The organism is Amycolatopsis sp. NPDC028719, from assembly GCF_055565395.1.
This window is the reverse complement of sequence record NZ_JBVHUL010000004.1, coordinates 1-55,571: the sequence shown is the minus strand read 5'-3', so window position 1 is coordinate 55,571 and position 55,571 is coordinate 1. Positions and strand designations below refer to the sequence as shown.

Genomic DNA, 55,571 nt, shown 5'->3' with positions numbered 1-55,571 from the left:
GCCCGTTCGAGTTCCTCATCTCGATCTCGTTCAGCTTCGAGTACCTGCTCACCAATCTGCTCTTCGTCCCGTTCATGAGCGGTGCCAGCTTCAACGGCGACATGCCGACGATGTCGTTCGGGTTCTCGGCCCAGTCCGACGAAAGCCGGCACATGACGCTCGGCCTGGAGGCCATCAAGTTCCTGCTGGAGCAGGACGAAGGCAACGTGCCGATCATCCAGGAATGGATCGACAAGTGGTTCTGGCGCGCATACCGGATGTCCGCACTGGTCGCCGGGATGATGGACTACATGCTGCCCAAGCCGGTGATGAGCTGGAAGGAAGCGTTCGAGCTCTACTTCGAGGACCAGATGCTGGGCGGGCTCTTCCCGGACCTGGAGTTCTACGGCATCCGTCCCCCCAAGCACGTTCAGGACGCCATCGCCGAGAAGGACAAGCTCTCGCACGAGGTCTACAAGGTCCTCCACAACTTCTCCTTCGCGGCGTCCTTCACCACGCAGGCGCCGAGCGAGTCCCACATGCGCTGGCTCTCCGAGCAGTACCCGGAAACCTTCGACCAGCACTACCGGCCGGTCTGGGAAAAGCACCACCGGATCGAGGCCGGCGGCGGCCGGACGTTCTTCCAGGGCCTGCCGCAGCTGTGCCAGATCTGCCAGGTCCCGATGGCGTTCACCGAGAAGGACGACCCGGGAAAGATCTCCTTCCGCGTCAGCGAGTTCCGCGGTGAGAAGTTCCACACCTGCAGCGACGGGTGCCAGTGGATCTTCGAGCGGGAGCCCGAGAAGTACGTGCAGGCATGGCTGCCCGTGCACCAGATCTACCAGGGCAACTGCGGTGGCCCGTCGGTCCCGGAGGTTCTGGAGTGGTACGGGATCCAGGATGGCGACAACGGCGAGTACAAGGGCTCACCTGACCAGAAGTCGTGGGCAGACTGGCACAACGGCGGCGTGGAACAGGGAGTCTGACATGGCTGTGAAGGCACTCTACGACTACGAATTCCCCTCATCCGACCGCGCCGAGCTCTTCGGCGAAGACCAACTCGTCTACGTGCATTGGGAAGGCAACCCGCTGTTTTGTTCGGCCGCCTGCTTCCGCGTTCCGAAGGCGACGTCCTTCCCGGAGTTCGTGCAGAACATCGTCGGGCCGTGGGCTTCGTCGGACCCGGACTTCGAGCCGGAGGCCGTGCGCGACTGGCAGGTCGACGGGCAGCCCCTGGGCGAACCCGGCGACAAGTCGCTGTCCGAACTCGGCATCGGCCACAAGACGCTGCTGAAGTTCACCGCCTGAACGGAGACGCTTCGTGACGACCCACACCATCCGCGTCGAACCGCTCGGCGTCGACGTCCCGTGCCGTGAGGACCAGACGGTGCTCGACGCCTGCCTGCGGGAAGGCATCTGGCTGCCGCACGCGTGCACCCACGGCACGTGCGGCACCTGCAAGGCCCAGATCCTCGACGGCGAAGTCGACCTCGGCGACGCCTCGCCCTATGCGCTGCTGGAGAGCGAGCGGGACGAGGGCGCGGCCCTGATCTGCGTGGCCCAACCGCGCAGCGACGTGGTGGTCGAGGGCGAGGTCGACATGGACGAGGGTGTCGGTGTCCACCCGGTGCGCGACTTCCGCGGCCGGGTGGACACCCTCGAGGACGTTGCACCCGATGTCCGGCGCCTGGTCCTCGCGCTCGACGAGCCGCTGTCGTTCAACCCCGGACAGTACGTCCTGCTCGACGTGCCGGGTGGACACCAGCGGCCGTACTCGATCGCGAGCACCCCGGCCGACGGCAGCCGGATCGAGCTGCACCTGAAGCGGTCGGAGAATGGTGTCGCCACCGACCGGTGGGTGTTCTCGACGTTGAGCCCCGGCGACGAGGTCACGCTGTCCGGGCCGTACGGGCGGTTCTCGTTCCGGCCGATGCGCACGCAGCCGGTCCTCCTCTTGGGCTCGGGCACGGGTCTCGCTCCGCTCAAATCGATGATCAAGCACATCGCCGAGAACGGCGGCGAGCACCAGGTCACCCTCTACCACGGCGTGGGCACGAAAGCCGACCTCTACGACCGTGAGTTCTTCGAGGGTCTGGCCGCGAGCAACGACTGGTTCACCTACCGGCCGGCCCTGTCGAAGGAGCAGTGGGAAGGCCGGTCGGGGCGCGTCCCCGCGCTGCTCGCCGAGGACTATCCCCGGGCCGGCGGCCACGTCGCCTACATCTGCGGCAGCCCGGCCATGGTCCAGGACACGATGAAGGCTCTGATGAAGTCCCGGCTGTTCCCCCGTGACATCTACCGGGAGGACTTCTTCGACTCCGCCGACCGCGCCGCGGGCGCCAACGTGGTGCGCAGCCCCCTGATCCGGCGCTGATCCGGCAGCAAGAGAGGTCATCAGTGAAAGTCACCAGAGTCGAAGCCATCCCCTTCGCCATTCCCTATCGCAAACCGATGCGGTTCGCGAGCGGCGAGGTCGACGTGGCCGAGCACATTCTCGTGCGAGTCCACACCGACACGGGACTGGTCGGCACCGCCGAGGCGCCGCCACGGCCGTTCACCTATGGGGAGACCCAGAGCTCGATCAAAGCGGTGATCGAGACGATCTTCGCTCCGCAGCTGACCGGGATGTCGCCGCTCGCCAGGGAGGCAGTACACGCCAAGCTCGACCGGACGGTCGGCAACCCGGTCGCGAAGAGCGCGGTCGACATGGCCCTGTGGGACCTCATCGGGCAGGGCCTCGGCGTGTCGGTGACGGAGCTGCTCGGCGGTTACACCGACCGGATGCGCGTGAGCCACATGGTGGGGTTCGCGCAGCCGGGGGAGATGGTCGACGAGGCGGAGCGGATTCGGGAAACGTACGGCATCACGACGTTCAAGGTGAAGGTCGGGCGCCGGCCCTTCCAGCTCGACGTCGACGTGTGCCGGGCGCTGCGTGCCGCGCTCGGTGACGGCGTCGAGCTCTACATCGACGGCAACCGCGGGTGGACGGCGTCCGAGTCCGCTGCCGCGCTGCGGGCACTCGAAGACGTCGGTCTGCTGTTCGCCGAGGAGCTGTGTCCCGCCGACGATGTGCTGGGCCGGCGCTGGCTCGCGCGCCAGAGCCGGATCCCCCTCTACGCCGACGAAAGCGCCACCCGCCCCGGTGAGGTCACCCGTGAGCTCCTCGCGGGGGCCGCCCACGGCATCAGCATCAAGACGGCCCGTACCGGGTTCACCTACTCGCAGCGAGTGCTCAGCCAGTGTGCCGGGCTCGGCGTCGAGGTCGTCATGGGTAACCAGATTGACGGCCAGGTCGGCTCCCTGTGCGCCGCAACGTTCGGTGCGGCGTTCGAGCTGTCCTCCCGGCGGGCGGGCGAGCTGTCGAACTTCCTGGACATGGCCGATGACCTGCTCGCCGAACCCCTGCGGATCGAGCACGGCGAGCTCCGGGTCCTCGAAGGTCATGGCCTCGGCATCCAGCTCGACGAGGACAAGCTCGCCCACTACCGCCAGGACTGATGCCTGCCACCACGAAGAGAGGAAATGTCATGACCGAGGTTGCATCCCCCACTGCCGCGGACTCGGGCGCGTCGGCGACCAAGACCTTCCAGGAGCGCACGAAGTCAGGAGCCGCGACCGACCCGGCCCGCGTCGATGCCATCGCGTCCGACGCGCTCGCCGCGCTGCGGGAGGTCATCCGGAAGCACGGGGTCACCTACGACGAGTACAACGCGTTCAAGGCCTGGATGATCCGGGTCGGCGCGGACGGCGAGTGGCCGTTGTTCCTCGACGTGTTCCTCGAGCACGAGGTGGAGGACCTGGCCAACGCGAGCCGGGAGGGGACGGCGGGCAGCATCGAAGGTCCCTACTACGTCGAAGGCGCTCCCGAGCTCGGGTCGGCGGGCCGGCTGCCGATGCGGGAGAACGAGCCCGGCGTGCGGCTGAAGTTCTTCGGCCAGGTCCGCGGAGTCGGCGGTCAGCCGATCGCCGGCGCCGAGGTGGACTTCTGGCAGGCTGACGACTCCGGCCTGTACTCGCAGTTCGCCCCCGGCATCCCGGAGTGGAACCTCCGGGGGCGGTTCAGCACCGACGCCGAGGGCAACTACGCCGTCGACACCCTCCACCCCGCGCCGTACCAGATCCCGACGGACGGCGCGACCGGCGCGCTGATCTCCGCCGCCGGGTGGCACGCGTGGCGACCGGCCCACCTGCACGTCAAGGTCTCGGCGCCGGGCTACCAGCTGATCACCACGCAGCTGTACTTCGACGGTGGCGAGCACGTCAAGGACGACATCGCGTCCGCGGTCAAGGACGCACTGATCCTGGAACCGACTCCGGTCGACGGTGATGGCGAGCAGGTCCGCTACGACTTCGTGCTCGACCCCGTCTAAGGCCGGGATGCTGTTCGCCGTGCGGATGGCCGTGGAGCTGCCGCGGAACCTCGACCCTCAAGTCAGGGAGGAGCTCCTCGCCACTGAAAAGGCCTACAGTCAGGAACTCCAGCGTGCCGGGAAGTGGGTGCACCTGTGGCGGGTGGTCGGCGAGTATTCGAACCTCAGCGTGTTCGACGTCGCGGGCAACGCCGAGCTGCACGAACTGCTGTGGAACCTGCCGTTGTTCGAGTACATGCGTGTCGAAGTCACGCCACTGGCTCCCCATCCGTCCGTCGTCGCGGGCGAGCCGTGAGCGTGACTTCCGGCCTCACCAGGGCTGCTGCCGGTATCCCGGCTGCCGCCTTGGTGAGGGACGCAATGTTGACACTCAATGTCCAGGATAATTAATATCCAGGTTCATGAGGATGAACCAGGGCGTCGAGTGGGCCGTACACGTGCTGCTCTCGCTCGCCTGGGCCGACGGCGGAGACCCCGTCCCGTCGGCGCGACTGTCGGCCAGTTACGAACTGCCTCAGGCCTACCTGAACAAGCAGCTTCAGGCCTTGGTCAAAGCGGGGCTCCTCGAGTCGCTCCCCGGCGCGCGCGGCGGATTCCGGCTCGCGCGCCCCGCCGAGAAGATCACGCTGATGGACGTCGTCGCGGCGATCGAAGGGCCGGAGCCGCTCTTTCAGTGCACGGACATCCGCCGGCGGGGCATGGGGGCCGGGCTGGGTGAAATGTCGTTCCGTCACCCCTGCGCGGTGAACGGGGCAATGCAGCGCGCCGAGCTGGCGTGGCGCAAGTCGCTGGCCGCGCAGACCATCGCGGACGTGAGAGCCGAGGCGGAGCTCCACGCACCGACCATCGCAGACGTGGCGCGCCGCGCGTACGCCCGTGGCTGACGCTGCTCGAAAGGGACAACTGATGATCGAACACGGGTCCGGGGTGGTACCCCGGGTGAACGGCAAGGCCGTTGTGAAGGACCCGCCACTGGTCGCGAGGATCGACCGCCTGATGCTCACCGTGGTCATCGCCCATTTGGTGCTCGCGGGCCTGCACGGGATTGCGCACGTCGGCGGGGGCATCGCCTCGAGCGTCGGGCAAGTGACGTACGCGGCCGCGGTCATCCTGGTGTCGGTCTACGGGATCTACCGCCACTACCGGCACCCCGGACGTGCGGGAGCCGTGCTCGTGGTCGTCTCGATGGCCGGCGCGTTCGTCTTCGGTACCTACTTCCACTTCCTGTCCGGCACCGAAGACAACATCCGGCACGTCCACTTCGCGACCGCGGGCCGCTGGGCGATGCCGTTCGACCTTTCGGCCGTACTGCTGGCGATCCTGGAGCTCTTCGGCACCGCGCTGGCCTACGCCGTCCTCCGCAGGAGGGTGCGGATCTCATGAGCTCGCTGACCACACCGACGAAGGGCGACTCCCGCGCGCTGGAGGCCGCCGGTGCCGCCGCGGACTGGGTCGACCAGCGCTACCGCGTCTCGAGGGGGCTGCGGCACCAGTTCAACAAGGCGTTCCCGACGCACTGGTCTTTCCTGCTCGGCGAAATCGGGCTGTACGCGTTCATCGTGCTGCTGGTGACGGGGATCTACCTGACGTTGTTCTTCGACCCCTCGATGGAGGAAGTCGTCTACCACGGCAGCTTCACGAACATGCAGGGCTTGGAGATGTCGCGCGCGTTCCAGAGCACGCTGGACATCTCGTTCGAGGTTCGCGGCGGCTTGTTCATGCGTCAGCTGCACCACTGGTCGGCGTTGATCTTCGTCGCCGCCATGTCGGTCCACATGTGCCGCGTCTTCTTCACGGGCGCGTTCCGCCGTCCTCGCGAGGGGACCTGGCTGATCGGTGCCACCCTGCTGATCCTCGGCATGTTCGAGGGCTTCTTCGGCTACTCGCTCCCGGACGACCTGCTGTCCGGCACCGGCATCCGCGCCACCCTTTCCGGGATCATCCTCTCGATCCCGCTGATCGGCACGTGGATCCACTGGGGACTGTTCGGCGGCGAGTTTCCCGGCAACCAGATCATCCCGCGGCTCTACACGATCCACATCCTGATCCTGCCCGGCATCATGCTCGCGTTGATCGCGGCGCACCTGGGCATCGTCTGGTACCAGAAGCACACGCAGTTCCCCGGTGCGAAGCGCAAGGAAACGAACGTCGTCGGCATCCGCATCTTCCCCGCGTTCGCGCTGAAGGCGACCGCCTTCTTCGTGATCGTCACCGGGGTGCTCGCCCTGCTCGCCGGGCTGTTCCAGATCAACCCCATCTGGAACCTCGGGCCGTACAACCCTTCGCAGGTTTCCGCCGGTTCGCAACCGGACTGGTACCTGGCTTGGGCGGACGGTCTGCTGCGGATCTGGCCGGCCTGGGAGGTCTACCTCGGGAACTACACGATCCCGGCCGTGTTCTTCCCCGGCGCCATCGGCATGCCGCTGCTGTTCACCTTGCTGTTGACCTACCCGTGGCTCGAACGGCGGCTTTCGAAGGACACCGCCCACCACAACATCCTGCAGCGTCCTCGTGACGCACCGGTGCGGACCTCCTTGGGCATGATGGCGTTCGGGTTCTTCATGGTCATCGAGCTGTCCGGGTTCAACGACATCATCGCCGACCAGTTCGACATCTCACTGAACGCGACGACCTGGGCGGGCCGGATCGGTGTGCTGGTCGTGCCTCCGCTGATGTACTTCGTCACGTACCGGATCTGCCTCGGTCTGCAGCGCGCGGACCGCGAGGTCCTGGACCACGGCGTCGAGACAGGCATCATCACGCGGACACCGTCCGGCGGGTACTTGGAGATCCACCAGCCGCTGAGTGAGGTCGACGACCGTGGTCACCCCGTTCCCCTGGAGTACCAGGGCGCGACCGTGCCGAAGCGGATGAACCAGCTGGGCGCTGCCGGGCACGCGGTTCCCGGGTCGTTGCTGACTCCGGACCCGGCGGGGGAGACGGCTGCTCTCAAGCGTGCCCGGAGCGACGGCAAGCACTGAACGGCGTCAGTCGAAGGGTAGTTTTCGACGTGGCCCGGATCGTGGCGAAACGGGCTGTGGTCAAGACCAGGTCGCCGGGCAGCCGCGGCAGGACAGTCGGCAGATCCTAAACTGCGGCGCGGCCCGCTCGGTGAGCGCGGGCCGCGCCGAAGACGTGGAGTCGATCGCGGTGTTCGATACTCGAGGACCCGGCGGACAACTTCTCCAGGTACTACTCCGGTCGGGATGCGACGTGGATGATGGCCAAGGGGAGTGGGAAGAAGCCGAGAACCCTACCGCCGTGTCCGAAGCTCTCGCCGTCGTCATGCTGGAGGACCTCGCCGCGCCAAGGCCGTTGCGCACGGTCCCGGCTGACGCCTCGACGGGAATTGGCGCCGGACGGCTCCAGTGTTTTGGCCTGGTCGGTCGACATGCCTGAGCTCCAGAACCTCGAATGTCTGGTACGTCTTCTTCCCATACCCGAGAGCGCTTCATCGGGAGTCTCGGTCAGGCGTGGAACCAGGCTTCGGTCGACATCGCCCCGCGCGCCCTGCGCGGCGTTCAACGCCGCGAGGACGCCGGCTGAGCTGGGACGGCGTGGCCGAGTCGGCGAGTGAGCGTGCTGTTGTGCCCTGCCTCGGCCTCCGCCTCCGTACAAGCTGGGGAGAATGGTGATCGCTACCGACACCGCCAGGCGCAGCCCAGCAGGGACGTCGGCGCTTCCAGAGTCCAGGTAAGGAACAACCGACCGCGGAGGTCGTTTTCGTCTCGCCGGCGGAGACTGTCCGGCCATGGGCGAGCCGTCGGCGGTGGCCCGCCACGCGGCGTCAAGGTGCCGGTCGTCGCCCGTCACTTCGTACTGGCGCACGTGGAAAAACGTCTTGCCCGCACTGCCCGTGAACAGGCCCGGGTCGATGCTGTGCGTCGACCCTCTCGGCGACCTCGTCGAGCACTTGGCGGAACAGCGGCGCAACCCGGGCTGTCGTAGAAGGTCCGACCGCGCGGCAGGACTCCAGGCAGCTTCCGACCGTCAGACGGCCTCGGCCGGTCGGACTTTTCGCTTCGCGGTGCGGAGGCGGTCGAGGCTGAGTGCGAACGTGCGTACCGGGGCCAGCGCGAGCAGGGCGGCCGCGGCACAGGCCGGGAAGACCGAAGCGCTGAGCGGCGCCTCCCAGTTGACGAAGATGCCCATCGACATGGCGAACACGAGCAGAAGCCCGGTCGCGGCCCACGCCGACCACCGCACGGCTATCCCCGCCAGCAGGCTCAGGCCCAGGACCAGCTCCATGGCAGTCGCGACCCACGCGGTGACGTGGACCATCCCGCTGGGCAGGTACGGCGCGAGTTTCTGCGTGTACTCGACAAAGGAAGCGAAGTCGCCCCAGGTGACCGAGCCGCTGTGGGCGGGTCCCCATAGACCCATCCTGTCGGCCACAGCCGACAGGAATCCCGGTGAGAGCGTCATGCGGGCGAAGACGGTCGCGACGGTCCAAGCCGGCTCCCGATGTGGAGCGTGCTCGAGCCGGCGGTGCGCTCGGCGCAACCCGGACATCAGGACTCCTTGTTCGGCGAGAGAGCCTGCGCGGCAGGCGGTCGCGCGGCGTGACGGCCGCGGTGCAGCCACGGATGAGCCACGCGGTGCAGCAGAGGATTGACGAGATAGGTCATTGTCGGGACCACGGCGGCGACCACCAGTAGCGTCCGCTCCGGCAGCGTGAGCCAGGGAACCCAGGCCGAGATGGCCAAGGAGGACAACATCACCAGCGGGTAGAGCCCGATGAACGACAAGACCGCCAGCTGCCACCTGGCGGGCTTGCTGCCGGGCTGGTCGGGGCTCGGGGTGGAAGTACGCATGAAACTCCTCGTGCTTTGGGCTCGACCCTAAGAGTGGAATGTGCACAAGGGAAAGACCAAGCCCGGCGGATTCAGTAGCGTGGGGTTATGGATCTTGAGATACGGCACCTTCGGTATGTGGTCGCGGTTGCCGACACACTCAACTTCTCTCGTGCAGCGGAACAGTTGCACATGTCGCAACCTGCCCTTTCGGCGCGCGTCAAGGCGATCGAACGGCACCTCGACGTCGCACTGTTCCAACGGACTACCCGGTCTGTGTCCTGCACTGAAGCGGGTGCTCGCTTCACGGAGCGCGCAAGGGAAATCCTTCGTCTCATGACGGACGCAGAACAGGAATGCCGACAGGCCGGTCACGGCGGGCAGCTGTGGGTCGGGTTCTACGGAGTCGCCGCGGGAGAGCTGACCGCGGCGATCGTGGATCGTTTTCGCAGTGAGAACTCGCGAGTCGAAGTCGGGTTGCGCCGGTACGGCTGGGAAGATCCGTCGGCAGGCTTGCAAAACCGGGACGTCCAGCTCGCGTTCGTCCGTCCGCCGTTCCGCTCGCGTGGGTTGCGGCTCCTGCCCCTGCTCTCCGAACGACGGGTAGCCGGGCTACGCGCCGACCATCCGTACGCCGGCCGCGAAAGCATCGACGTCGCCGAATTGCTCGACGAAGCGGTGATCGTGCGGCGCACTCCCGATCCGGTGTGGGCCGAGTTCTGGTACGCGGGCGCCGTGCGGGGTGACCGCCCCGCGCCACGCCTCATCGAGGTTGGCGATATCGACGAAGAGCTGCTGGCCGTGGCGGGAGGCCGGGCGATCACCCTGACCACCGCCGCGGCTGCCGACTACTTTCCCCGGCCGGGAGTCGCCTACGTTCCCTTGACCGGCCTGCCGGTCAGCCGGGTGGCGCTGGCCTGGCACTCGGATGAGACCGATCCGGTGTGCCTGGCCTTCATCGATGCGGCGCGCCACGTGGTGGCTCAGCGTCGCGTCGATGGACGTTGACCAAGTGAGCGAGAGTCACGCCACCGGCTCAGCCTCTCGGCAAGATCTGAAGGACGAGCAGTACCAGCAGCAGAACTCCGAAGAGGGCGGCCGGCACGACACTCCGCAGCTCGTCCTTGGCACGCAGGTGCGCCACGGCAGCTCCCACGAGCAGCGCGACGAGGCCTGCTGCGGCTGCGATGCCCAGAGGCGGCCAGAAGATCCCGATGACGAGGCCGGCCGCCCCTGCGGCCTCGAGCACTCCGATCGCCCTGAACGTGCCGAGCTGGTAGCCCAGATGTGCCGCGTTGTCGGCCATCTGCGGCACTCCGCGCATCTTCGCCCCGCCCAGACTGAGGAAGCCGAGAGCTAGAACCGCCGACAGCGCGATGACAACGATGTCCACGTGGATCTCCTTGAAGGTTTCGAAGAGCCGTGCGGGACGAGCGCTCGGCGCGCACGTCCCGCACGGGCAGTCAGGCTGTGAGCGCGAGGATCCGGGAGAATGCGCTCGTCAGCTCCGCAGCGGGGTCGGCGGCCTCGGCGGCCGAGCGCCAGGCGACGAACCGGTCCGGGCGGACGAGCAGCGCGCCTCGCTCAGTGATCTCGCGATGACGGTTCCAGGTCGAGTTGGGGTCGAAGAAGTCCCCGTCGGAGTGCCCGACCGTGATGGCGTCGAGGGGCACGTCGAGGGCGGTGGCGACCTTACGAGCCGCCTCCACCCAGTCCGTCCCCTGTTCACCGGCGATCAACAGGAAGTGCCCCGGTCGCACGAGGTCCATCGTGGGCAGGCGGTGGCCCTCGAAGTCTTCGAGCCACGAGTGCGGGAGGGGCTCGCCGGGCCGCGTGCCCGGCTGGTAGATCCGGATCGGGTCGGGGTTGTGCCGTTCGGGGCTACCGTCGGGGACGATGGCCGCCGAATCGTAGGTGTAGCCGTACTCGACGTTGTGCTCGTCGAATTCCATCGACTGGTCGGCGATTCCGCGTCGCATGGCGGCACGCAGCTCGGCGTCCTCGTCGCGGTCACTCCAGATCCGGCGCATCGCCGCCCAGTTGTGCTCGACGCCGACTTCCGGGCTCATGCCGAGCTGAGCCGTGGTGGTCAGGTGGTTGAGGGCGTTGTCCAGCGAACGCTGCACGTTGCGGGCCGTGGTGGGCTTCCTCTCGGCTTCGTAGGTGTCGAGCAGTCCTTCTTCGGCGTGCCCACCCAGGACGGCAGCCAGCTTCCAGGCGATGTTGTGCGCGTCCTGGATTGCCGAGTTGAGGCCGAGCCCGCCGGTCGGCGGGTGCCGGTGGGCGGCATCGCCGAGCAGGAAGATCCGGCCGTCCTGGAACCGGTCGGCCAGCACCCCCTCCACAGACCAGCGGGAGATGACGTGGACCTCGATCTCGTGGTCGGCCAGGCCGAGCGCGGTACGCATGTCCGCCACGACCCCCTCATCGTCCATGGCCCGGCTGTCGTCCGAGAGGTAGTTCAAGTGGCAGACCCACTCCTCGGATTTCGGACCCCAGTGGTCGGGGCCCATCGGCGCCAAAACCACGCCAAGACCGACGTTCGGCGCCTGCATCCAGCGGAGCAGGACGTCGTCGTCCCGGGCCCACTCGGAAAGGTCAGCAGTGATGTGGACGGACACCATCCGGACGACGTCCCTGATGCCGTCGAGCTTGACACCGATCGACGGTCCGACGGTCCGGCCGCCGTCGCACCCGAGCAGGAACCGGCTGCGGACGCGGTACTCGTTCCCGGATTCCTTGTCGCGGACGGTCGTCGTGACGCCGTCTTCGTCCTGCTCGATCGCAATGGCCTCGTGGTTGAACCGCAGGCGGTCCGGTCCGAGTTCCTCGGCGCGTTGCTTGAGCAGTGGCTCCAGCCGGATCTGGGGCAGGTTGGTCTGGTGGCACGCACTGGCGGCCGCCCATGCGGGGTTCGTCCCGCCGCATCCCCAAGCTTCCATCCGGCCGTACTGCCGGCCGACGTCGGGGTCGTCGCCACGCAACCCTGCGTACCAGGCCGTGTATGCCATCTGCTCAGGCGGGCAGCCCCGCTCGTAGACGGCGTCGTCGGCACCCAGTCCGCGGAAGATCTCCATCGTGCGCTGGTTGAGCACGTGCGCCTTCGGGAGGATGGAGGTGTGCGGCCAGGCGTTGATCAGCAGAGTCTCGACCCCGAGCTGCGAAAGCAGCATCGACGCCGTCAGGCCGGCGCCGCCGCCGCCGACGATCAGGACCGGGACCTCGAGGTCTGCGGTTCGGGTGGTCATTGAATGCTCCTTTGGTCCTCGGCGAGTCGCCAGGTGAAGGTGTAGCTGTCGAGTACTTCGATGAAGCTGTCCGGAAGTGGTCCGCCGACGCTGCCGAACACCGCGACGACCTGGTCCGCTTCGAGTGCGACGGTCACCCGCACGCTCTCGCTGAGGCCCGCCGCGGCGAGCTCGGCTTCGATGACGCGGCGCACGATGTCCTGACGCAGTGCGGGCTTGAACGGCTTGCCGACGCGAGTCAGCGGAATCTCGTCGATCACGTGAACGTCTTGAGGCACGGCCGCTCGATCGGCCACCTGGTCCGCGGACCAGGTGGCGATCTCCGCGCCGGTCACGTCGGTGCCGGGCCGGAGGGTCACGTAAGCGGCCGGTAGTTCGCCGACCCGTCGGTCAGGCATCCCGACGGCTGCGGCCGCGGTCACGGCGGGGTGCGCGAGCAGGGCTTCTTCGATCACGGCGGGGTCGATGTTGTGGCCGCCGCGGATGATGAGGTCCTTGGCGCGGCCGGTCAGGCGGACGAAGCCGTCGGTGTCGACGCTGCCGAGGTCTCCGGTGTCGAGCCAGCCGTCGACGACCTTGCGCGTGGGGTCGGGCACGCGCCCTTCGGCGGTGACCCGCACGTACCCCGGGAACACGGTCGGCCCGCTGATCATCAGCACGCCGGTCGCCCCGGGCGGGAGGTCGGTCCAGGCGCCCGTTTCGCCGTCGATGTGCACGGCCTTGATCTGCTGGTACGGCAGCCGCTGCCCGACCGTACCCGGGCGGAACGCGCCGGCGTACGACCTCGCGGAGGCCGCCGTCGCTTCGGTCAGGCCATAGCCCTCGCACAGCTCGACGCCGGTGTGCTCCAGGAACCGGGTGCGCACTGCCGCGGGCAGGGGAGCGGCGCCGACCATGGGAAAGGTGAGGCTGGAGATGTCGGCGTCGACCGGCACCTGACCGAGGGCGGCGTACACGGTCGGGACCGCGGACATCGCGCTGATCCGGTAGCGCTCGACGAGCCGCCAGAACACCCCGTACAGGTCGGGATCGCGGTATCCCAGCGGTCCCGCCCAGACGACGTGCTGTCCCTTGAACAACGGCGCGAGCCCGGTCACGAGCAAGGCGTTGACGTGGAACAGCGGGAGCCCGGCGAACAGCGCGGGGGCGTCTTCGCCGGTGCACGCAGCCAGGGTCCACGCCATGGTGACCTCGTTGGCGTGGGTGTGGGCGGCGACCTTCGGCGTGCCGGTGCTTCCTCCGGTGTGGAAGTAGCTGGCGATGTCGTGAGCCGCCGGCAGGCTCGACGCCGGCAGTTCCGCGGAGGATGCAGCCGCGGCGAGCTCGTCCAGGTAGCCGATGACCAGGCCCGGCATGTCGGGGAGGTCGAGTCCGGAACCCTCTGCGCCGTCCGGCCGGATGGCCAGGACCGCGGTCACGTCACCCCGCCTGGCCAGTTGCAGAGCCTCCTCCCACAGGTCCGCGTCCAGCTCGGGCCCGGCCACGACCAGCACGCGTGCTCCCGCGATCTCCAGCAGTTCCCGGACCTGCGCGGGAGCGAGTCCGGGGTTGATCGGCGCGGCGATGCCCACCGCTTCTGCAGCCAGGGTGGCGGCGAGCACCGCGCTCGTGTTGGGAGCGAGCACCGTGACCGCGTCGCCGCGCCCGATGCCCAGCCCGAGCAGGACGTGCGCGATCCGCCGCACGCGTTCGGCCAGCTCGGCGTAGGTGAAGCGGACTGGTTCCTGCCAGCGAGCCACTGAGGGCAGCGCGCTGACAGCCGGCGCGTCCGGCCAGGTCTCAGCCGCGTGGCGAAGCAATTCGTAGGTGCTCGGCGGGAGATCGCGGTCAGCGAGGGGTACCGCTTCGATCGCGGTGAGGTCCTCAGGCCGGTCGAAACGAGGCCACGACAGAGCAGAGGTGGGTGCAGTCATGGGACAAACCTCCGGGACGGGGGATCACGGCCGCCGGGTCGGCAGGCCGGAGGTTCACTTGACGGCGGTGCGCTGCGTGCCGAGGTCGATGGCGCCGCCGGGAGTGGCGATGCGAGCCGTGACGACGTCACCGGCGTTCAGGTAGCCAGGATTGGCGGCCTGGCCCTTGAAGAAGAGCTTCCACTTGATGTCCTCCGGCAGCAGGCCAGCCACCTTCGTCACCAGCGCCGACGGTGCCTTGAGCGCCGTGCCACCGGGCGTCCCGGTGAGGACGAGGTCACCGGGGTCGAGGGTTTGGAACCGGGCCAGCCGGGTGAGTGCCTCGGCCGGACGGGTGATCATGTCGGCCGTCGTGGAGTCCTGCCGGAGCACGTCGTTGACCCACAGCTGGAGCCGCAGATCGCCGAAGGATCGCAGATCGGCGGAATCGACCAGAGTCAGGCGCGGTCCGACGGGCGTGAATGTCGGGTATGACTTGCTTTCGTAGAACTGGCCCTTGCTCAGTTGGACGTCGCGTGCCGAGACGTCGTTGGTGACCACGAACCCGGCGACGTACCGCGACAGGTCTTCCTCGCGGACCCGAGTGTCGATCGCGAGCGGGCTGCCGATCACGAGACCGAGCTCGACCTCGTAGTCGAGCAGCCGGACGTGCTTCGGTGTGACGATCGTGTCGTTCGGGCCGCTGACCGAGCCGGACGCCTTCCGGAAGAAGGTCGTGGTGACCTTGGCCGGGTCGAACCCCGAATCCTTGGCGTGCGACCGGTAGTTCACCATCTGCGCCACGATGCGGGCGGGCGTCGTGACCGGCGACAGCAGGTCCAGTCCGGATACATCGACGAGCCCGGTCTGCTCCGCGGCGGCCGCATCGACGGCCTGACGGTCGGCAAGCAGTTCGGCTGTCGTCCGGGCTGCGGTGTCGACCGCGGCGGCCTTGCCGTCGTGCTCGACCCACCATCCGTCGCCGGTGCGCAGGACGTTGACGCTCATTTGTTCATCGCTTTCATCAGGCCCACGAGGCGGGAGGGATCGATCTCGTTGTCACCGCGCAACGCGTCGAAGAGGGAACGCAGCAGTTTCGGGGACGGGGTGGTGCCGAGGAACTCCTTCGTCACGGGCGGTCCCCACTGCGCCAGTCCGCTCGCGGACATCTTCTGCCAGCCGGGTTCGACCGAGCAGTCGAAGAGGTCGCCGTCGGCGAAGTGTTCGACCATGAACCGGTCCGGGTCCTGCCAGTAGTCGAACAGCTGGCTGCCCAGGATGTGCCTGCCTATTCCCCAGGTTCGCCGGTAGCCGCGCTCGGTCAGGAACTCGCCGCCGGCCGCGAGCGCGTCGAGGTCGGCCACCTGGTAGGCGGAGTGCACGTACCCCGTGTTCAAACCCAGGTGCATCGCCAGGGTGTGGTGGTCGGCGGGCTCGTTGCCGCGGTCGCACCGCATGAACGCCATGGTCGGTCCTCGGTCACGCTGGCCGTCCACGAACAGGAAGTCGCTGACGATCAAGCCCAGCGTGTCCACGTACCAGTCGAGGGCACGCTGGAACACGGTCGTCTCCAGGACGACGTGCCCGAGCCGCTGGACGCGGGCCGGCTCGCGGGCCGGGCGCTGCACGTCGTTGAATCGCGTCGGTTTCGTGCCGAAGTTGAGGGTGAGCGGCCGCTGCTCCAGAAGCGCCGGCAGCTCTTCCATCCCGTGCACCACGCGCACCGGGAAGCCGCTGGGGTCGGTCAGGTCGACGACCTGGCCACCGCCGGGGCTCTTCAGGTCCCGCACCTCGGTGCCGGTGGCGATCGCCAGCTTGCGGAGGTCAACGGCGTCGGTCGCCCGGAAGGTGGGGCCGACGAACCGAGAGGCCGCTGCGCGGCGGATGACGAGGCAGTGCGTACCCGGCAGCGTGCCGCGCAGGTACAGGGTGTCCTCGTCGCGGGCGGCGACAGCGAATCCGAAGTCGCGGGCGAACTCCTCCGCGCGCCTGAGATCGGGCTTTTCGAAGGTCAGCCAGGCCAGGTCGGCAACCTTGACCACCGGGTTGAGCGACCGGCCGGCGTGCTCACCGCGGAGCTTGCCGTGCTCACTGTGCAACCCGGCATGAACGTCGCTATGGGTGGCCACGTGACCACACCCCTTCAGTCAGTGTTGATGAATTCATCAGTAACGATGACAGGTGACAGGAGTGGTGGCAATGGTCCGCCGTCACAAAGGGCTTCATCAGAACTGATATCGGATACAGTCGTGGGATGACGTCGTCATCAGTTGGAGGCACTGCGCCTGCCACGCGCACGGATCGGCGCAAGGAGCGCACCCATCGGGCGCTCGTCGACGCCGCCCGGGAGTTCTTGGCCGAGCACGGCTCCTTGGAGATCAGCATCAAGGAGATCACCGACGCGGCGGACGTCGGCTTCGGCTCGTTCTACAACCACTTCGACAGCAAGGCGGACCTGTTCCAGGCCGCCATCATCGACACGCTCGAGGAGCACGGCCGGATGCTCGACGAGCTGACGTCGGGGATCTCCGACCCGGCCGAGCTGTTTTCGGCCTGCCTGCGGTTGACGGTGCAGATGGTCGACAGCCACCCCCAGCTGGCGCGCATCCTGGCTCGGGCGGGGTTCCCGTACCTGGACTCCGACCGCGGCCTCGCTCCACAGGCCCTGCGGCACATCAAGATGGGAGTCGAGGCCGGCAGGTTCGAGGTCCGGAACCCGCGCGTCGCTCTCGCCACCGCGGGTGGTGCCCTGCTCTCGATGATCCACCTGCGCCTGGAGCACCCTGACTTGCTGGACGCCGAATCGGACAGCGAACTGGCCGAGCAGATCCTGCGGGGTTTCGGGATGAACCGGCGGAGCGCGCACGCCATCGCGTACCGGCCACTGCCCGCAGCGAACCCGAACGGGTGATCATCGCGGTCGGCGTGGTGCTCGGCTAGTTACATGTCGCGCTGAAGAGGCGCAGTCGCAGCGGGTCGGGCTTGTGCGGATCGAACAGCTCGGGGACAGGGCGCCCGGCGAGGTTCAGCTCGTCCACGAGGTCCGGACCGTCGCCGGTCCAGCCGTGGGCCGTGAGCCACTCGGACGGCGGCCAGAGTTCCGGTCCTCCCTGGTCGGACGTGACGAAGACCGTCGCGACCGCCCGGTCGCTGTCGTCGGAGATCGGGATATCGGTCAGGCGAGTACGGCGGGAGAGGTACTCGCCAGCCAGTGAGCTGCCGGGGGCGGACAGTTCGCCGATCTCGTCTAGGAAACGGTCGGTCTCGGCCGGCCGGAAATACATCAGCAGGCCTTCGGCCAGCCAGGTTGTCGGGGCTTTCGGGTCGAAACCGGCCGTCAGCAGTTCGCCGCGCCAGTCGTCGCGCAGGTCCGTCTCGACCGAGACTCGCTGGATCGCGGCGCCCGCGCCGACGTCGGCCAGTACCTTGGCCTTGAAGGCCAGAACGCCGGGTGTGTCGACCTCGTAGACGACCGAGTCGTCGGGGAGCGGAAGGCGAAACGCCCTCGTGTCGAGACCGGCGCCGGGCAGGACCACCTGCCGGCAGCCCGCCGCCACTCGCTCGAGGATGTAGCTGTCGTAAAAGCCCGTGCGGCCGGAGAACAGGCTGTAGAGCCCGTTCCAGAGGTGCGATGAGTCGTCTTCCCGAGCCGGACCGAGCCGGGGGAGGATGCTGCCGTCCGCGTTGACGCCCAGCGCCCGCACGACGAACTCCTCGGCCAGCGGATCGGCGAACAGCCGATCGGCGCGGCGGGTCTCCTGCGCACGGGCGTAAGCGGCGAACAGCGCGGTGAGTCCGACGCCTTCGGGAAGCTGCAGTGCATTCATGAGGCCATCGTCAGCTTCGTCGACAGCCAGTGCCAATGCACAGTGACAATGACTACAAGCAAGGGAGGAAATTCGCCCTGGCCATTCTCTGCAGCTGCGACAGGAACGCAAATCCCGGCCTCGGATGTGGGCCGGGAGCCCAACCGCACTCATTCCCCAGTGGGCTGCGGGGCTTCCGTCGATCGGGCCAGCCAGTGGTCCGCGGGATCGATCGTCCGGGCGATGCGCTGGCCGATGGTGGCGAGCTGCTGCACCTGGGTCTTGGTGAGGGGATCGAACACGAGCCGCCGGACCTCGCGGACGTGGCCAGGCGCGGCGCTGATGACGACCGATTGGCCTGCGTCGGTGAGCACGGCCAGCGTGTACCGGCCGTTGGTGGGGTCGGGCGTCCGGCGCAGCCAGCCGCGCTTTTCCAGGCGGGCCGCCACCTGCGACAGGCGGGGAAGGCTCCCGGAAGAGAGGGAAGCGAGGTCGCTCATGCGCATCGTTCGATCGGGGGCGTCCGACAGCGTGGCGAGCACCACGTAGTCGAAGTGGTTGATCCCGGAGTCGCGCCGCAGCTGGGTGTCCAAGGCCGAGTCGAGCCGGGAAACGAGGCTGGCGAGGGCGAACCACGCTCGCCGCTCCTCCGTCGTGAGCCAGCAGACGTCTTCGTCGTCGTCGCGACTTTCCGGTGTCGTCGAAGCCTTCGCCATGGCGGAATCTTAGCGCATATGAGTTAAAGCGTGAACTGAGACACGGTGCTGATGACTTGCAAGTTTAAGTCAGCGCTCGTACTTTGACTTAAAGTTGCAAGTCAAGGAGGCTGTCATGAAGATATTGGTGCTCGGTGCCACCGGCGCGACCGGTGCCCTGCTCGTCGACAAGGCACTCGCTGCTGGTCACCGTGTCCGGGTGTTGGTGCGTTCGCCGGAGAAGCTCGCGCTCACACATCCGGGCCTGGAGGTCGTGACCGGCCAGGCGACGGATCCCCACGACGTCGGGAACGCGATGACGGGGATGGACGTGGTGATCAGCACGCTGGGCGCGACGAAAGGCAGCGTCATGACGGACGCGACCCGCGCCATCATCGCCGGCGCCGATCGGAGTGGCGTGCGCCGCGTCGTGGTGCTGTCTTCGTTTGCGGTACTCCGCGCGCGGCTCAGCGGTGCGGCGAAGCTCGTCTCGGCGCTCAGCATGAGCGAGATGCTGAGGGACAAGGCGTCCGCCGAGGAGCTCCTGCGAGCTTCCGATCTCGATTGGACGGTCGTGCACGCGGTCCGGCTGACGAACGGGCACGCCGCCGGCCGGACCAGGGTGCTTCCCGCGTCGGCCGCACTCCGCCTGCGGACCTCGGTCACCCGGTCCGACGTCGCCGAGCGGCTGCTCGCGTCGGTTTCGGACGCGGCCTGGTTCCGTCAGGCACTGGTTGTCGCCGGCTAAGCCCTTCATCTCACGAGAATGGGAACATCCATGGTCCACGACCCGCGTTATCCGGAAAGCCCCGCGGGCGCCTACCGCGCGCTCGTCTCGCGCGTCCTGCCCGAGGCGTACGCGCAGCGCCTCTGGACGAGCGACTACGGGCCCCTCCCGGCCCTGTTCGTCAGTCACGGGGCTCCGCCCACGCTTGATGACCCGGTCTGGCTGGACGACCTGTTCACCTGGTCGCAGTCCATGCCCAAGCCACGAGGCGTCGTCATCGTTTCCGCGCATTGGGAGGATGCACCGCTCGCCGTCACCAACCCGGCCATCGGCACCCCGCTCCACTACGACTTCACCGGGTTCCACCCGCTGTACTACAAGCTGCTCTACCCCACGCCGGACGCCACCGCTCTCGCCCGGCGTGTCGTCGGCACGCTGGCCGAGACGGCGGAGGTGCACCAGCACACCCGTCGCGGGCTCGACCACGGCGCGTTCATCCCGCTCATGGCCATGTATCCCGCCGCGGACGTGCCGGTGGTCCAGCTCAGCATGCCCAGCCTCGACCCGGTCGCGCTGTTCTCACTCGGACAGCGCCTCCGGTCCCTGCGGGAAGAAGGAGTGCTCGTAATCGGCTCCGGCTTCATGACCCACAGCTTCGAGGCCCTGCGCAGGCCCGAACTCGCCGGGCCAATGCGTGACTTCGACACGTGGGCGGCGGAGGCGCTCGGCAGGGGTGACGTCGACACCCTCGCCGATTACCGAGTCAAGGCGCCTTGTGCCGATGTCGCCCATCCCACGGCCGAACACTTCGTTCCGCTCCTGCTGGCGCTCGGGGCAGCGGACCGTCCTGAATCGACGGTCACCGCCATCGACCGAATGGTGGGGAACAACTCGATTCGTTCGATCCAGGTCGCCTGATCACGCGACGAGAAGACCTTCACTGTCACGACACGAGCGGCGGCCCGGCATGGTCGGGCCGCCGAAGTGAGTGTCCTCCACTTGCGGGCCGGGAGACGGACGCACATGGACCGTGCACCACGGAGGCTGAGGACACCTTCGCGGGTGTGGCCGCCCTCACGGGAAAGGGTGTCACGCCGGCCCGGTGTTGTCCCGTCTTCACAGCGACAAAGGAGGAACACCATGCGAAAGACCAAGGTCCGGCGTGGAGCTGTCGCGGCGGTTGCCATCGCCGCCGTGGCCGCTCCCATCGTCGTCCACTATGGAACCGAGCCGGCGATCGCCACCGCGGCGGTCAGCCAGGTGCCGACTGGCCCCGACGGCGCCGGAAAGCTGCTGTCGGACAAGCCGATCGCCAACCTCGACCCGGTGCTGGCATCGGCGTCCGCACGGGCCGACCGGATCACCTACCGCTCACGTTCGCTGGCCGGCCGCGACATCGTGGTCAGCGGGGCGTTCTTCACCCCGAAGGGCAGGGCTCCGAGGGGTGGCTGGCCGGTCGTGTCGTGGGCACACGGGTCGAGCGGCATCAGTGACAGCTGCGCGCCCTCGAGTGCGCCGAACCAGAACGGAAAGGTCGACCTCTACGGCTACGGCAGTTTCATCGCGCAGCTGCTGAAGGCCGGTTACGCCGTTGCGGCGACGGACTACGAAGGCCTGGGAACGCCGGGGGAACACCCCTACATCGTGGCGAACAGCGAAGGCCGTGGTGTGATCGACGCCGTGCGTGCGTCGATCGAAGCGGAGCCGACGCTGTCGCGGACGTACTTCGACGTGGGGCATTCGCAAGGTGGCCAGGCGGCCATCGCCGCCGGCGAGATGGCGCAGACCTACGGCCGGGGCCTCGACTTCCGCGGCACGGTGGGCCTGGCTCCGGTGACGAACGTCGCGGCGGCTTACATGTGGGGAAACCCCGGGCCGGTGGACCGAGGTTTCTACCTGCTGGCCCTGGACGGCTTGAAGACCGTCCACCCGGAACTGCAGTTCGACCAGCTGCTCGGCAAGCAGGCTCTGGCCATGCTGCCGAAGGTGGCCGAGGAGTGCACGACCGACATCTGGAACGAGTTCTCCCAGAACTTCGGGGACAAGCTGACCGACTGGCAGTTCGTGCCGCAGAACGACATCGCCGCGCTGAAGCTGCAGGACTGGCTGGACGAGCAGTCGGTGCCGCGGGGCAAGACGCCGGGTCCGATGCTGCTGCTGCAGGGGACGACCGACCCGTCGATCAAGAAGGCCGTCACCGATCAGGCGGTTCGCAACGCCAGGTCGGCCGGCACCCCGGCCGAGTTCAAGCTGTACCCGGGCAAGGACCACTACGGGGTGCTCGAGTCGCGTGGTCAGGGAGGTGCGGCTGACGACGTCATCGCCTGGCTCGGCACCCACTTGCGCAAGTAGCCGAGATCGATGAAGGGCACCCCGCGGCGGTCGCGGGGTGCCCTTCAAACATTAGAGGTTCACTCGATCGGGTCGATCCGGCTGAGCTTGTCCGGATTGGACATCCACTGGATGCCGGTGATGAGCCCGTCTCGGACTTCGAAGGAGCAGACCTGCCAGTGCGACGCGAGCCTGACCAGCAGGGCGGTCTGTCCGTTGACCTCGGCCGTCCGGAACTCGACGTCGGAGTACTTGTCGATCGTCCCGACGACGAACCGCCCGACCCGATCCGCTCCGGACACCGGTCGCAGAGCCGCACGGACCTTGCCGCCACCGTCGCCCCACAACGTCACGTCTTGGGCAAGAAGCCCCTGCAGGCCACTGCGGTCGCCGGTGCGGGCGGCGGCGACGAACCGGTCGACGAGTTCGCGGCGCACGTCAGGGTCGTCGCCGAACCGGTCGCGACCCGAGGTCAGGTGCGCGGAGCCACGCCGGTGGAGCTGTCGTGCATGGGCTTCGTCGAGACCGAGGATCCGGCCGATCTCTTCGTACGGCAGCTCAAAAGCCTCGCGGAGCACGAAGACGGCCCGTTCAGGCGCGGAGAGCCGGTGCATGAGCCGGAGGGTGGCCAGGGAAAGGGTGTCGCGTTGCGCGGCGCTCTCGGCCGGGCCGAGTGGTTGCCCCGCCTCGGTGTTCACGGGTTCGGGCAACCAGGTGCCGACGTAGGTCTCTCGCCACCGGTGCGCGAGACGCAGGCGATCGATCGCCAGCCGCGACACGACCTTGATCAGGAACTGGCGTGGGGCTTCGACGACCGACCGGTCGGTGCCTGACCACCGCAGCCAGGTCTCTTGGACGACGTCCTCGGCGTCGGCGAGGCTGCCGAGAATCCGGTAGGCGACACCGAGGAGTACCGGCCGGTGCTCCTCGAAGACCGAACTGGCGCTCTCCGTGTCGGTTTTCACGGTGCCAGTGTAGGAAACAACACTCCGGGCGGCCCGCTCGCCGCGGGCCGCCCGGAGTTGTGCGGTGGTGGTGTTCACGCGTCCAGGGTCGGGAACTGGTGGGTGCTGATGGCGATCCGGTTGAAGGCGTTGATCATGATGATGGCCATCACGATGTCGGCGACCTCCTTGTCCGACCAGAACTCACGAGCCGCGTCCCACACGTCATCCGGAACTCCTGCCTCACCGATTTTGGTGACAGCGTCGGTAAGAGCCAGGGCAGCGCGTTCCTCGGGGGTGAAGAACGGCGACTCCGGCCAGACCGATACCGCGAACAGGCGCTGTGAGGACTCCCCGGCTTTCAGCGCGTCCTTGCTGTGCAAGTCGACGCAGAAGGAACAGCCGTTGAGCATGGAAGCCCGGAGCTTGATCAGTTCGAGCAGGGTGGAATCCACGGTGTTCTGGGCGTAGGCGTGCAGTTCGAACACCTTCTTGTACGCCTCCGGCGCGACCTTCGCCATCAGCAAGCGTTCCGGCACTGTGGTTCTCCTTTCGTGGTGCCAGGGCGGCAGATGGACGACGGGGCAGCCGGGTTCCGGCGTGACAAGTCCTGGCCGGAAGTGGCCTGGATCACTCAGGTGTCGCGTCCGTAGAGCCAGTCGATGTATCGGTAGTCGTCGCCGGCGCGGTCGCGCAGCAGGGCGTTGCGGGTGGAGCGGAACAAGCCGTCGCAGTGCCAGAGGTCGCCCCACTGCCGGGCCGTGCCCTGGACGCGTGCGGTGCGGGCGGCCCTAACCCCGGCATAGTCGCGCAGTGCCGAGTCCCAGTCCGTGCTTCCCTGGTCGTCTTTGCTGTGCTTCTCCGCTTGCTCGGCGAGCCCGGCGGCATCCTCGAGGGCCTGACAGGCGCCTTGCGCGAGGTACTGCAGCATCGGGTGAGCGGCATCGCCGGTGAGGACCATGCGGCCGTCGACCCACGACGTGATCGGTTCGCGGTCGTACATGCGCCACCACCGGTCCCGCCAGAGGTGCGGCAGGCCGGCGCGCACGGGGGCGCAGGTGGCGGCGAAGGCGGCGTCCAGCTCGTCAGGCGTACCCCAGTCTTCGTCGCCAGCGAGGGCCTTCGGCGACTGGAAGACCGCGACCTGGTTGAGCATCTTGCCGCGGCGCAACGGGTACTGCACCAGGTGACAGCCCGGTCCGATGTAGACGGTGACGTCTTCGAGAGCGATACCGCTGGTGTCGGGCACGTCCTCGAGCGGGACAGCGCCGCGGTAAGCGACGTAGGCCGAACTGATCGGTTCGTCCGCGCTGAGCCGGCCGCGCAGCCGCGATTTGAGTCCGTCGGCCGCGACCACCACCCGGCCGGCGTCACGACGGTGCTCGCCGATCGCGGTTGCGCCGTCTGCATCGTTCTGGACGTCCAAGACGCAGGCATCGGTGACGAGGTCGACGCCCGCGGCACGGCACGCCCGCACCAGAGTGGCGTGCAGGTCGCTTCGGTGGATGACGACGTACGGAGCGCCGTAGCGCCGGCCGGCTTCGGCGAGGTCGAGGTGGGTGAGCTCCTCGCCGTCGAGCGCGTCGCGCATGACGAGCCGCCGCGGGACGACACCGAGGTCGGTCACTTCGTCGAGCAGGTCCCAGTCGCGCAGGATGCGAGTGGCGTTCGGAGCCATCTGAAGACCTGCACCGACTTCTCCGAACTTCGACGCCTGCTCCAGCACGCGCACGGAATAGCCGGATCGGGTCAGGGCCAGGGCCGTGCCGAGTCCGCCGATTCCGCCGCCGACCACGACGGCGTCAACGTCCGGTTCGGTGTCCGCTTGCACGATCGAGTGGGTCATTGTCGTCTCCTCACAGCCAGCTCGGAAGGGTGGGAAGGCCGGTCTCGCGGTGACGTCCGGAGAGCCAGGCGGCGGCCGTCGCGAGCGGGAGGTCGACCTTCACCGGCGTGCCGTCGCCGGTGATTTCGTGGTGGGTGTCCGGGGTGGTGAGCAGGACCGAGGGCCCTGGTCGCGACGAACGCCAAGCGGCGATGTCGTCGATCAGGGCGGCGAGGAACCCGCCGGGCAGGTCGGCGAACGTCGTGCCGGCGTCGAGGTCGACGGCGTGGACGCACACCTCGCGCGCCCGCATCCACCAGGTTTCCTCGGCCGGGACGACGCGGCCTTGTGCGGTTACGACTTCGGCGGACCACGCCTCCGCGGACATCGCGGCCGCCGAGTCTGCCAGCTCGACGGCCGAAGTGGCGACCCAGTGCCGCAGGTCGGCACGGGTCGCACCGGACTGGATGGCCGCGTTTCGCTCGGCCGGCGAGGCGTACATCGGAGTCTCGACTCCGGTGCTTGCCCAGGTGAGCAGCCGGCCGAGCGCCTCGGCGTTCGATGCTACGTGGGCAAGCAGCTGGCGGCGGGTCCAGCCGGGCAGCGCGGACGGCAGGTGGAGATCGGCTTCCCTCAGCCGCACCAGACCGGCGAGCAGGAGATCGGTACCCGTGCGAACCCACGCGCGGGCGTCCGGTGCGACGGTCATGTCGGCACCACGGCAGTGAGCCTGGCCGTGTTGCGCTGACGGCCCAGCCCTTCGATTTCGGTCACGAGCTCGGCGCCGTCGGTGAGGTACCGCCGCGGGTCGCGGGCGTGCCCGACACCGCCGGGCGTCCCGGTGGCGATCACGTCTCCCGGCTGCAGAGTGAGGATCGTCGAGATGTAGGCGATGAGGGCCACCGGGTCGAACACGAGATCGGCGGTGTTCGCCGACTGCACGGTCTCGCCATCGACGGAGCACGCCAGCTCGAGTTCCGGGCGGGTGCCGCCGGGCAGCTCGTCCGGGGTGACCAGGAACGGCCCGAAGGGCGTCGAGCCTTCGAAGGTCTTGCCCTGGAGCCACTCCACGGACCGGTACTGCCAGTCCCGCATCGTGACGTCGTTGAGCACGGCGAACCCGGCGATCGCGGCCTCGGCGTCCTCGGTGGTGGCACGCCGCACAGGCGCACCGACGACGACGGCGAGTTCGGCTTCCCAGTCGACCGCCGTCGAAGCGTCGTCGAGGCAGATGGGGTCGGCCGGGCCGACGAGAGCTTCGGGGAACTTTGCGAACAGGGTCGGGTATTCCGGCAGCTCACGCCCCATCTCGAGGATGTGGGTCCGGTAGTTCAGCCCGACGCAGAAGATCTTGCCGGGCCGCGGGAGCACCGGGGCGAGATCGGCCGAGGCGAAATCATGCTTCGGGCCGTCGGCTGCCGCCGCCACTTCGCGCCAGCCAGGTTCGGCCAGCAGAGCGCCGACGTCGGAGAAACCGATCTCGGTCGCGGTGCCAGCCTCGATCCGGACAGCTCGGGTGCCCGCCGGAGTACGTACGGTCGCGAGCTTCACGACGGAGCCCCTTCCACCTGGACACGGTCTGCGTTGAGGCGTTCGAAGATCGGTGTATCGGCGAACCGGAACAGGTCCAGGCCGGTCTCGGCGCCGATCGTCAGCTGCTGCCACGATGGCACCGCGACCAGGTCGCCGCGTCCGATCTGCCAGCTGCGGTCGCCGACCTGGACGGTGCCGGCGCCGTCGAACACCTGCCAGACGGCGGAGCCGACCTCGCGCCGGCGTGCGGTGGTCGTGCCGGCCCGCAGCCGGTGCATCTCGGCGCGGATGGTCGGCATGACGTCGCCGCCTGTCGTCGGGTTGGTGAACCGGACGGCCGCGTGCCCGGGCTCGACGATGCCGGGGTGTCCTTCGGTCTCCAGCTCGAGCTGTTCGGTCAGCGCGGCGTCGGTGTGTTCCCAGCGGTAGGCCGCGATGGGGGAGCTGGTCTGCGGCCCTGGCTGTGACACCGGCCGCAATCCGGGGTGGGCCCACAGGCGCTCGGCGCGGGACCGGTCCGGCGTCGAATGGTCGCTGACCTGCTCCGGCCCGTCTTCGAAGAAAGTCGATCCGGTCTGGTACGCGAACGGGATGTCCAGCCCGTCGAGCCACGCCATGGGGAAGTCGGCCTGGTTGTGGTGGCCGTGGAAGTGCCAGCCGGGCGTGAGCAGGAAGTCTCCGCGCCGCATCGCGACCGGGTCGCCGTCGACGACGGTCCACACGCCTTCGCCCTCCAGCACGAACCGGAAGGCGTTCTGCGTGTGGCGGTGGACGGGGGCGTCTTCCTTCGGCTTGAGGTACTGGATCGCCGCCCACAAGGTGGGGGTCGCGAACGGCGCGCCGCCGAGTCCCGGGTTGGCCAGCGCGATCGCGCGGCGTTCACCACCGCGGCCCACCGGCACCAGGTCGCCGGAGCGCTCGGCGAGGCGGAGCAGGTTCGCCCATCGCCACAAGTGTCCGCGTGCCTGCGGGGTCGGGCTGGTGGGCATCAGGTCGCCGATCTCCGACCAGAGCGGGACCAGCAGCTCCTGCTCGAAGCCGCGGTAGAGGTCCTCCAGTTCGGGGGTGGGTTCCGGCTGACCGGGGCCGGCGGTCGCGCGCAGCCTCACCGGGGAGACCGGGTGGTGTTCTGCCGTTGCTGTCATGGTTGCGACGCTAGACAAGTTCTGTTGTGCGGGAGCTATAGTTCTGTTGTGAAGAACAAGCCGGCCTATGGGATCGAGTCCGTCGACCATGCGCTCCACTTGGCGACGATCCTGCAGCAGGAAGGCCCCCTGCGTCTGAGCGAAGCCGCCGAGCGGCTCGGAGTCGCGCGCTCGACCGCGCACCGGCTCCTGGCGATGCTGGTCTACCGGGACTTCGCCGAGCAGGACGAGGACCGGCGTTACGTCGCCGGGCCTGTCCTGCGCAAGCCGACGGTCGCCGAGCCCGTTGCGGACCTTCGCCGGATCGCGTTGCCGCACCTGGAAAACCTCACCGAGCGAACCCGGGAGAGCAGCAACCTGATCGTCGTCCTGGGTGACCAGGCCCGGTTCGTGGCCACCGCCGAGTGCGATCAGGTTCTGCGCGTCGGTGATCGTGAGGGACGCATGCTGCCCGCACACCTGGCTTCCGGAGGGCGAGCCGTGCTCGCGATGCTCGACGCGGAGGCGATCAGGAACCTCTACGGGCACGCCGAGTCGGAAGTCGACGACGTCGAGTCGCTGGTGCGGGACCTTCGCCGGGTGCGCCGCCAGGGCTTCGCGTTGAACGACCAGCGGACCGAGGTCGGGCTGACGGCGATCGGCTGCGGCATCACGGGGTCGGTGGGTGCGGTGCCGGCAGGCATCTCCCTCGCCATGCCCACCGCCCGCTTCCGGCGGGATCGCCTGCCCGAGTGGGTCGGCCACCTCACCGCGACGGCCGAGAACATCGCCCGGGACCTCGAAGACGCGAACAACGCGTAGTGCGCGTTCGGGCCGCCGACCGTCCCGGTTGAACCGGGCGGTCGACGGCCCGAGCCGGCGAATCACGCTTTACTCTTCCGCGGTACCCAGGTCGACGTCCTTGGTCTCCGGGCCGAGCATCGCGCCGGCCACCGTGCACACGGCGCCCACGGCGAGCAGGACCACGACGCCGTACTCGTAGCGCATGAACTTCCCGAGTCCGATGAGGATGAAGGAGTACAGGCCCGGGATGATCACCGCGAGCGTGAAGCCGATGCCGTACCCCGACGCGCGCACGCCGACGTGGAACCGCTCGCAGATGTAGGGGATCAGCACGGCGTTCGGTGAGACGCTGATGCACAGGGCGACGGTGAAGAAGACCATCGCCAGCCAGAACGGCCCGCCGTCGCTGATCGTCCGGAGCATCCCGATCACCGAGCCGACGGACACCGTTCCCGTGAGAACGCCGAAGACGATCAGGGTCTTCCGACGTCCGAACCGCTGTCCCAGCGCTCCTAGCAGCAGGTAGGTGGGGAACAGGAAAACGTTCGCCACGAGGATCCCCCAGATGACCGTCTGGCTCGGGATGCGCAGGTAGGAGATCAGGAGACCGGACGGGGCGACGGTGAGCATCTGGATGGCGAACCAGATGCCGGTCATGAGCAGGTAGACCTGCCCGAGACTGCGCAGATTGTCACCGCGGAAGAGTTCCCTCAGGGGTGACCGCGAACGTGCCGGCTGCTGCTCCTCCTTGGCCTTATTGGCGACCCAGGCCGCCGACTCGGCGGTCTTCCTGGCGTAGGCGAACAGGACGAACGCCATCACCGCGCCGACCACGAACGGAATCCGCCAGCCCCAGGTGGCGTAAGGCGATGTAGAGGACCCGCTCGGGAAGATGGCGACGAGCAGCGCTGTCAAGAGTGACACCGCGACGTAGGCGACCGGCCAGGCGGATGCGATGAACCCGCCGACGATGCCGCGGCGGGACTTCGCCGCCGATTCCATGGCCAGTGGGTTCGCACCCGTGTACTGGCCGCCCATGAAGACCCCGCCCAGGAGTCGCAGGACCAGGACACCGGCGAGGCCCCAGAGGCCGACGGCGTCGTAGCCCGGGAGGACGGCTACGAGCAGGACCGCGAACCCCATGCCGACCGAGCACACGACCGTCGTCCGTCGCCGGCCCAGCGTGTCGGCGAGGTGGCCGAAGATCACGCTGCCGAGCGGGCGGCCCAGGAACGCGGCGGCGAACGTCAGGAAAGTGAGCGTCGACTTCGTCTGGGGTGAGAGCGTGGCCGGGATGAAGTACCCCATCGCCGGTCCCAGGGCGATTACCGGGAGCATGATCTCCCAGTAGTCGACGAGGAGGCCGTAGAAAGCCGCGCGCGATGTTCGCCGCTCTTTCGATGTGCTGATCGTCTCGGGGCTGGTCGTGCGTCCTGCGGCGGAGATAGACATGGCGATTCCTTCGTTGGAGTCAGAGTCCGGCTCGCGCGCGGCTACTTCGAGAGGACCGGCTTGGACTGGCCGGGGACCATGCCGGTCGTGATGGCCAGGCGGGTGAACGCGTTGATGGTGATGATGGCGAGGATCAGGTCGGCGACCTGCTTCTCGTCGAAGAACTTGTTGGCGAGCTCCCACGTCTCGATGGGGACACCCTGGCCCGCGATGAGCGTCATGGTCTCGGCGAGTTCGAGCGCGGCGCGTTCCTGCTCGGTGAAGGCCGGCGACTCGCGCCACACCGAGAGCGCGTAGATCCGGCTCTCCTCCTCCCCGTGTTTCCGGGCGTCGCGCGTGTGTACGTCGACGCAGTAGGCGCAGCCGTTGATCTGCGCCACGCGGATCTTGATGAGCTCGTGGAGGTTGTAGTCGATCGACGACGTGGCCAGGTACTTCTGCATGGTCAGCATCGACTTGTAGGCCTCCGGCGCGACGGCGGAGTAGTTGATGCGCTCGGTCACGGGAATCCTCGATTCAGTCGGGGGAGGTGGATACTTGCTCGGCCGGCGGCCGATGGCGCGACCCGCGCGATCCTGGACCTCGGGGATCCTGGTTCAGTTCGTTCGCGTTCTGCTGGGTATGGGTCATTTTCTTGCCGGCGGCGCGGCCTGGCGGTCTTCGCCGCACGTGGCAGTGGCGTTGACCACAGACACTAACCATGCGTCCGCGCAGCGGGACGGGCAATTCTTGTGTGCAGAACACCGTCGGCCGGGTGAATCGGTCCAGTGGAAGCGCTCCGAAGTGGACCAGGTGACTGCGCCGGCTGCTGGCTAGCGTGGGCCGAGGCACCGACCGGCTCGGAGCCGCCCGCAGATCTTGTCGATAGCAGTCAAGTTCTGCTCAGAAGAATTCCGAGTTCCGCTGGGCAAGAACCTGGTTACTGTCTTGCAGGTCCGGAGCGAAACGTTAAAGAGGTGTGTACCGTGCCCAAGATCAGTCAAGAAGCGACCGAAGTCATCGAGAACGCGAAACTGATGTTCGTCGCCACTGTCCGTCCCGACGGGACTCCCAACGTCTCGCCCAAGGGTTCGGTGCGGGTGCTGGACCCCGACCACCTGATCTTCATGGACATCGCCTCGCCGCAGACCGTGGAGAACCTCCGGCACCAGCCCGCGATCGAGGTCAACATCGTGGACTTCATCGCTCGCAAGGGCATCCGCGCCCGGGGGACGGCCGAGATCCTTTCGCCGGGCGAGCCGGACTTCGAGTTCGTCCGCGAGTGGCTGTGGGCGACGCACGGCGACAGCCAGCCGTGCAACCACGCGGTGAAGATCACCGTCAGCGAGGTGGCCGAGCTCCTGTCGCCCGCGTACACGGTCGACCACATGTCGGAGCCGGACGTCCGCAAGGCGTGGCTCGGCAAGTACGGCCTCGTCGAAGCAACATCCTGAACCGGGTGCAGTAGCCCGGCCCGCTGAAGGAGCTGGAATGTCTTTGTTCGTTCTCGTGCACGGCTCGTGGCACGACGGGTCGCACTGGGCGGATGTCGCCGAGCATCTGGAGAAACTCGGGCACGAGGTGCACTACCCGACCGTCGCCGGCCACGGAACCGGCGTTTCCCGCGACGTGAACCACGACGACTGCGTGGCGTCGGTAACCGATTACGTCGAGAGCCAGAACCTCACCGACTTCGTGCTGGTGGGCCACAGCTGGGGCGGGAGCGTGATCGCCCGGGTCGCCGAACGCATGCCGGAGCGGGTGCGCCGCCTGGTCTTCTTGAACGCGTTCGTCCCGGAGAACGGATCGAGCGTGCTGGACATGGCGCCACCCGCATACCAGGAGCTGTTCCCGATCCTGGCCGAACAGTCCGGTGACAACACGGTCATGCTGCCGTTCGAGGTGTGGCGGGACGCGTTCGTCGGCGACGCCGACCTGGCGCGAGCCCGGGAGACCTACGAGATGCTCACCCCGGAACCATTGACCCCGACGGTCGAGAAGCTCGACCTCACGGTGTTCTACAGCTTGACGGGCATTCCTCGCAGCTACGTTCTGTGCAACGAAGACTCGGCCCTGCCACCGGGCGACCCCAAGCACGGTTATCTGGCCAACGCGCGCCGGCTGGGAGTGTTCCGCCTCGTGACGCTCGAAGGGTCGCACGAGGTGATGTTCACCAATCCGTCCCTCCTCGCGAGCAAGCTGGAGTTCGCGGGCCGGGACTGACCCAAAAGTGACTTGTCGCTGCGTCCGCGTCGAGACGCGCCCCGCGGACGCAGCGACATCCCATCCCGACGACGGGTGGGCAGGAGGAAGGACGTTGTGGCCATGAGCAGGGCCGAACTGGTCATCCGGGAACTCGGCCCGGTCGACGATCCGCAGCTGACGGCGGACCTGTGGCCGCTCCTGCAGCGGCTCCGGCCCGGGTTGACCGAGGAGCTGTTCGGAGAGTTGCTGACCGACGGCTACCGCCAGGGGCTGCGTTACCTGGTCGCCTACTCACCGGCCGGACTCCCGTTGGCGGCGGCCGGGTACCGGGTGCTGGTCACCAGTCGGGGCCGGGTCCTGTTCGTCGACGACCTCGTCACCGACGAGACTGCGCGATCACGGGGGATCGGTGCCGCCGTGCTGGCGGAATTGGAAGCAGTGGGCCGTCGCGCCGAATGCGCACGCCTCGAGCTCGACTCCGGCGTCTCCAACACCGCCGCGCACCGCTTTTACCTCCGCAACCGGCTGGACATCACGGCGTTTCACTTCGCCGAGACGCTCGGGTGAAGGTGCGCACGTGATCACGATGGTGGGTCTGCGCTGGGTTGTCACGACGTTGTTCGTGCTCACCGGCGCTTTCTGCGGGTACCGCGGGGTGAAGCGGACCGGCCTCCCGGAACGTACGAGCAACCTTCTGCACGTGGTGATGTCCGTGGCGATGGTGGCGATGGCGTGGCCGGCGACGATGAGTGCCGTCCGGGTACCGCAGGCTGTCCTCTTCGGACTCGCTGCCCTGTGGTTTTTGGCCGTGGCAGTCACCGACCTGTCGCATGGCGACCACGGTGGACGCGGGGTGGCACTCCACCATGTGGCCATGATGGCGGCGATGGCCTGGATGGTGTTCGTCATGCCGCGCGCGATGGGCGGCATGACGACCATGTCCGGAATGTCGATGCCCCACGACTCGGTCCCGGCCGACATCACCGCGGTGGCGCTCCTGCTGGTGGTCCTGTTCGTTGCGACGGGTTTGACGTTCCTGGCCCGCGCGATCGACGCTGCGCGGGGGCCCGGCCCGGTGCAGCGAACTCTCGGCAGCGGTGCGGACGGGTTGATGGCGCTCGGTATGGCGCTGATGCTCGTGTTCATGGCCTGAGCCGATACTGAACCGACGGGCGCTCGGCGCCCTCAAGGAGGAAACGTGCGTGCGGCTTATGTCGAGCGGCTCGGAAGCGTAGACGAGATCCGGTTCGGCGAACTGCCCGAGCCGGTAGCAGGCCCGGAAGAAGTCCTGGTCGACGTCGTGGCCACCTCGGCGAATCCGGTGGACACGTTCGTCCGGTCCGGGTTGTACGTGACACCCGTGCCGCTGCCACTGGCCCTCGGCCGTGACATCGTCGGTCGCGTGGCCGCCGACGCCGCCGGGTTCAAGGCCGGTGAGTGGGTCTGGAGCAACAGCCTCGGCCACGGCGGCCGGCAAGGCGCGGCAGCCGAGCGTGCCGTGGTGCCGGCTGACCGCCTCTACCGCAAGCCGGAGGGTGCCGATCCGTTCGACGTCGTCGCGATGGTGCACCCGGCGGCGACGGCGTACCTGGCGCTGGTCACCCACGGCAGGCTCGTGGCCGGTGAGTCCGTGCTCGTGGCCGGCGGCGGCGGAAACGTCGGTTCAGCGCTGATCGAGCTCGCGGTGGCAGGGGGAGCCCGGGTCATCGCGACCGCTTCCCCTCGCGATCGCGAGCGCTGCCTCGCATTGGGCGCGACTGAGGTGTTCGACTACCGCGACGAGGACCTTTTCGCCAAGCTCGCGTCCGTCGGGCCAGTGGACCTCTTCACGGATACCTCGGGCCGGAACGACCTGGAGACAGCGGTCGGGCTGCTGGCACCCCGTGGGCGGATCGTCATGCTCGCGGGCGCCCGCAGCCGTCCGGTACTGCCTGCCGGGGACCTGTACATGCACGATCGGTCAGTGGTCGGGTTCGCCATCTCGAATGCCAAGGCGTCCGAGCTCGCCGCCGCTGCCGTGACCCTGAACCGCCGGTTCGCGGAGGGTGGTCTGCGGCCGCACCGAATCGAACGTCGCGGTCTGTCGGAGGCGGCAGATACGCACCGCCGCCTGGAGCAGGGCGAGGTGCGCGGGCGAGTGGTGCTTTTGACCGAGTGAGGTGTCGGGCAGTCGGACCGGAGGGATCGGCCCGACTGCCAGCTCTCTTGAAGATCCAGAGGCCGAACTGCAAATCGTCGAGTAATCCTTTACCCGTCTCGAAGGGGAGTGCCGTGCCCGTCGCGCTGCTCGCGCTCGCCATCGGAGCTTTCGGCATCGGGACCACCGAGTTCGTCATGATGGGCGTGCTGCCCCAGGCGGCCGCCGACTTCGGCGTCGACATCCCGACCGCCGGCTACCTCATCTCCGCCTACGCCCTCGGCGTCGTCGTCGGCGCCCCGCTGCTCACCGCGGTCGCCGTCCGGCTGCCGCGCAAGACCATGCTGCTGGCCATGATGGGCCTGTTCACGCTGGGCAACGCCCTGTTCGCGCTCTCCCCCAACCAGGAGTTCGGCGTCGCGTTCCGGTTCCTGGCCGGGCTGCCCCACGGCGCGTTCTTCGGCGCCGGTGCCGTGGTCGCCTCCAGCCTCGTCGGCCCCGGCCAGCGCGCCAAGGCCGTGTCGATGATGTTCCTCGGCCTGACCCTGGCCAACGTCATCGGCGTGCCGCTGGGCACGCTGCTGGGCCAGCAGGTCGGCTGGCGCGCCACCTTCGGCGTCGTCGCCGTGATCGGCCTGGTCGCCGCCGCGGCCATCGCGAAGCTGGTGCCCCACCAAGGCCGGCCGGCTCTCGTGCGGCTGCGCACCGAGCTTGGCGCCTTCAGACGCCCACAGGTGCTCCTGGCGCTGGCGATCGTCATGTTCGGGTTCGGCGGGGTGTTCGCCTGCTTGTCGTACATCACGCCGATGCTGACCGACGTCGCCGGCTACTCGCCGTCGAACGTCACCTTGCTGCTGTCGCTGGCCGGGGTGGGTATGACGATCGGCAACCTGTTCGGCGGCTGGGTTGCGGACCGCGCGCTGATGCCGGGCCTGTACGCCGCGTTGCTGGCGCTGGCCTGCGTGCTCGGGATCTTCACGATCACCGCGCAGGGCAAGGTCGGCGCGGCGATCACGATCTTCTTCGTGGGTGTCATCGGGTTCATGATGGGGCCGATGATGCAGGCGCGGATCATGGAGAAGGCGGGCGGCGCGCCGTCGCTGGTGTCGGCCGGCGTCCAGTCCGCGTTCAACATCGCCAACTCGATCGGCGCCTACCTCGGCGGCCTGGTGATCGCCGGCGGCCTCGGCCTGGTCGCCCCGAACTGGGTCGGCGCGCTGCTGGCCGTCTTCGGGCTGTCGCTGGCGATCGTCTCCGGCACTCTGGACCGCTGATGGGGGCGTTCGCGACGGAGATCGGTCCAGCCTGCTATTGCGGAAATGGACCATGAACTCGACGCGACCGACGGTTAAGTTGTGATCATCAAGCGTGGCCTCAAGTTCAGTCACGCAGAACGACATACCGAAAAGGACCATCTTGAAACCACGCGAGCTGGCTACTGGGCTCTTCGACGTCCTCGCGACGGGGGACGCCGAACTGGCCCGGCGCATCGTCGCCCCGGACAACGTCAACCGCGAAGCGGTCAACTCGCCGAACGCCTGCCGTCTGCCCGGCCCTGCGGGGACTCTCGCCTCCGGTGCGTGGATGCGTTACGCCTTCGAGGGGCTGCGGTTCCCGGTCTTGGGTGTTGCCGAGGCGCCGAACCAGGTCTGGGTCCGGTTGCGGATGCAAGGCAAGCACGTGCGCCCGTTCGTCAAGTTCAACGAGGCGGGTTCGGTCGACCAGGTGGTGCCGCCGACCGGACAGGAGATCGACTTCGAGCAGGTGCACATCCTGGACCTGCGATCCGGGCAGGTGGTGCGGCACGAGGCACTCCGGGATGACATCACGATGTTGGGGCAGCTCGGCGTCTTCCCGCCGTCGCCAGCGTTCCTGCCGAAGATGCTGCTCTGGAAGCTGAGCGGCAAGGCGTCTCGGGCTGCCAATGAGGTCTCAATGCTCGCGGAGAAGGCGTCACGGCAAGCCGTCTTCGTCGCCTGAGGACGGCGAGACGGTCAGGGTCCATGCGAGTATGTCTACAAGGGACTAGAGTGCAACGCGAACATGATCATGGTTGGGTGAAACCCGCTGGCCCCATCCCGAACACCAGGAGCGGGCTGCGATGAACAACCGTCGTCTTCACTTCGTCGGCACTTTGCCGCAGTTCGACGATGCTCCCTCTGCGCTGAGGTGGCAGCGATACGAACTCAGCGGCCGGCTCCGGCGGTTGTCCGGGGGCGAGACGGGGCCGCGGCGTGACTGGTTTGTGCCGCTGGTCAAGGCGCTGAAGTTGTTGCCACAGGTCAGGATCGTCCGGGACGGGAACTGGGCCGGCTACGACGACACCGACCGGCTCGCTGTCGCGCGGGGAGCCCGGCTGACCGCCGCGGACATTCCGATGCGGCTGAGCGAGTATGCGCGTGAGGAGCTGGCTGCCCTCGAAGCCGAGGGCAGCCCGGCCACCGCTGACCTGCCGCTCCAGGTCGGGGTGCCGGGTTATCTCGACATCGCCCTGTTCGTCTTCGGTCCTGCGGGGGTCTTGCGCCACGGCCGGACCTTCCTCGACGCGACCGCCCGCCAGGTCGCGGATCTCCACGCTGTGGCCGGCGACACCGTCGTGTTCCAGCTGGAGGTCCCGGCCGCGCTGATCGCCGTCGCCTCGACGCCAAGACCGCTGCGGTCGCTGACCGCCGCGCTCATGGCCCGGCTGGTGACTCGGCAGGCCACGCGGGCACCGCGGGGTACGCGCTTTGGCCTGCACCTGTGCTTGGGTGACCTCGGGCACCGCGCCTTGAAGATCCCGTCCACCGCGGATCCGCAGGTCAGGCTGGCGAACGCCCTGGTAGGAGCCTGGCCTGCGGACCGGCCCTTGGAATTCGTCCACCTGCCCCTCGCGGGCGGCGACCAGCCGCCTGTCACCGACCCGGCGTACTACCGGCCCTTGCGCGGCCTGCGTGTACCGCCTGACGTGGCTGTAGTAGCCGGGATCGCGCACGAGAAGCAGCCGCTCGGTGACCAGCGAGTGGTGCGGTCGCTGGTGGAGGAGTCACTGGGACGCCGCGTGGACATCGCAACGGCGTGCGGGCTCGGCCGGCGTTCCCCGGGCGGTGCCGAGCGGGCGGTGAAAAGTATGCGGGCGTTGCTCGACTGAGCGCATATGACCGCCGCGCAAGACATCGGTGACACGGTCGCGGCTGAAACCACAGGCGAAGCCGCATATCTCGCCCGTCGACCCATCGGTTGGCATGGCTGTGGGCCGCTCGTGCCCACGGCCACGCGCTCGCGGACTCAACCCGTCAGTGCGACGATCACTTCGTAGCACCCTGGGTAGGTGAAACATCCTGTCGTAGCTAGAACTAATCGCCAGTGTGGTGGCCGTGGACACGTTATACAGCATGTCTTTGCGTCGTTCGGCGGCCTCGGAAGGCGGGTCCCTCAGGCCGACCAGCGTGAGGTGCGTCGCGGACGACTGAGGTTCACGGCGACGGTGACATGCCCTCCGAGATGGCTGACGACCCTGCGCCGGCCGCGGAGGCGTACGGCTGATCCGCGCCAGCAGGGGAGGAGGACCTTGTGAACACGCGCGTGGAGGACCGGGGCACCGGCGACCGCGGCCGATACCCAATTCCGATGTCATCACTCACATTGCCCATCCCGCCGGACCTCAGCCCGGCGTGTCGGGCCGGAAACACCGATCTTGGGAGAGTCATGGTCTTGATGGTGAGTGGTCGAGGTGCGGCCGTAGAAGGCGAATCGCAGGGCGTTGACCTGAACATTGTGGATGCTGGGCCGGGTGTGGTTGGCGCGGATGCACGTTGGACCGATGGCGAGGCTGGCGCCCCGGTAGTCGGCGATCAGTCGCCCGACTTGTCCGGAGCCGAGTTGCCAGGCGCGGCGGTCAAGATCGCTTTGCTCCCTTCGCTTGCTAGCGTGCTGGTGTGAGCAACCCGTTGATCGCGCAGACCCAGGACTCGACGAAGGCCTACTCCGGCATCTCGCTCCTGGAATCCGCCAACGATCTCTCGACCGCCATCGAGAGTGGCGACTGGGCGTCGGTGGCGATGGGCGCGGTCGGCACGGCGCTCGACGCCCTGTCGATGGCCATGGACCCGTTCGGCGCGATCCTCGCCGCCGGTGTCAGCTGGTTGATGGAGCACGTCGGCCCGCTCAAGGACGCCCTCAACGCGCTCACCGGCAACGCCGACGAGATCCAGGCCCAGTCCGAGACCTGGGCCAACGTCGCCAAAGAGCTCGGCAGCGTCTCCTCGGACCTGACCGACGCCATCAAGGCCGATCTGCAGTCGTGGTCCGGACCGGCCTCGGACGCCTACCGGCAGCGGGGACAGGACGTGTCCACCACCCTGCAAGCGGCGCAGAAGGGCTGCGAAGGTGCCTCCAGCGGCGTCAAGACCGCCGGCGAGGTCGTGGCCGCGGTCCGCACGCTGGTGCGCGACATCATCTCCGAACTCGTCGGCCACCTGATCAGCTGGGCGCTGCAGGTCATCTTCACCCTCGGCATCGGCCTCACCTGGGTCGTCCCGCAGGTCGTCACCGCCGTCGCGAAAACCGCTTCGAAGATCACCGACCTGGTCACCAAGCTCGTCAAGGCACTGAAGGCCCTGGTGCCGCTGCTGAAGAGGGCAGGAACGCTCTTCGAGGACGCGGGCAAGGCGCTCAAGAACCTCAAGGTCGGCAAGGCCACCCCGCCGCCCAAGGTCGGCGACATCAACGGCACCCCGAAGGCGCCACCGGTGAAAACCCCCGGCGGCGACGGCGGAGGGACCCCCAAGGACCACACACCGCCACCGGTGTCCAAGGGCGGCGACGACACCACCCACGCCTCCGGCACCGGCGACGGCGGTTCTCACGGCGGTGGCAGCACCCCACCACCGCCGAAGGCCGACGAGGCGCCGTCGGTCAAGACCGACCCCGAACCGCCTCCGGCGCAGACCCCGAAGGGGCCGGGGGACGACAAGACAGTCACCTCGAGCTCCGGCGGCTCCGGCGGCGGCAAGAGCATCAAGGACAGCAACGCGAACCCGCACGAGAACGGCACCCCACCGCCGGACCGGTCTGTGTGCGGCGACCCGATCGACGTGGCGACCGGGTGGATGCTGCTGACGCAGACGGACCTGGAGATCCCCGGCGCGTTGGCGCTGGAGGTGTCGCGCACGCACATCTCGTCCTACCGCGCGGGCCGCTGGTTCGGCCCGTCGTGGGGCTCCACCGTGGACCAGCGGCTCGAGGTCGAGGCCGACGGCGTGCACGTCGCGCTCGCCGACGGAAGCCTCCAGAGCTACCCCGTGCCGGTGGGCTCCCCGGTACTGCCGGTGGCGGGCCCGGCACGGCCGCTGCGACGAGTCGAGGGCGGCTACCTGGTCGAGGATCCGCAGCAGCAGCACACGCTGTTCTTCGAGGAGTCCGCCGGCGGCGTGTTCCCGCTGAGGACGATCTTCGACGGCGACGGCAACCGCATCGATGTGGTGCCCGGTGCGAACGGGGTGCCGGCGGAGCTGGTCCACTCCTCCGGCGACCGGGTGCTGTTCGACAGCGCGGGCGGCCGGATCACCGCGCTGCGGGCCGCCGACGGCACGGTCGTCGCGAGCTACTCCTACGACGTGCGCGGCCGGCTGGCCGAGGTCGTCGACGCCGCCGGCATCCCCACCCGCTTCACCTACGACGCCGACGGCCGGATCGTGCGCTGGGAAGACGTCAACGGCCGCTGGTACAGCTACGGCTTCGACGCCGCGGGCCGGGTCGTGCGGGCCCGCGGCATCGACGGCTACCTCGACTGCACGATCGACTACGACCGCGAGAACCTCGTCACGAGCGTCACCGACTCGCTCGGCGCGGTGCGCCGCTTCCACCTCGACGACCGGCTCCGCGTGATCGCCGAGACCGACGCGCTGGGCGACACCACCAGCCTCGCCTACGACGAGCACGGCAGGCTGCTCACCCGGACCGATCCGCTGGGCCGCCAGGTCCGCTACGAGCGGGACCGGGCCGGCCGGGTCGTCGCGATCACCGCGCCGGACGGCACGCGGTCGCTTACCGAGTACAACGAGCAGGGCCGCCCGGTCACCGCGACCGGCCCCGACGGCGCCACGTGGCGCTACGAGTACGACGCGCGCGGCAAGGTCACCGGTGTCGTCGACCCGCTCGGTGCCCGGACCGCCTACGCCTACGACGAACGCGGCAACGTCGCCGTCGTCACCGACGCGCTCGGTGGCACCACCCGGATCACCTCCGACGCGGCGGGCCGGGCGCTGACCGTCGAGGACGAGGACGGCGCCGTCACCCGCTACACCTACGACCTGCTCGGCCGCACCACGTCGGTGACCGACGAGCTGGGCGCCGTCACCCGGTTCGCGTGGGCGGCGGGCGACCAGCTCGCCGAACGGATCGAGCCTGACGGCGCGACGTGGCGGTGGAAGGACTCCGCCCTCGGGAACACCGACGAGAGCACCGACGCGCGCGGCAACACCACCCGCACAGAGTACGCGCAGTTCGACCTGCCGGTGGCCGAAACCGGCCCGGACGGCGCGCGGCTCGCCTACGCGTACGACACCGAGCTGCGCCTGGTGTCGGTGACCAACGAGCAAGGCCTGGTCTGGCACTACCGCTACGACCCCGCGGGGAACCTCATCGGCGAGACCGATTTCAACGGCCGCACCCTGCACTACCGCTACGACGCCGCCGGGCAGCTGATCGGCCGTACGAACGGCGCGGGGGAGATCACGACGCTGGAACGCGACGTGATGGGCCAGGTGGTCCGCCGCGTCACCGGCGAAGACGTCGCGACCTTCGCCTACGACGAGGCCGGCCGCATGGTCTCGGCGCGCAACGCCGACGCCGAGGTCACCTTCGCCTACGACGCGCTGGGCCGCGTGGTCGCCGAGACGGTGGACGGGCGCGTCCTGCGCTCGGAGTACGACGAGCTCGGCCGGCGCCGCGCGCGCCACACGCCGTCGGGCGCGGTGTCGCGCTTCGAGTACGGACCGGCCGGCACGCTCGCCGCGCTGCACGTCGGGAACCGCTCGCTGCGCTTCGAGCACGACCTCGCCGGCCACGAGCGGATCCGCCGCTTCGGCGCCGCGGAACTGCGCCAGAGCTGGGCCCCGGGCGACCGGCTGGTGGCCCAGACGGTCGTCGCGGGCACGCGCACGACCCAGCACCGCGAGTACGGTTACCTCGCCGACGGTTACCTGGCTTCGGTGGCCGACGCGATCACCGGACCCCGCACCTTCGAGGTGGACCGCTCGGGCCGCGTCCAGGCTGTCGTGGGCCGCGGCTGGCAGGAGAACTACGTCTACCACCAGACCGGTGTCGTCGCCCGGGCGCAGACTCCGGGAGCGCCGACGGCCGGGCCACGCGAGTACCGCGGCACCCTGCTCACCGCCGCGGGCGCGGTCCGCTACGCCCACGACCCCGAAGGCCGCACCACCCTGCGCGGTGCCGGGCCGGCGAGTCCGCAGTGGCAGTTCCGGTGGAACGCCGAGAGCCGCCTGACCTCAGTGTTCACGCCCCGGGGCGAGCACTGGCGCTATCGCTACGACGCACTGGGCCGGCGTGTCGCGAAGCAGCGCCTCACGCCGGACGGCCGGGTGGCCGAGCAGGTCCAGTTCGCCTGGGACGGGGACGCGCTCGCCGAGCAGGTGCGCTCCGGACCCGGTCAACCCCAGGTCGCCACCGTGTGGGAGTGGGAGCCGGGTACCGGTCGCGCCCTCACCCAGACCGAACGCGTCCTCGGCGCGCCGGGCGAGCGGTTCCACACGATCGTCACCGACCTCGCCGGCACGCCGAGCGAGCTGCTGGAGGAATCCGGTGAGGTCGCGTGGCACCGCCAGGCCACGCTCTGGGGCAAGGTCCTCGACGGACCGGGCCGCACCACCACGCCGTTGCGGTTCCCCGGCCAGTACCACGACGCCGAAACCGGGCTGCACTACAACCTCAACCGCTTCTACGATCCCGAGGTCGGCCGTTACCTGTCCCACGACCCGCTGGGCCTCGGCCCCGGTCCGGACTCGCAGGCCTACGTCCACAACCCGACTGCGCTGGCCGACCCGCTCGGCCTCGCTCCGCAGGTCACCCCGTGTGCGGCGAAGAAGAAGCAGCAGGCGGCCGCCTCCGGTTCCTCGAAGTCCAAGGTGAGCAAGGCGAAGCAGCAGCTGGTCGGTAGCGGCGGCGCGGGGCCGAGCAAGAAGGCCCCGAAGGTGAAGACCAAGCCGGACGGCAACCCCGCGAAGTCCGACGGCTCGTACGGCACGACGAAACACGAGCAGGCGCGCACCTGGGACAAGTACAAGAACGAGATCAAGAACGACTCGACCTGGAAGGACCCCAACAAGCTCGTCAGCGGCAAGACGCACGAGTCCGAACACCCGATCGGGTACAAGGCCATCGGCGGGGACGAGTTCCAGCGGGCGAACGCGCACGACACCCAGATCCGGAACGACGTCAAGGCCAACAACCGCGGGCCGAAGACCCAGGACGAGGCGGACAACATCCAGACGGCCAAGCGTTTGGAAGACGACGCTCCCGCTTACCAGGAGTCGGCGCAGGCGCACCGCGACAACATCGGCACCGGCGTGCGCGGCGAGAAGGACGGCTCGGGGTTCAACGCCGACACCTACCGCGAATCCCTCGGCAACACGTTGCGGGAAGGCCGGCCGAGCGACGGCGTCCAGCTCAACCAGCTCACCTACGCCCACCAGCACAAGGACGGGGGCATGATCGACAACCCCGCCTACATCAGCGACAAGAAGACCCCCGGTGTGCCCCCGCGGATCCAGAACTGGGAGCCGAACCCGCACTACAAGAACGACATCGAGACGCCCGACGAACCGAAGATGACCCACGCGGAGCAGCCCGCCCCCGGCCGGGACAGCTTCCGCCCCACCGCCGGGACGGTGCAGGGCAAGGTCGCCGACGACTCCTACCACCACATGGTGGACAAGATGGAGGGCAAGTCGATCGAGTACAGCGACGGCACCGGCGGTGTCGGTGTGCCGGGCGGCACCACCCACACCCCGCCGGTCTCCCACGACGACGTCATCGAGATGCACACGGCGCGCGACGTCGTGCGGGACGGCGCCAACGTGTCCAAAGAGGACATGCCCATGTTTCTCCACGACAAGGAGATGGGCCACCGCCTCGGGCAGCCGACCGACGCGGACAAGCAGAAGTACTGGGACGACGACGTCAAGGACGTCGACACGTCGGACCAGGCGGTGCGGGACCGGATCCAGGCGCAGCAGGAACGCATGCAGCAGATGGTCGGCCAGCAGCGCGCCGGCCGCGAACCGGGCTGGGCCGCCGACCCGGACGCCATGGACGTGGACGGATGACCGGCGCGCGGACGAGAGTGGCACGGCGGGTGCGCGAGCCAGGTCTGTAGGGGCCGCTGGTCTCCGGCAATCCCCGGCCGCCCCCCGAGGGATCGGCGCAGCGCCTCGACGGCACCGAGCACCATCGCGCGGCGCGCCGCCTGCCGTCTATCCCGGTCATCGACACCGACCGTCCATCGGTGCGCTCAGGCCACGGCCCGCGCGGGCAGGTGATCGTGCGGCGAGCACGGCCAGCAGATTGTGGTGACCCTCTTTCACGAAGGCGCCGATGTCGTTGATCCGTGCGATCGCCAGGTGCGCGGTTTGGAAGAACGACCGGACGGGGGCGCTGTGTTACCCGTGTTCGGGAATGTCCGGACGCCTGCTCCCGCACGCCGGCATGGACCTCCGCGGACGGCGGTCGCTCTCCCCGTCGAGCAGACGCTCGGTGGCGGTGGCGACGAAGTTGATTTTCACAGGCGTGGGCTCGCCGGATCGCGTCCGGCGGGGCCCCGTTGCTCTGGAGCTGGCAGGATGTGGCGTAGGGGAGTCGTGCAGGCCGTGGCGGGCGAGGCCGGTGAAGAAACGCTCGCCGAGAGTTTTGGCGACGAACGCAGCCTCGTCGACCCGTTCGAGAGGGTGGCGAACTGCTCGGTGATCGCCAGCTCCGGCGGTAGCGTGCGGCGTAACGGTGGCCGCTGAGACAGGCCGCGAGCCAGCCGGTGCGCGGTGATCGCGTTCTGGGGAAGCGTCCGGCGATGTCGCGTTCGCTGAGCGCGGCGAAGGCGCCGAGGGTCCGCAAACCGAGGCGGGAGAGCAAGGCGACCAGCTCACCGCGGTCGTCGCCGGGTTGGTCCAGCTCCGTGATCGGCAGCGGCGCGAGGAACGCCGCGGAGCCGCCGACGGGAACGAAGACGGAGCGGCGGGCGGCGAGGTTGTCGCCTGGTTTCGACGGTAACTCGGCTGGCCTAGTCTTGCCGTAGTTACGCTGGTCAACACCCTGATCGGTGACAGTGAGTACGAGCGTGACCGCCCAGTGCTGCAGGCGTGGTTACCGCAGGGTGAGGTTGACCGGCTCGGCTTGACAGTGCGGCCACCGTCTCGCAGTATCCGAACAAGTGTTCGATCAGTTCGGGTTCGCTCGCGGCTTCCCCACGTGGGCGTCTCCGGCGCGTGTTCGTGGTGCTGGAGGTGCGTGGTGGTGGTACCGGAGGCAGTCGCCAGGCTGGCGGCGATTCCCGGCGTCCGCACGGCCGCCCAGCTGAAGCAACCCGACACCGAGATGCCGACCGTCGCCGGATCACTGTCCGTGACCCCGGCGTTGTCCGAACTGCTGCCGGGTGGTGCGCTTCGGCGTGGCAGCACCGTGTCCGTCGTGGGCTCAACTGCGCTGATCCTCGCCCTGCTCGCCGAGGCGACGCAGCAGGGTTCGTGGGCGGCGATCACCGGCATGCCGGAACTCGGCGTTGTCGCGGCCGCCGAGCTCGGGGTCGACCTCGAGCGATTCGCGCTGGTGCCCGATCCCGGGGCCGAGCTCGTCGCGGTCGTGTCGGCGTTGGTTGACGGGTTCGACCTGGTCGTGCTCGGCCCGGTCGCTGCTCGAGGCGTACAGCCGCAGCTGCCTCGTCAGCTGGCCGGGCGGGTCCGTAACCGCGGTGCGGTCCTGCTGACCGCAGGTTCCTGGCCCGGTGTCGACCTCGAGCTCCGCGTTTCGAACCGCAAGTGGCGCGGCCTCACCGAGGACGGCTTCGGTCACCTGGAGTTCCGCGACGTCATCGTGTCCGCTCGGGGCCGCGGCGCAGCAGCCCGTCCGCACACGATCGCACTGCAGCTGCCGGGGCCGAACGGCGCGGCTGCCGCGAGTAGCCCGGGCGCCCGGCCCGGGCTGATCGAGGCCGCAGGATGAGCCGTCCGGGCCAGCCGCGCGCCGCGGCGCACGGTGCGGTCTGTTCAGGGTTGCGAAACGAGTTCGGAGAGCTGCTCCCAGTCCGGCCGGCAACCGGGAAACCCATCCTCTGCCTGCGCGGACACCGGCTCGATCTTGATCTCTATGACAAGCTCGCGCCGTACAGTCATCGCTACCGGCTGCACGCCACGCTGTGCGAAGTGTGTCGGGCGTTGGAAGGCTGCGACCCCGCCGAGCGACGCCTCGCCGAATGGGCGCACCTCGATCTCACGAGCCCGCGAACGGTCGAGACGGTGGCTGATGACGGCCTTGCCCTCGTCGTCCGTCCACCGGCGGTCGGGTCGCTGACCGGCCAGGTCGAGCTTCACCTCGACGGCAGGCAGGTCGCCACCGCGACGCTCAGCATCTGCGTCCCGTGTCGGGCTGCCACCCTCGACTATGTCCACGTCGTCGCCGGCCATCGCCGCCTCGGCTACGGCCGCACGCTCGTCGCGGCGGCGGTAGCCCGCGCTCCCGCGTATCGGTGGACCGCCCCGCTTCCGGACGGACCGGTGGCCCGGTCCTTCCGGGCGCGAATCGCGATGCGTCGAGCCGGGCCTCCGTGCGTTCATCGCGGTGGCGACAACGTCAGTCGATGAGAACCCGGGGCCGGGAACAGCCGGACGTGTCAACCGGCGTCCGGGATGGTCTCACTGCGGCTGCATCGAGTCGTAGAGCGCCTGCGCGATGGCCTTGACCTTGTCCTTACAGCTCTGCGTGTCGTCCGAGGGAGCGTTCGCGTTGTCGATTCCGACCTTGAATGTCGCGTTGCTGTCCAAGACGACAAGGTCGCACATCTTCCCGTTGGGAGCCGGTCCCCACGCCACGCGCTCGCCGAGGTGCGTTGCCGGGTCCAGTACGTAACCGCCCGACGAGGTGTCGATATCGAATCCGGTGCGCTGCCGCGCCACTGTGTTCGCCTCGACGTCCAGGTGGACGGTCACGGCATTCGCCGGGTCGGCGAACGTGCACAGCCAGCCCTTGCTGCCTTGCAGCGGCGTGTCCGAACTCTTCGGGGGCAGGTTCCCGACCCGGGCGGCGACGTCGTCGCAGCTGGCCAGCGGCGCCGACCCGTACTTGCCGTCGTTCTCGTCGTAGCTACTGCCGCCGCGGTTCAGCACGGCGAAGACTCCGACGGCGATAGCGGCCACTACGACCACGCCGATGGCCACGATCGCGATGATCCAGCCGCTGGCGAGCCTTCGCTTCGGCGGTGGAGGCCCTCCGTAGTGCTGCGGGAAGCCCGGCGGGACCGGTGCGTTCACAGTTGTGTCTCCCCGGTCACAGGTTGACCGCTTGCGGCCACTGGCCACCGGGCAGCCGGGGGTCGTTCATCAGCCCCTTGGCGTCGCGGATGCTGGCCAACGTACCCATCAGCCTATTGGCGATCTCGGCCAGTCGGGTGATCCCGTTGGTGACCAGTCCGCCGATCGCACCTGCGAGGTCTTTCGCCGCAAAGGGAATTCCGACGACAGTGGCGGTTTCGAGGGAGGCCGTCACCAGCGCTCCGAGGAAGTCGGCGACGATCTTCACCAGGCCAGTCATGAACTCGACGTTGAGCTTGGCGATGTTCATCAGCCAGCTGCTGATCGCGTCGGCTTTACCGCCTTGGCCGCCGATCGCCTCCACCGCGTCCCGCTGGGTCTTGGCCCGGTTGCGGTACTCGGTGGCGGCCGCGCCCTCCCAGTAGGCCAGGTTGGGGTCGGCGGGGGCTTCTACCGAGGTCACCATGGCGGAGAAGTCCTTCTGCACGTGGTCCTGCCAGTTGAAGCTCTGCACGATCAGCGACACGACCGGCATGTGGTGTTCGACGGCGTACTGCACCAGCTTCACGAGCTTGTCGAGACCGTCACGGATCTTCTTGAGCGCGTCGGAGATCCAAATCAGCGCCGGGCCGAGGACGTACTTCCAGTCGTTGACGTGGTGGACCGCGGCGTTGAACTTGTCGATGACCTTGTGGATCTCACCCTCGATGGTGCCGAACATGTCGTCGAGGGGACCGGTGTAGGCCTCGGGGCCCATGGGTGTGGTCATGTCTACTGGGGCGCCGTTCCGTAGATCTTCTTCAAGTCGATTTCGCTGATTTTCTCGGCCAGGTCATACATCTGGGCCGTCTTCTGCAGCGCGTCGTCGACCTGGTCGAACTCGAGAACGGCTCCCGTGATCGCCGTTTCCACGTACGAGCGCAAGGATTCGTAGGTATCGCTCAGCAGCGACGCGTTGAACGCTTCGGTGGCCAAGGCGAGGGGATCGCCGACGAAGAACGCCATCGGGCCCAGTGTCGCGTTCTGAACGACGGGCTTCACCTTGCTCACGGTGTCGGCGAAGCCGCGCCACTTCGTTCCCTCGACGCGCACCGCCGAGGTGATGACCTTGTAACCGACCATAGTCAGCCCCCTAGTCGTCGTAACGGAACTCGAAGGGTTCCTCGTCGTCGTCCTCGGCCAGCGGCCGGGCCGAGCGCGGCGTCGTCTCGGCGACGGATGCGGCCAGCCCGGCTGCCGCGAACACCTCGAGGAAGTCCAGTCGCAGCCGGTCCGAGCCGGCGTTCGCCAGCGCATTGACCGATCCGCTCAGGCCTGCGGGGCTTCCGCCTCGCAGGTGCAGCACGAAGAACCCGCGCGGGCTCCTGATGTCGCTGGGCGCAGGCGTCGTCCGGCTCGCGTCGAGACGATGGATGTGTTCCAGCTGGTCGTCGATGTCGTTCATCCGTGCGCGGATCGCAGCGATCCATTCGTCATACGACTGGGATTCGTCGAGGATGGGCAGTTCCGCCGGGCGGTCCGCTGCGGCCGGTTCTCCGGTGTTGGCGAGTTCGACGACCATGGCGCGTTGAATGGCGGTGACGTAGGTCTGAAACAGCACTCCGGCGAGTTGCGGGGCCGGGATCCGGGATACCCAGCTGCGTTGGATGTCGACGTCGGTCACCTTGCGCTGGGCGTCGACCGCGACTCTGATGGTGCCGCTGGCGTCCCGCGCTTCGTACTCGGCGGCGGGCTCGACTCTCTCACCGCCCGGCTGCAGCAGCTCGTTGAGCTGCGCGTCTACCGCGGCAACGCTCGGTACGTCGAGCTCTGCGAGCACGACGTGGTCAAGATTGAACGCCAACGGTCCTCCCCTTGCGGCCATGGCTGGCTCTACCGTCGCGACGACAATACAGGTAGGTAGTTTCTTACGCGCGGATTCACCCATATGAGGGACTTAAGGCTGACAGTCCAGTTCTCGATGGTGGTCGCATACGGCGATGAGTTCGCCAGCGAGGAAACAGCCGACCGACACCCCGGTTGGTGCGCCGGTTCTTGGCCGTGATGGCGGTGACCGATTGAAGATCATGCAATGAGCGTCAGGGGAGAGGCCGGGAAACGCTCATCGAGAAGTACTTCCAGGAGGCCGGAAGCTCGGCTCTTAGGAGCTTGTCCGTGCATCGCGAAAGCTCGGGAAGCAGCCAATCGCGGCGCTCGACGAGGCCGGCGCGCTAGTTGGCGGTGTGCCGGAAGGTGACTTGCGGCGCGTCGCGGTCGGTGCAGGTTCGAAGTGCCCAAGCGATCAAAAGCTGCCGTCGAGCCTGTGCAGAGCCCATGTCCGGGCGGCTGCGGTCAGTGCGCGGCGGTGGGGCAGTGGCTGGTGTCGTTCGAGGTACTCCCAAATGCCCCAGATCGCGACGGCGAGCGCGGTCCGAGTTTCCGGGGATGCCCGCTGCCAGGTCGGTACTTGGTCTGCCCAGGCTTCCGCTTCGATGGGGCCGTGCCCGGCTTCGATGAGGCGGGTGATGAGGAACGCCGGGTCGACGGCAGGATTGGCGTGCCGGGACCAGGCCCAGTCGACGATCCGAACCCTGCCGTCGTCGACCAGCAGGTTCAGCGCGTGCAGGTCGGTGTGGGCGAGGGTGTTCCCGGCAACGAGTTCGATCGCGGCGGTTTCCCAGGTGGTGAGCTGGTCGAGGTGGTCCCGAGCCCACGGGTCGAGATCGGTGGGGGTGTCCTTGGCCAGGCGCCGCCAGGCCGCCAGTCGAGCCCACTGCTCGGCCAGGACCGGTGCTTCGATCGACACCGTCCTGAGCCCGTCGGCCATCGTCGTGACGGCGTCGCGCACCGCGTCCAAGTCAGGCGAGCTGGGTGACAGGTCGACGTGACGGCCGGGGGAGTGCTCGAACCCGAGCAGCAGCCAGCCGTCGGCTTCGGTGCGCCACAGCAGCCGGGGTGCGATTGATACTGGCAGGAGCGGGTCGACGGCGGCTTCGTGGCGGTGCATGCGCCCGCGTTTGCTGTCCGACTCGGCGATGCCTTTGCAGAAGACGGTGCCCGAGGCGGTGTGGAGGGTCGCCGAGAAGTCGGAGTTGCGGCCTGCGCTGGGAAGCACTGCCTCGTGGACGTGGCCGGTTTCGTGTTCGATGGCCGCCCGGACCTTGGCGGGCAGTCCTTCCCAGGTGCTGCGGGGCATGCGGCGCGTCCTCCTAGATGACCGGGGGCGGGTCGTCGTGGCAGCCATTGTGGCAACCCGTGCAGCTGCCGAGCGCGGTGTTCGGCCACAGTGCCTTATCCAAGCGGAAGCCGAGGCCGCGCATGGCCGTGACCGTGCGCGCGAGCACTTCACCAGGCGACTCGCTGGTGCGCTCGTTGTCGTTGGGTACGTGATGGATGAACCGGCCGGCCACGCGGTCGCAGAAGGCGGCGTACTCGCCGGTGTCGAGGAGGAAGGTGTGCCAGCCGATGTCGACGAGGTCGCTCGGCGCGAGTGGGGCACCGGTGTTGGCCGCGCACGCGAGGAGGAACGCCAGCGCCTGGTCCATGATGCGCTCGGCGAGATCACGCTCGAGGCGCTCGGTCTTGACGATGCGGTCGGTCAGCAGCTGGAAGAGGTCGTGGGAGACGAGGGAGCGTCCGGTCCGCTGGGCGCTGGTCGTGATCGACATTGCGGGCTCTCCTTCTGGTCACAATTGGCTCAGCGCAAGGGATTCTTGCGTTTCGAGCGGATGGCCCGCCCGGTGAAGCGACTGGTTTCGACGGCGGCGATGGAGAGGTGGATCTGCTCGTCGTCCGGAGCGGGGAGGGCGGCGTTGAGCACGAGGGTGAGGCTGCGGCGGCGGACGTCGATGAACAGCGGGTCGATGTCAGCGGTGCAGGCCTCGCGTATAGCTGCTTGCCAGTGGATAAGGTCTTCGTCCGGGCCGAGGTCCTCCCAGCGCGCGATCATCCACTTACCGCGCTGCAGCTCACCGACGATTTCCTGCAGCTCGTACACCCAGTAGGGCGTGGCGACGCTCGTCATGGCGCGACCTCGGGGATGAAGCCGACCGGGATACGCCATGCCGGCTGGGGATCGATGAGTGCCCGGTATATCCTCCGCGCGCCGGTGAAGGCGGTGCGGCCGTGCAGCCAGCGGCGGTTGTTGACGACGTATCCGCTGCCCGTCCTCGTGGGGATGGTGACTGTGTGGCGGTCGATGACGTGGGCCAGCACAGCGAGCCGACGCTGAGTCTGCGGCGCGAACCGGGCCAGCTCGTCGCGACGGAGCCGAATGCCGACCACGCCGCGCGGGTCGGGTTCGAAGACGTTACCGACGATCCCGGCCGCGCCGCCGAAGTAGGCGCCGCGCCGGGCCGACAGGTCGGCCAACGCCTCCGGCGCGCTCGTGGCCAGCTCGTCGTGAACCGCGCGGCCGTCGACTAGGACGCAGTCGCCGCCACTCTCGGCGGGGCGGGCGCAGGTCATGGCGACCAGCAGCGGAGGCTGCGGCTGGTCGGAGCAGTCGGAGTGCGGGGCAAGAGCGTGCCGGCTGAACCCGGCCTGCCCGGCAGGCGGGCGGGTGTTGCCGCGATCGGTGATCACGGTGAGGCCTGAACCGGTGCTGTCGCGGTGGGGGATGAGCCGGCCTAGCCGGACCGCCAACTGCAGTAGTTGCTGTTCGGTGCGCACGCCGTCGAACAGCGCGACACCGTCGCGGGCCAGCACGGCCGCCAGCTCGCCGACGCCACCCGCCGCGCCGACGTCGACGTGGCACTCCGACAGCGCGGTCACGGGCATGGCGGCATCCCCCTTCGGTTGTGGCTCTTCCATCCCGGCCAGCACACCGGGTCCGCTCGGTCGGCGTCTACTGACAGATCGTCAACCCCGCGCCGGCGCCGACGACCGATCCGCGCTGCTACGGTCGGTGACACAAGGCGCATGGAGAGCGGGAGGCTGGTGCCGGTGGCGGAGACCGGATACCCGGTGTCGATCAAGGGCGTGCTGATCCGCGACGGCCGGGTGCTGCTGGTGCACAACGAGCGCGACGAATGGGAGCTGCCGGGCGGTCGGATCGAACTCGGCGAGACGCCGGAGCAGTGCGTCGCGCGGGAGATCACTGAGGAGAGTGGCTTGCCGGTCGAGGTCGTCGGGATCCTCGATGCGTGGGTGTACCACATCGCCGTCGCCAAGAAGGACGTCTTCATCGTGACGTACGGCTGCACGTCCACTTCGAACGCGGCGCCGGTGCTCAGCCACGAGCACAGCCGGATCGGCGAGTTCGCCGAGGACGAGGTCGCCGGGTTACGGATGCCTGAGGGGTACAAGCGCTCGATCGCCGCCTGGTTCGACCGGCTGCGGACCTCGCAACCGGTCCGGTAGCGGTCATGGCCGACTGCGAACGCTGCGGGACGGCCTTGAACCGCTACGCCTGCGCCGCGATCTGTCCGGCCTGCCGCGCCGCGACCACCACCCTTTCCCCGCGGCCGCCCCGGCTGGCCCCCGCGGTCTGGATGTGGTCCGACCCGGCCGCCGCGGCGGCACTCGGCTCGCGGGACCTCGCGACCATCCTGCGCGCCTACCGTGCTGCGAACCGGCTCAGCCAGGAGGGGCTCGCAGGTCTGCTCGGCTACGACAAGTCCTACGTCGCGATGATCGAAACCCGCAAGCGCACCCCTGGGGACGTCGCCGGGCGCCGGCACATCGCCCGTGCACTGGGGCTGCCGTTCCACCTGCTCGGCGTCACCGATCCCGACGACGCCGACTTCGCCGCGCTCGTGCAGTTCGGTGACAGCGTGATCCGGCTGGCCGAGATCGCCCGCCAGTCCGGCCGGGTCGTCGAAGCCGTCAACGAGCTGTGGCCGCTGGCCGCCCGCCTCGAAGCCCGCGCCGCCGAAGGCCGCCTTGAGCGCGACACCCTGCATCTGCTCGCCTCCGCGCGCCTGGCGCTCGGCGTCTCCCTCGGCACTGTGCTGCCGGAGGAACGCCTCTCCGGTGCCGCGGCCTGGACCGGCAAAGCCCTCGTTCTGGCCCGACACCTGGACGATGACCACTTCCTGGCGAACACCCTTCGGATGCACGGCAACGAACTCCGCAAAGCCGGTCGCCTCAGAGCCGCCGTCGCCCGTCTGGAGAACGCCGTCGCCGTATCCACCAGTCAGGCCGGACAAGGCGCTGCTTTCGCGCTGCTCGCCCGGGCTGCCGGAGACGCAGGACTGCCGGACCAGTTCGCCGGAGCCATCGAAGGATGCCGGCAGCGGCTCGACGCGGCGACGGGGAACGAGCTGCTGCTTAACCCCTTCACCCTGCGCGAGATCCACGCCCGTGGGCTCCTAGCCCTGGATCGCCCGGACAACGCCCTCAAGGTCCTGAACACCGACGCCGGGGAACCTGCGGCACCGCAGTGGCACATCATCGAGCGGGTGACTACCGGCGAAGTCCTCGCCGCGACGGGTGAGCACGCCGGTGCCGAGGAGGCTCTGGCCTCGGCCATCGCAACCGCCGAGCGTCGTCGGCTGCCGCACCAGCTGCAGCGGGCTGTCCGTGCCGCCCAGCATGGGCGCCTCCCAGCTCTCGTCGACGCCGGACGCCTTGCGCTACGACGTCTTCGCGGCCTGCTGTCGCCTGCCGCCTAGTCCCGCACCGCCGAGACGGTCTTGCTGAAGCGGGATGCCCTGGTTCCGTCGGTGGAGCATGTCGCAACGGTCGCACTGCCGGGGAGCTCCCCGTGTCCGCCGTTCGCTCAACGGCACGAACGTCGCGGTGTCCGAAATACCGCAGAGCGTGGTGAACTCTTGTCCTGGCGTGAGTACTTCGATGAGACGGTGCCATTCGCCGTTGATCACCGGGTGGACGGCCTGCGGGTCCACATAGATCACCGCGCTCATCGTGACGCGCCGACGTTGTCGACCGCTTGGTCTTGCAGTCGAGCGAACGTCGCCCGGTAGCGCTTCACCGTCTCGGGATCGCCCAGGTAGATCCGCGCGTGCTCGTGCCGCAAAACAACGGTGAAGAGCCCGGAATCGGTCTCGTAGAGCGTGAATCCGTCAACCGTTCCAGGCGCAAAGGCACTCGTCGCGACGATCCCCGCTGTGACATTGTTCAGCTGCGGCAGACCCGTCGCGGGAGCCCAGGCGGCTTCGCTCACGAGGACAACGTTCGCGCAGTGCTTCGGCCGGTCGAGTTCCCGCACCTGCTGCGCGAAGATCGCTTGGTCTATCTCGTCGGGCAGAACGTCGCGACCCAGCAGCTCGGTCTGGATGTACTCGGGCGTTCGCAGAACTTCCGGAACCTGGTACGGCGCCCATTCGAACTTGCGCACCGCGAGGTCTTCGTAGGCGCGTTCCAGGCTGGCCGTGTCCGGAGCGAGTTCTTCGACGCAGCTCAGCCGGTCACCTTGCTGATGAATCCGAACGAGCTGTCGGTAGATCGGTGGTCGCACCTGGAGATGGCCCAGGATGAAGCCCAGTGCCTCTGCCGGAGGCCGGCGAAATCCCAGTTCCCATGCTGAAAGGTGCGAGGGCGCGAATCCCAGCCTTCGGGCAAAGGTACGCAGGCTCACGTCGTGCTTGGTGCGCAGCTCTCGCAGAGTGTGACCGAGGAGCAGCAATGCCGGATGCAACTTGGGTTCGGACATAGGAGTTCTCATTCCGTGTGAAGGAAATGACGCGGTGCCGCGACGATTCCGGCGTCGATGTCGTCAGCGTGGGAACGAAGCAGATCGACCGCTTCTTCGACCTGATCCGCGAAGTCGCGCTGTGCGCCCGGAGTTGCCGTGCCGTCTCCCAGTTGCGTCCTGAGTACGGCGACTCGGGCTTCGACAGCCAAGAGGACATCGACGAGCTTGCGCGTGGCTCGGGTCATGGAAACTCCGGATCGGGATGGTGGTTCGTCCGAGTTAGACAGTCGACGCAGTCCTGCCAGTACTCGGCAAAGGTGAATGACTTCAGGGGACTCGGCGATCGTGAGGTCCCTTTCGGATGGCCAGGTGATCTCGGTCGACGGCATCGCCGTTCACCGCCCGGAGCGTGGATCGCCGAGAGCCGACATAACTCTGCGGGTTGCTCCGGGTCGGTGACATCCAGGGGGAACGCCGTGCTTGTTCGCTACGGTCGGGGTGTCGGGCCCAGCATCGCCCGGCACCGGCGGCTTCCTCCTCGCGCGTGGTTTCCCTCCAGTCTCCACAGCGCCGGGGAGGAAGCCGTTCACCGCGGAAGCCCGCGAACATGAGCGAACGACTCGTCGTAGCACCGCCGGATCACCTCCCCGGGATCCATCTCCACACCGCGGCAGAGGATCGCGAACGCGACGATGGGCATCGCACGGCTGCCGCGCTCCCAATGACCCAGGACGGCCGGGCTGAAGTCGACACCGCTCGCCGCGATGAGCTGAGGCCTGGACCAGTCACGCAGCCTTCGTGCGGCCAGCAGTTCCGCCGCGAGGACGGCCAGAAACTGACGCGTGGATGCCGCAACGACGTTCCCGCGCGGCGAGTGGAGCGTCGGGGACTCGGCCGGGCTTGTCCGTCCAGCTGGAACCGAGCCGGTTTCCGCGAATTCGCTTATCCAGCGCCGGATCGTCGTCGGCGAGACGTTCGCGCGTGCTGCCGCGCCCGCCCGGGATTCGCCGTCGTACCAGCGTTGAATGGCTTCGGCACGGAGGCGCCTTCCTCCGTCGGCGTCTCGTGCGGCAGCGGCAAGGGCATACCGCTGCTGGCTGGACAACTCGGGGCGCACGGTCGGAGTCATCGTGCGTCCTCGTCGGTCCAGGCCAGCACCTCGTACAAGACCTTGTCGGGCGCTCCCGCGATCGGGCCTTGCACCGGGACACTGCCGTGCTTGCCCCAGTCGCCCGGCGCGAACCGCGCGCCGATCGCCTGCATCGGATTCTTGGCAGCCTCGATGACCACGACGTCCTCGTGAGCGTCGGCAGTGCGGCGGCCGACCAGCTCCTCGGGCGCGGTCGAGCCTTCGGGACGGCCTGCCCACTCCCAGCCGCGCTCACGAGAGACGGCGATCGCCCCGCTGACGCGCTCCCAGGCCAGCGGCACTTGACCCCACTCGTCCGGGGTGTTCATGGTTCCTCCCGAGGCTTTGGTGCGGCGGCGGAAATGCGGGCTGCCTGTCGGGGAAGGCCCTCGCATCTCCGCCGCCTGTCCTGGGCGGGCGTCCTGAGCGCCCGAAGTCGATGCTGCGACCACCGTCGCGCAAATTTGCACGAGATGCAATATTGCGAAGACGATAAGTTGCATTGCC

The 55,571-nt window shown here is 68.4% G+C and carries 58 protein-coding genes (1 of these 58 running past the window's edge); 29 read left to right on the top strand and 29 right to left on the bottom strand.

Features of this window, described 5'->3' with window-relative positions; genetic code table 11:
- The 9 genes from ACZ4TR_RS18710 to qcrB all read left to right on the top strand — a co-directional run.
- Positions 1–965 carry the 3' portion of a YHS domain-containing protein gene (locus ACZ4TR_RS18710; RefSeq protein WP_465288190.1) on the top strand. The gene continues 562 nt to the left of window position 1, outside the view, so the window shows 965 of its 1,527 coding nt (coding positions 563–1,527); the start codon falls outside the window, past its left edge; it ends in the stop codon at positions 963–965.
- 1 nt (position 966) lies between these two features.
- Positions 967–1,287 carry a phenol hydroxylase subunit P4 gene (locus ACZ4TR_RS18705; RefSeq protein ID WP_465288189.1) on the top strand — a complete coding sequence of 107 codons (321 nt, stop codon included), beginning with the start codon at positions 967–969 and terminating at the stop codon, positions 1,285–1,287.
- A 13-nt stretch (positions 1,288–1,300) separates the two neighbouring features.
- On the top strand, positions 1,301–2,353 hold the full coding sequence (locus ACZ4TR_RS18700; RefSeq protein ID WP_465288188.1) for a 2Fe-2S iron-sulfur cluster-binding protein: 1,053 nt from the start codon (positions 1,301–1,303) through the stop codon (positions 2,351–2,353).
- A gap of 23 nt (positions 2,354–2,376) precedes the next feature.
- On the top strand, positions 2,377–3,477 hold the full coding sequence (locus tag ACZ4TR_RS18695) for a mandelate racemase/muconate lactonizing enzyme family protein (protein WP_465288187.1): 1,101 nt from the start codon (positions 2,377–2,379) through the stop codon (positions 3,475–3,477).
- A gap of 29 nt (positions 3,478–3,506) precedes the next feature.
- A complete protein-coding gene (gene catA, locus ACZ4TR_RS18690; protein ID WP_465288186.1) occupies positions 3,507–4,349 on the top strand; it encodes a catechol 1,2-dioxygenase in 843 nt (280 codons plus the stop codon).
- Positions 4,350–4,356: 7 nt separating this feature from the next.
- Complete coding sequence (gene catC / locus ACZ4TR_RS18685; protein WP_465288185.1) at positions 4,357–4,644, top strand: muconolactone Delta-isomerase; 288 nt, start codon at positions 4,357–4,359, stop codon at positions 4,642–4,644.
- Between the two features lie 106 nt (positions 4,645–4,750).
- Entirely contained in the window at positions 4,751–5,233 is a 483-nt protein-coding gene (locus ACZ4TR_RS18680) for an RrF2 family transcriptional regulator (protein WP_465288184.1), read from the top strand.
- Positions 5,234–5,255: 22 nt separating this feature from the next.
- Positions 5,256–5,732, top strand: a complete 477-nt coding sequence (locus ACZ4TR_RS18675; RefSeq protein ID WP_465288183.1) for a hypothetical protein — start codon at positions 5,256–5,258, stop codon at positions 5,730–5,732.
- Positions 5,729–7,330: a cytochrome bc1 complex cytochrome b subunit gene (gene qcrB, locus ACZ4TR_RS18670; RefSeq protein WP_465288182.1), complete on the top strand. Its 1,602-nt coding sequence runs from the start codon at positions 5,729–5,731 to the stop codon at positions 7,328–7,330. The genes ACZ4TR_RS18675 and qcrB overlap by 4 nt, the downstream gene beginning before the upstream one ends.
- A gap of 1,009 nt (positions 7,331–8,339) precedes the next feature.
- Here qcrB and ACZ4TR_RS18665 read toward each other — a convergent pair.
- The gene (locus ACZ4TR_RS18665; RefSeq protein WP_465288181.1) at positions 8,340–8,861 is read right to left on the bottom strand and encodes a MauE/DoxX family redox-associated membrane protein; all 522 of its coding nucleotides are present in this window, start codon (positions 8,859–8,861) and stop codon (positions 8,340–8,342) included.
- Complete coding sequence (locus tag ACZ4TR_RS18660; RefSeq protein WP_465288180.1) at positions 8,861–9,163, bottom strand: putative antibiotic biosynthesis monooxygenase; 303 nt, start codon at positions 9,161–9,163, stop codon at positions 8,861–8,863. The genes ACZ4TR_RS18665 and ACZ4TR_RS18660 overlap by 1 nt, the downstream gene beginning before the upstream one ends.
- Before the next feature lie 87 nt (positions 9,164–9,250).
- On the opposite strand from ACZ4TR_RS18660, the gene ACZ4TR_RS18655 reads away from it, so the two are divergent.
- Positions 9,251–10,150, top strand: coding sequence for a LysR family transcriptional regulator (locus tag ACZ4TR_RS18655; protein WP_465288179.1), 900 nt, complete (start codon positions 9,251–9,253; stop codon positions 10,148–10,150).
- A 28-nt stretch (positions 10,151–10,178) separates the two neighbouring features.
- Here ACZ4TR_RS18655 and ACZ4TR_RS18650 read toward each other — a convergent pair whose 3' ends face one another.
- From ACZ4TR_RS18650 to ACZ4TR_RS18630, 5 genes are all read right to left on the bottom strand, one after another.
- Positions 10,179–10,535 (bottom strand): DoxX family protein, encoded by a 357-nt coding sequence (locus ACZ4TR_RS18650; protein ID WP_465288178.1) that lies wholly within the window; start codon positions 10,533–10,535, stop codon positions 10,179–10,181.
- Between the two features lie 70 nt (positions 10,536–10,605).
- Positions 10,606–12,390, bottom strand: a complete 1,785-nt coding sequence (locus ACZ4TR_RS18645; RefSeq protein ID WP_465288177.1) for an FAD-dependent monooxygenase — start codon at positions 12,388–12,390, stop codon at positions 10,606–10,608.
- A complete protein-coding gene (locus ACZ4TR_RS18640) occupies positions 12,387–14,303 on the bottom strand; it encodes an acyl-CoA synthetase (protein ID WP_465288176.1) in 1,917 nt (638 codons plus the stop codon). The genes ACZ4TR_RS18645 and ACZ4TR_RS18640 overlap by 4 nt, the downstream gene beginning before the upstream one ends.
- 54 nt (positions 14,304–14,357) lie before the next feature.
- Positions 14,358–15,290: a fumarylacetoacetate hydrolase family protein gene (locus ACZ4TR_RS18635; RefSeq protein ID WP_465288175.1), complete on the bottom strand. Its 933-nt coding sequence runs from the start codon at positions 15,288–15,290 to the stop codon at positions 14,358–14,360.
- Positions 15,287–16,411 (bottom strand): VOC family protein, encoded by a 1,125-nt coding sequence (locus ACZ4TR_RS18630; protein WP_465288174.1) that lies wholly within the window; start codon positions 16,409–16,411, stop codon positions 15,287–15,289. The genes ACZ4TR_RS18635 and ACZ4TR_RS18630 overlap by 4 nt, the downstream gene beginning before the upstream one ends.
- A 125-nt stretch (positions 16,412–16,536) precedes the next feature.
- On the opposite strand from ACZ4TR_RS18630, the gene ACZ4TR_RS18625 reads away from it, so the two are divergent.
- Positions 16,537–17,193 (top strand): TetR/AcrR family transcriptional regulator, encoded by a 657-nt coding sequence (locus tag ACZ4TR_RS18625; RefSeq protein ID WP_465288173.1) that lies wholly within the window; start codon positions 16,537–16,539, stop codon positions 17,191–17,193.
- A gap of 25 nt (positions 17,194–17,218) precedes the next feature.
- Here ACZ4TR_RS18625 and ACZ4TR_RS18620 read toward each other — a convergent pair whose 3' ends face one another.
- Entirely contained in the window at positions 17,219–18,145 is a 927-nt protein-coding gene (locus ACZ4TR_RS18620) for an SAM-dependent methyltransferase (RefSeq protein WP_465288172.1), read from the bottom strand.
- A gap of 113 nt (positions 18,146–18,258) precedes the next feature.
- Positions 18,259–18,804, bottom strand: a complete 546-nt coding sequence (locus ACZ4TR_RS18615; RefSeq protein ID WP_465288171.1) for a MarR family winged helix-turn-helix transcriptional regulator — start codon at positions 18,802–18,804, stop codon at positions 18,259–18,261.
- 115 nt (positions 18,805–18,919) lie between these two features.
- Between ACZ4TR_RS18615 and ACZ4TR_RS18610 the strand changes: the two genes are divergently transcribed.
- The 3 genes from ACZ4TR_RS18610 (at position 18,920) to ACZ4TR_RS18600 (ending at position 21,862) form a co-directional block, all read left to right on the top strand.
- Entirely contained in the window at positions 18,920–19,531 is a 612-nt protein-coding gene (locus ACZ4TR_RS18610) for an NAD(P)-dependent oxidoreductase (RefSeq protein WP_465288170.1), read from the top strand.
- 30 nt (positions 19,532–19,561) lie between these two features.
- Positions 19,562–20,428 carry a DODA-type extradiol aromatic ring-opening family dioxygenase gene (locus ACZ4TR_RS18605; protein ID WP_465288169.1) on the top strand — a complete coding sequence of 289 codons (867 nt, stop codon included), beginning with the start codon at positions 19,562–19,564 and terminating at the stop codon, positions 20,426–20,428.
- Positions 20,429–20,650: 222 nt separating this feature from the next.
- Entirely contained in the window at positions 20,651–21,862 is a 1,212-nt protein-coding gene (locus ACZ4TR_RS18600; protein WP_465288168.1) for an alpha/beta fold hydrolase, read from the top strand.
- A gap of 59 nt (positions 21,863–21,921) precedes the next feature.
- Here the strand turns inward: ACZ4TR_RS18600 and sigJ are convergent, their stop codons facing one another.
- The 6 genes from sigJ to ACZ4TR_RS18570 all read right to left on the bottom strand — a co-directional run bounded on the left by sigJ (position 21,922) and on the right by ACZ4TR_RS18570 (position 27,288).
- Entirely contained in the window at positions 21,922–22,806 is an 885-nt protein-coding gene (sigJ, locus tag ACZ4TR_RS18595) for an RNA polymerase sigma factor SigJ (protein WP_465288167.1), read from the bottom strand.
- A 74-nt stretch (positions 22,807–22,880) separates the two neighbouring features.
- Complete coding sequence (locus tag ACZ4TR_RS18590; protein WP_465288166.1) at positions 22,881–23,324, bottom strand: carboxymuconolactone decarboxylase family protein; 444 nt, start codon at positions 23,322–23,324, stop codon at positions 22,881–22,883.
- A 95-nt stretch (positions 23,325–23,419) separates the two neighbouring features.
- Positions 23,420–24,631 (bottom strand): FAD-dependent monooxygenase, encoded by a 1,212-nt coding sequence (locus ACZ4TR_RS18585; protein WP_465288165.1) that lies wholly within the window; start codon positions 24,629–24,631, stop codon positions 23,420–23,422.
- 10 nt (positions 24,632–24,641) lie between these two features.
- A complete protein-coding gene (locus ACZ4TR_RS18580) occupies positions 24,642–25,319 on the bottom strand; it encodes a maleylpyruvate isomerase family mycothiol-dependent enzyme (RefSeq protein WP_465288164.1) in 678 nt (225 codons plus the stop codon).
- A complete protein-coding gene (locus ACZ4TR_RS18575; RefSeq protein ID WP_465288163.1) occupies positions 25,316–26,161 on the bottom strand; it encodes a fumarylacetoacetate hydrolase family protein in 846 nt (281 codons plus the stop codon). Before ACZ4TR_RS18575 ends, ACZ4TR_RS18580 begins: the two co-directional genes overlap by 4 nt.
- Positions 26,158–27,288 carry a cupin domain-containing protein gene (locus ACZ4TR_RS18570; RefSeq protein ID WP_465288162.1) on the bottom strand — a complete coding sequence of 377 codons (1,131 nt, stop codon included), beginning with the start codon at positions 27,286–27,288 and terminating at the stop codon, positions 26,158–26,160. Before ACZ4TR_RS18570 ends, ACZ4TR_RS18575 begins: the two co-directional genes overlap by 4 nt.
- A gap of 48 nt (positions 27,289–27,336) precedes the next feature.
- On the opposite strand from ACZ4TR_RS18570, the gene ACZ4TR_RS18565 reads away from it, so the two are divergent.
- Positions 27,337–28,089: an IclR family transcriptional regulator gene (locus ACZ4TR_RS18565; protein ID WP_465288161.1), complete on the top strand. Its 753-nt coding sequence runs from the start codon at positions 27,337–27,339 to the stop codon at positions 28,087–28,089.
- A gap of 69 nt (positions 28,090–28,158) precedes the next feature.
- On the opposite strand, the gene ACZ4TR_RS18560 is transcribed toward ACZ4TR_RS18565, so the two are convergent.
- Complete coding sequence (locus ACZ4TR_RS18560) at positions 28,159–29,523, bottom strand: MFS transporter (RefSeq protein ID WP_465288160.1); 1,365 nt, start codon at positions 29,521–29,523, stop codon at positions 28,159–28,161.
- Between the two features lie 41 nt (positions 29,524–29,564).
- Positions 29,565–30,026 (bottom strand): carboxymuconolactone decarboxylase family protein, encoded by a 462-nt coding sequence (locus ACZ4TR_RS18555; protein WP_465288159.1) that lies wholly within the window; start codon positions 30,024–30,026, stop codon positions 29,565–29,567.
- Between the two features lie 462 nt (positions 30,027–30,488).
- Here ACZ4TR_RS18555 and ACZ4TR_RS18550 point away from each other — a divergent pair, with 462 nt between their 5' ends.
- The 12 genes from ACZ4TR_RS18550 to ACZ4TR_RS18495 all read left to right on the top strand — a co-directional run bounded on the left by ACZ4TR_RS18550 (position 30,489) and on the right by ACZ4TR_RS18495 (position 45,693).
- Positions 30,489–30,956: a pyridoxamine 5'-phosphate oxidase family protein gene (locus tag ACZ4TR_RS18550; RefSeq protein WP_465288158.1), complete on the top strand. Its 468-nt coding sequence runs from the start codon at positions 30,489–30,491 to the stop codon at positions 30,954–30,956.
- A 37-nt stretch (positions 30,957–30,993) separates the two neighbouring features.
- Complete coding sequence (locus tag ACZ4TR_RS18545; protein WP_465288157.1) at positions 30,994–31,725, top strand: alpha/beta hydrolase; 732 nt, start codon at positions 30,994–30,996, stop codon at positions 31,723–31,725.
- 102 nt (positions 31,726–31,827) lie between these two features.
- Positions 31,828–32,274, top strand: a complete 447-nt coding sequence (locus ACZ4TR_RS18540) for a GNAT family N-acetyltransferase (protein ID WP_465288156.1) — start codon at positions 31,828–31,830, stop codon at positions 32,272–32,274.
- A 19-nt stretch (positions 32,275–32,293) separates the two neighbouring features.
- Positions 32,294–32,860, top strand: a complete 567-nt coding sequence (locus tag ACZ4TR_RS18535; protein WP_465288948.1) for a DUF5134 domain-containing protein — start codon at positions 32,294–32,296, stop codon at positions 32,858–32,860.
- A 45-nt stretch (positions 32,861–32,905) separates the two neighbouring features.
- The gene (locus ACZ4TR_RS18530) at positions 32,906–33,865 is read left to right on the top strand and encodes an NADPH:quinone reductase (RefSeq protein ID WP_465288155.1); all 960 of its coding nucleotides are present in this window, start codon (positions 32,906–32,908) and stop codon (positions 33,863–33,865) included.
- A gap of 113 nt (positions 33,866–33,978) precedes the next feature.
- Positions 33,979–35,118, top strand: coding sequence for an MFS transporter (locus ACZ4TR_RS18525; protein WP_465288154.1), 1,140 nt, complete (start codon positions 33,979–33,981; stop codon positions 35,116–35,118).
- 142 nt (positions 35,119–35,260) lie between these two features.
- On the top strand, positions 35,261–35,824 hold the full coding sequence (locus ACZ4TR_RS18520) for an ester cyclase (RefSeq protein WP_465288153.1): 564 nt from the start codon (positions 35,261–35,263) through the stop codon (positions 35,822–35,824).
- A 121-nt stretch (positions 35,825–35,945) separates the two neighbouring features.
- Complete coding sequence (locus tag ACZ4TR_RS18515) at positions 35,946–36,974, top strand: hypothetical protein (protein WP_465288152.1); 1,029 nt, start codon at positions 35,946–35,948, stop codon at positions 36,972–36,974.
- Between the two features lie 787 nt (positions 36,975–37,761).
- Positions 37,762–43,170: a DUF6531 domain-containing protein gene (locus ACZ4TR_RS18510; RefSeq protein WP_465288151.1), complete on the top strand. Its 5,409-nt coding sequence runs from the start codon at positions 37,762–37,764 to the stop codon at positions 43,168–43,170.
- A 531-nt stretch (positions 43,171–43,701) separates the two neighbouring features.
- Entirely contained in the window at positions 43,702–43,851 is a 150-nt protein-coding gene (locus ACZ4TR_RS18505) for a hypothetical protein (protein WP_465288150.1), read from the top strand.
- Between the two features lie 496 nt (positions 43,852–44,347).
- Positions 44,348–45,055, top strand: coding sequence for a hypothetical protein (locus ACZ4TR_RS18500; protein ID WP_465288149.1), 708 nt, complete (start codon positions 44,348–44,350; stop codon positions 45,053–45,055).
- Entirely contained in the window at positions 45,052–45,693 is a 642-nt protein-coding gene (locus ACZ4TR_RS18495) for a GNAT family N-acetyltransferase (RefSeq protein WP_465288148.1), read from the top strand. The genes ACZ4TR_RS18500 and ACZ4TR_RS18495 overlap by 4 nt, the downstream gene beginning before the upstream one ends.
- A 51-nt stretch (positions 45,694–45,744) precedes the next feature.
- Here ACZ4TR_RS18495 and ACZ4TR_RS18490 read toward each other — a convergent pair whose 3' ends face one another.
- The 8 genes from ACZ4TR_RS18490 to ACZ4TR_RS18455 all read right to left on the bottom strand — a co-directional run bounded on the left by ACZ4TR_RS18490 (position 45,745) and on the right by ACZ4TR_RS18455 (position 51,117).
- Positions 45,745–46,266 carry a hypothetical protein gene (locus tag ACZ4TR_RS18490; protein WP_465288147.1) on the bottom strand — a complete coding sequence of 174 codons (522 nt, stop codon included), beginning with the start codon at positions 46,264–46,266 and terminating at the stop codon, positions 45,745–45,747.
- Positions 46,267–46,375: 109 nt separating this feature from the next.
- A complete protein-coding gene (locus tag ACZ4TR_RS18485) occupies positions 46,376–47,080 on the bottom strand; it encodes a hypothetical protein (protein ID WP_465288146.1) in 705 nt (234 codons plus the stop codon).
- A 50-nt stretch (positions 47,081–47,130) separates the two neighbouring features.
- Complete coding sequence (locus ACZ4TR_RS18480; protein WP_465288145.1) at positions 47,131–47,481, bottom strand: hypothetical protein; 351 nt, start codon at positions 47,479–47,481, stop codon at positions 47,131–47,133.
- A 10-nt stretch (positions 47,482–47,491) separates the two neighbouring features.
- Positions 47,492–48,202, bottom strand: a complete 711-nt coding sequence (locus tag ACZ4TR_RS18475) for a hypothetical protein (protein ID WP_465288144.1) — start codon at positions 48,200–48,202, stop codon at positions 47,492–47,494.
- A 438-nt stretch (positions 48,203–48,640) separates the two neighbouring features.
- Positions 48,641–49,534, bottom strand: coding sequence for a phosphotransferase family protein (locus ACZ4TR_RS18470; RefSeq protein WP_465288143.1), 894 nt, complete (start codon positions 49,532–49,534; stop codon positions 48,641–48,643).
- A gap of 13 nt (positions 49,535–49,547) precedes the next feature.
- Positions 49,548–50,006 carry a glycine-rich domain-containing protein gene (locus ACZ4TR_RS18465; RefSeq protein ID WP_465288142.1) on the bottom strand — a complete coding sequence of 153 codons (459 nt, stop codon included), beginning with the start codon at positions 50,004–50,006 and terminating at the stop codon, positions 49,548–49,550.
- 29 nt (positions 50,007–50,035) lie between these two features.
- Positions 50,036–50,362 carry a hypothetical protein gene (locus tag ACZ4TR_RS18460; protein WP_465288141.1) on the bottom strand — a complete coding sequence of 109 codons (327 nt, stop codon included), beginning with the start codon at positions 50,360–50,362 and terminating at the stop codon, positions 50,036–50,038.
- On the bottom strand, positions 50,359–51,117 hold the full coding sequence (locus ACZ4TR_RS18455) for a TauD/TfdA family dioxygenase (protein ID WP_465288140.1): 759 nt from the start codon (positions 51,115–51,117) through the stop codon (positions 50,359–50,361). Before ACZ4TR_RS18455 ends, ACZ4TR_RS18460 begins: the two co-directional genes overlap by 4 nt.
- Before the next feature lie 141 nt (positions 51,118–51,258).
- Between ACZ4TR_RS18455 and ACZ4TR_RS18450 the strand changes: the two genes are divergently transcribed.
- Both ACZ4TR_RS18450 and ACZ4TR_RS18445 read left to right on the top strand, forming a co-directional pair.
- The gene (locus ACZ4TR_RS18450) at positions 51,259–51,699 is read left to right on the top strand and encodes an NUDIX hydrolase (protein WP_465288139.1); all 441 of its coding nucleotides are present in this window, start codon (positions 51,259–51,261) and stop codon (positions 51,697–51,699) included.
- Between the two features lie 5 nt (positions 51,700–51,704).
- Positions 51,705–52,952, top strand: coding sequence for a helix-turn-helix transcriptional regulator (locus ACZ4TR_RS18445; RefSeq protein WP_465288138.1), 1,248 nt, complete (start codon positions 51,705–51,707; stop codon positions 52,950–52,952).
- 248 nt (positions 52,953–53,200) lie between these two features.
- On the opposite strand, the gene ACZ4TR_RS18440 is transcribed toward ACZ4TR_RS18445, so the two are convergent.
- The 4 genes from ACZ4TR_RS18440 to ACZ4TR_RS18425 form a co-directional block, all read right to left on the bottom strand.
- Positions 53,201–53,953 (bottom strand): Scr1 family TA system antitoxin-like transcriptional regulator, encoded by a 753-nt coding sequence (locus ACZ4TR_RS18440; protein ID WP_465288137.1) that lies wholly within the window; start codon positions 53,951–53,953, stop codon positions 53,201–53,203.
- Between the two features lie 8 nt (positions 53,954–53,961).
- Positions 53,962–54,180 (bottom strand): hypothetical protein, encoded by a 219-nt coding sequence (locus ACZ4TR_RS18435; RefSeq protein ID WP_465288136.1) that lies wholly within the window; start codon positions 54,178–54,180, stop codon positions 53,962–53,964.
- 341 nt (positions 54,181–54,521) lie between these two features.
- Positions 54,522–55,064 carry a helix-turn-helix domain-containing protein gene (locus ACZ4TR_RS18430; RefSeq protein ID WP_465288135.1) on the bottom strand — a complete coding sequence of 181 codons (543 nt, stop codon included), beginning with the start codon at positions 55,062–55,064 and terminating at the stop codon, positions 54,522–54,524.
- On the bottom strand, positions 55,061–55,393 hold the full coding sequence (locus ACZ4TR_RS18425; protein ID WP_465288134.1) for a hypothetical protein: 333 nt from the start codon (positions 55,391–55,393) through the stop codon (positions 55,061–55,063). Before ACZ4TR_RS18425 ends, ACZ4TR_RS18430 begins: the two co-directional genes overlap by 4 nt.
- Positions 55,394–55,571: the final 178 nt, after the last annotated feature.

Excerpts from the sequence above, each read along its gene's own strand:
- ACZ4TR_RS18435 (WP_465288136.1), bottom strand. The coding sequence starts at position 54,180 with ATGACCCGAGCCACGCGCAAGCTCGTCGATGTCCTCTTGGCTGTCGAA.
- ACZ4TR_RS18605 (WP_465288169.1), top strand. The coding sequence starts at position 19,562 with ATGGTCCACGACCCGCGTTATCCGGAAAGCCCCGCGGGCGCCTACCGC.
- ACZ4TR_RS18425 (WP_465288134.1), bottom strand. The coding sequence starts at position 55,393 with ATGAACACCCCGGACGAGTGGGGTCAAGTGCCGCTGGCCTGGGAGCGC.
- ACZ4TR_RS18660 (WP_465288180.1), bottom strand. The coding sequence starts at position 9,163 with ATGCGTACTTCCACCCCGAGCCCCGACCAGCCCGGCAGCAAGCCCGCC.
- ACZ4TR_RS18655 (WP_465288179.1), top strand. The coding sequence starts at position 9,251 with ATGGATCTTGAGATACGGCACCTTCGGTATGTGGTCGCGGTTGCCGAC.
- ACZ4TR_RS18680 (WP_465288184.1), top strand. The coding sequence starts at position 4,751 with ATGAGGATGAACCAGGGCGTCGAGTGGGCCGTACACGTGCTGCTCTCG.
- ACZ4TR_RS18585 (WP_465288165.1), bottom strand. The coding sequence starts at position 24,631 with ATGACCCACTCGATCGTGCAAGCGGACACCGAACCGGACGTTGACGCC.
- catA (WP_465288186.1), top strand. The coding sequence starts at position 3,507 with ATGACCGAGGTTGCATCCCCCACTGCCGCGGACTCGGGCGCGTCGGCG.
- ACZ4TR_RS18515 (WP_465288152.1), top strand. The coding sequence starts at position 35,946 with ATGAACAACCGTCGTCTTCACTTCGTCGGCACTTTGCCGCAGTTCGAC.
- ACZ4TR_RS18485 (WP_465288146.1), bottom strand. The coding sequence starts at position 47,080 with ATGTTCGGCACCATCGAGGGTGAGATCCACAAGGTCATCGACAAGTTC.
- ACZ4TR_RS18460 (WP_465288141.1), bottom strand. The coding sequence starts at position 50,362 with ATGACGAGCGTCGCCACGCCCTACTGGGTGTACGAGCTGCAGGAAATC.
- ACZ4TR_RS18705 (WP_465288189.1), top strand. The coding sequence starts at position 967 with ATGGCTGTGAAGGCACTCTACGACTACGAATTCCCCTCATCCGACCGC.
- ACZ4TR_RS18465 (WP_465288142.1), bottom strand. The coding sequence starts at position 50,006 with ATGTCGATCACGACCAGCGCCCAGCGGACCGGACGCTCCCTCGTCTCC.
- ACZ4TR_RS18455 (WP_465288140.1), bottom strand. The coding sequence starts at position 51,117 with ATGCCCGTGACCGCGCTGTCGGAGTGCCACGTCGACGTCGGCGCGGCG.
- ACZ4TR_RS18615 (WP_465288171.1), bottom strand. The coding sequence starts at position 18,804 with ATGGCGAAGGCTTCGACGACACCGGAAAGTCGCGACGACGACGAAGAC.
- ACZ4TR_RS18610 (WP_465288170.1), top strand. The coding sequence starts at position 18,920 with ATGAAGATATTGGTGCTCGGTGCCACCGGCGCGACCGGTGCCCTGCTC.
- ACZ4TR_RS18450 (WP_465288139.1), top strand. The coding sequence starts at position 51,259 with ATGGAGAGCGGGAGGCTGGTGCCGGTGGCGGAGACCGGATACCCGGTG.
- ACZ4TR_RS18495 (WP_465288148.1), top strand. The coding sequence starts at position 45,052 with ATGAGCCGTCCGGGCCAGCCGCGCGCCGCGGCGCACGGTGCGGTCTGT.
- catC (WP_465288185.1), top strand. The coding sequence starts at position 4,357 with ATGCTGTTCGCCGTGCGGATGGCCGTGGAGCTGCCGCGGAACCTCGAC.
- ACZ4TR_RS18545 (WP_465288157.1), top strand. The coding sequence starts at position 30,994 with ATGTCTTTGTTCGTTCTCGTGCACGGCTCGTGGCACGACGGGTCGCAC.
- ACZ4TR_RS18560 (WP_465288160.1), bottom strand. The coding sequence starts at position 29,523 with ATGTCTATCTCCGCCGCAGGACGCACGACCAGCCCCGAGACGATCAGC.
- ACZ4TR_RS18625 (WP_465288173.1), top strand. The coding sequence starts at position 16,537 with ATGACGTCGTCATCAGTTGGAGGCACTGCGCCTGCCACGCGCACGGAT.
- ACZ4TR_RS18665 (WP_465288181.1), bottom strand. The coding sequence starts at position 8,861 with ATGTCCGGGTTGCGCCGAGCGCACCGCCGGCTCGAGCACGCTCCACAT.
- ACZ4TR_RS18445 (WP_465288138.1), top strand. The coding sequence starts at position 51,705 with ATGGCCGACTGCGAACGCTGCGGGACGGCCTTGAACCGCTACGCCTGC.
- ACZ4TR_RS18440 (WP_465288137.1), bottom strand. The coding sequence starts at position 53,953 with ATGTCCGAACCCAAGTTGCATCCGGCATTGCTGCTCCTCGGTCACACT.
- qcrB (WP_465288182.1), top strand. The coding sequence starts at position 5,729 with ATGAGCTCGCTGACCACACCGACGAAGGGCGACTCCCGCGCGCTGGAG.
- ACZ4TR_RS18580 (WP_465288164.1), bottom strand. The coding sequence starts at position 25,319 with ATGACCGTCGCACCGGACGCCCGCGCGTGGGTTCGCACGGGTACCGAT.
- ACZ4TR_RS18635 (WP_465288175.1), bottom strand. The coding sequence starts at position 15,290 with ATGAGCGTCAACGTCCTGCGCACCGGCGACGGATGGTGGGTCGAGCAC.
- ACZ4TR_RS18430 (WP_465288135.1), bottom strand. The coding sequence starts at position 55,064 with ATGACTCCGACCGTGCGCCCCGAGTTGTCCAGCCAGCAGCGGTATGCC.
- ACZ4TR_RS18570 (WP_465288162.1), bottom strand. The coding sequence starts at position 27,288 with ATGACAGCAACGGCAGAACACCACCCGGTCTCCCCGGTGAGGCTGCGC.
- ACZ4TR_RS18675 (WP_465288183.1), top strand. The coding sequence starts at position 5,256 with ATGATCGAACACGGGTCCGGGGTGGTACCCCGGGTGAACGGCAAGGCC.
- ACZ4TR_RS18480 (WP_465288145.1), bottom strand. The coding sequence starts at position 47,481 with ATGGTCGGTTACAAGGTCATCACCTCGGCGGTGCGCGTCGAGGGAACG.
- ACZ4TR_RS18540 (WP_465288156.1), top strand. The coding sequence starts at position 31,828 with ATGAGCAGGGCCGAACTGGTCATCCGGGAACTCGGCCCGGTCGACGAT.
- ACZ4TR_RS18470 (WP_465288143.1), bottom strand. The coding sequence starts at position 49,534 with ATGCCCCGCAGCACCTGGGAAGGACTGCCCGCCAAGGTCCGGGCGGCC.
- ACZ4TR_RS18535 (WP_465288948.1), top strand. The coding sequence starts at position 32,294 with ATGGTGGGTCTGCGCTGGGTTGTCACGACGTTGTTCGTGCTCACCGGC.
- ACZ4TR_RS18600 (WP_465288168.1), top strand. The coding sequence starts at position 20,651 with ATGCGAAAGACCAAGGTCCGGCGTGGAGCTGTCGCGGCGGTTGCCATC.
- ACZ4TR_RS18645 (WP_465288177.1), bottom strand. The coding sequence starts at position 12,390 with ATGACCACCCGAACCGCAGACCTCGAGGTCCCGGTCCTGATCGTCGGC.
- ACZ4TR_RS18640 (WP_465288176.1), bottom strand. The coding sequence starts at position 14,303 with ATGACTGCACCCACCTCTGCTCTGTCGTGGCCTCGTTTCGACCGGCCT.